The 56,599-nt window shown below is 71.3% G+C and carries 54 protein-coding genes (2 of these 54 cut by a window edge); 33 read left to right on the top strand and 21 right to left on the bottom strand.

Annotated features, from left to right (window positions below; genetic code table 11):
• From ACTMTF_RS38480 to ACTMTF_RS38455, 6 genes are all read right to left on the bottom strand, one after another.
• Positions 1-1,309, bottom strand: partial view of a serine/threonine-protein kinase gene (locus ACTMTF_RS38480; protein ID WP_441115065.1) — the 5' portion only. Its footprint begins 308 nt before the window's first position; the window shows 1,309 of its 1,617 coding nt (coding positions 1-1,309); its start codon is at positions 1,307-1,309; its stop codon lies beyond the left edge, outside the window.
• A 103-nt stretch (positions 1,310-1,412) separates the two neighbouring features.
• The gene (locus ACTMTF_RS38475) at positions 1,413-2,063 is read right to left on the bottom strand and encodes an HAD family hydrolase (RefSeq protein ID WP_441115064.1); all 651 of its coding nucleotides are present in this window, start codon (positions 2,061-2,063) and stop codon (positions 1,413-1,415) included.
• Between the two features lie 37 nt (positions 2,064-2,100).
• On the bottom strand, positions 2,101-3,180 hold the full coding sequence (locus ACTMTF_RS38470) for an ABC transporter ATP-binding protein (protein ID WP_441115063.1): 1,080 nt from the start codon (positions 3,178-3,180) through the stop codon (positions 2,101-2,103).
• Positions 3,177-4,031 (bottom strand): ABC transporter permease, encoded by an 855-nt coding sequence (locus ACTMTF_RS38465; protein WP_441115062.1) that lies wholly within the window; start codon positions 4,029-4,031, stop codon positions 3,177-3,179. Before ACTMTF_RS38465 ends, ACTMTF_RS38470 begins: the two co-directional genes overlap by 4 nt.
• Positions 4,019-4,840, bottom strand: a complete 822-nt coding sequence (locus ACTMTF_RS38460; protein ID WP_441115061.1) for an ABC transporter permease — start codon at positions 4,838-4,840, stop codon at positions 4,019-4,021. The genes ACTMTF_RS38465 and ACTMTF_RS38460 overlap by 13 nt, the downstream gene beginning before the upstream one ends.
• Positions 4,837-5,988, bottom strand: a complete 1,152-nt coding sequence (locus ACTMTF_RS38455) for an ABC transporter substrate-binding protein (protein ID WP_441115060.1) — start codon at positions 5,986-5,988, stop codon at positions 4,837-4,839. The genes ACTMTF_RS38460 and ACTMTF_RS38455 overlap by 4 nt, the downstream gene beginning before the upstream one ends.
• 109 nt (positions 5,989-6,097) lie before the next feature.
• Between ACTMTF_RS38455 and ACTMTF_RS38450 the strand changes: the two genes are divergently transcribed.
• The 3 genes from ACTMTF_RS38450 (at position 6,098) to ACTMTF_RS38440 (ending at position 10,788) form a co-directional block, all read left to right on the top strand.
• Positions 6,098-6,844 (top strand): GntR family transcriptional regulator, encoded by a 747-nt coding sequence (locus tag ACTMTF_RS38450; protein ID WP_441115059.1) that lies wholly within the window; start codon positions 6,098-6,100, stop codon positions 6,842-6,844.
• A gap of 81 nt (positions 6,845-6,925) precedes the next feature.
• On the top strand, positions 6,926-7,192 hold the full coding sequence (locus tag ACTMTF_RS38445) for a DUF6504 family protein (RefSeq protein WP_397016410.1): 267 nt from the start codon (positions 6,926-6,928) through the stop codon (positions 7,190-7,192).
• Positions 7,192-10,788: a DNA polymerase III subunit alpha gene (locus ACTMTF_RS38440; protein ID WP_441115090.1), complete on the top strand. Its 3,597-nt coding sequence runs from the start codon at positions 7,192-7,194 to the stop codon at positions 10,786-10,788. The genes ACTMTF_RS38445 and ACTMTF_RS38440 overlap by 1 nt, the downstream gene beginning before the upstream one ends.
• Positions 10,789-10,794: 6 nt before the next feature.
• Here ACTMTF_RS38440 and ACTMTF_RS38435 read toward each other — a convergent pair whose 3' ends face one another.
• Both ACTMTF_RS38435 and ACTMTF_RS38430 read right to left on the bottom strand, forming a co-directional pair.
• Positions 10,795-11,466, bottom strand: coding sequence for a DUF4328 domain-containing protein (locus ACTMTF_RS38435; RefSeq protein WP_441115058.1), 672 nt, complete (start codon positions 11,464-11,466; stop codon positions 10,795-10,797).
• Positions 11,467-11,533: 67 nt separating this feature from the next.
• Positions 11,534-12,181, bottom strand: a complete 648-nt coding sequence (locus tag ACTMTF_RS38430) for a response regulator (protein WP_441115057.1) — start codon at positions 12,179-12,181, stop codon at positions 11,534-11,536.
• 91 nt (positions 12,182-12,272) lie between these two features.
• On the opposite strand from ACTMTF_RS38430, the gene ACTMTF_RS38425 reads away from it, so the two are divergent.
• Positions 12,273-12,950, top strand: a complete 678-nt coding sequence (locus ACTMTF_RS38425) for an ABC transporter ATP-binding protein (RefSeq protein ID WP_441115056.1) — start codon at positions 12,273-12,275, stop codon at positions 12,948-12,950.
• Positions 12,947-14,884 carry an FtsX-like permease family protein gene (locus ACTMTF_RS38420; RefSeq protein ID WP_441115055.1) on the top strand — a complete coding sequence of 646 codons (1,938 nt, stop codon included), beginning with the start codon at positions 12,947-12,949 and terminating at the stop codon, positions 14,882-14,884. Before ACTMTF_RS38425 ends, ACTMTF_RS38420 begins: the two co-directional genes overlap by 4 nt.
• 7 nt (positions 14,885-14,891) lie before the next feature.
• On the opposite strand, the gene ACTMTF_RS38415 is transcribed toward ACTMTF_RS38420, so the two are convergent.
• Positions 14,892-15,284, bottom strand: coding sequence for a MerR family transcriptional regulator (locus ACTMTF_RS38415; protein ID WP_441115054.1), 393 nt, complete (start codon positions 15,282-15,284; stop codon positions 14,892-14,894).
• A gap of 27 nt (positions 15,285-15,311) precedes the next feature.
• Between ACTMTF_RS38415 and ACTMTF_RS38410 the strand changes: the two genes are divergently transcribed.
• Positions 15,312-16,169, top strand: coding sequence for an MBL fold metallo-hydrolase (locus ACTMTF_RS38410; RefSeq protein ID WP_441115053.1), 858 nt, complete (start codon positions 15,312-15,314; stop codon positions 16,167-16,169).
• Here the strand turns inward: ACTMTF_RS38410 and ACTMTF_RS38405 are convergent.
• On the bottom strand, positions 16,137-17,138 hold the full coding sequence (locus tag ACTMTF_RS38405) for an LLM class F420-dependent oxidoreductase (RefSeq protein ID WP_441115052.1): 1,002 nt from the start codon (positions 17,136-17,138) through the stop codon (positions 16,137-16,139). The two genes, ACTMTF_RS38410 and ACTMTF_RS38405, sit on opposite strands and share 33 nt — an antisense overlap.
• A gap of 125 nt (positions 17,139-17,263) precedes the next feature.
• On the opposite strand from ACTMTF_RS38405, the gene ACTMTF_RS38400 reads away from it, so the two are divergent.
• Entirely contained in the window at positions 17,264-18,646 is a 1,383-nt protein-coding gene (locus ACTMTF_RS38400; RefSeq protein ID WP_441115051.1) for a sulfatase family protein, read from the top strand.
• Between the two features lie 5 nt (positions 18,647-18,651).
• On the opposite strand, the gene ACTMTF_RS38395 is transcribed toward ACTMTF_RS38400, so the two are convergent.
• On the bottom strand, positions 18,652-19,341 hold the full coding sequence (locus tag ACTMTF_RS38395; protein ID WP_441115050.1) for a FadR/GntR family transcriptional regulator: 690 nt from the start codon (positions 19,339-19,341) through the stop codon (positions 18,652-18,654).
• An 82-nt stretch (positions 19,342-19,423) separates the two neighbouring features.
• Here ACTMTF_RS38395 and ACTMTF_RS38390 point away from each other — a divergent pair, with 82 nt between their 5' ends.
• The 3 genes from ACTMTF_RS38390 to ACTMTF_RS38380 are packed head-to-tail and all read left to right on the top strand — an operon-like array spanning position 19,424 to position 22,114.
• Positions 19,424-20,155, top strand: coding sequence for a (Fe-S)-binding protein (locus ACTMTF_RS38390; RefSeq protein ID WP_441115049.1), 732 nt, complete (start codon positions 19,424-19,426; stop codon positions 20,153-20,155).
• On the top strand, positions 20,152-21,543 hold the full coding sequence (locus tag ACTMTF_RS38385; RefSeq protein ID WP_441115048.1) for a lactate utilization protein B: 1,392 nt from the start codon (positions 20,152-20,154) through the stop codon (positions 21,541-21,543). The genes ACTMTF_RS38390 and ACTMTF_RS38385 overlap by 4 nt, the downstream gene beginning before the upstream one ends.
• The gene (locus tag ACTMTF_RS38380; protein WP_441115047.1) at positions 21,530-22,114 is read left to right on the top strand and encodes a LutC/YkgG family protein; all 585 of its coding nucleotides are present in this window, start codon (positions 21,530-21,532) and stop codon (positions 22,112-22,114) included. The genes ACTMTF_RS38385 and ACTMTF_RS38380 overlap by 14 nt, the downstream gene beginning before the upstream one ends.
• On the opposite strand, the gene ACTMTF_RS38375 is transcribed toward ACTMTF_RS38380, so the two are convergent.
• Positions 22,104-23,114 carry a baeRF2 domain-containing protein gene (locus ACTMTF_RS38375; RefSeq protein ID WP_441115046.1) on the bottom strand — a complete coding sequence of 337 codons (1,011 nt, stop codon included), beginning with the start codon at positions 23,112-23,114 and terminating at the stop codon, positions 22,104-22,106. The genes ACTMTF_RS38380 and ACTMTF_RS38375 overlap by 11 nt on opposite strands.
• A 3-nt stretch (positions 23,115-23,117) precedes the next feature.
• Complete coding sequence (locus tag ACTMTF_RS38370; protein ID WP_441115045.1) at positions 23,118-23,495, bottom strand: DUF2795 domain-containing protein; 378 nt, start codon at positions 23,493-23,495, stop codon at positions 23,118-23,120.
• Positions 23,496-23,606: 111 nt separating this feature from the next.
• Between ACTMTF_RS38370 and ACTMTF_RS38365 the strand changes: the two genes are divergently transcribed.
• From ACTMTF_RS38365 to ACTMTF_RS38295, 15 genes are all read left to right on the top strand, one after another.
• Complete coding sequence (locus tag ACTMTF_RS38365; RefSeq protein ID WP_441115044.1) at positions 23,607-24,683, top strand: GNAT family N-acetyltransferase; 1,077 nt, start codon at positions 23,607-23,609, stop codon at positions 24,681-24,683.
• A 55-nt stretch (positions 24,684-24,738) separates the two neighbouring features.
• Entirely contained in the window at positions 24,739-25,926 is a 1,188-nt protein-coding gene (locus tag ACTMTF_RS38360; protein ID WP_441115043.1) for a bifunctional cobalt-precorrin-7 (C(5))-methyltransferase/cobalt-precorrin-6B (C(15))-methyltransferase, read from the top strand.
• 67 nt (positions 25,927-25,993) lie between these two features.
• Positions 25,994-26,842, top strand: a complete 849-nt coding sequence (locus tag ACTMTF_RS38355; protein ID WP_441115042.1) for a sirohydrochlorin chelatase — start codon at positions 25,994-25,996, stop codon at positions 26,840-26,842.
• Positions 26,843-26,968: 126 nt separating this feature from the next.
• Complete coding sequence (locus tag ACTMTF_RS38350) at positions 26,969-28,144, top strand: nicotinate-nucleotide--dimethylbenzimidazole phosphoribosyltransferase (RefSeq protein ID WP_441115041.1); 1,176 nt, start codon at positions 26,969-26,971, stop codon at positions 28,142-28,144.
• Positions 28,145-28,329: 185 nt separating this feature from the next.
• Positions 28,330-29,562 (top strand): uroporphyrinogen-III C-methyltransferase, encoded by a 1,233-nt coding sequence (gene cobA / locus ACTMTF_RS38345; RefSeq protein ID WP_441115040.1) that lies wholly within the window; start codon positions 28,330-28,332, stop codon positions 29,560-29,562.
• Positions 29,563-29,570: 8 nt separating this feature from the next.
• A complete protein-coding gene (locus ACTMTF_RS38340) occupies positions 29,571-31,865 on the top strand; it encodes a GTPase (protein WP_441115039.1) in 2,295 nt (764 codons plus the stop codon).
• Positions 31,862-33,484, top strand: coding sequence for an ABC transporter (locus tag ACTMTF_RS38335; RefSeq protein WP_397016455.1), 1,623 nt, complete (start codon positions 31,862-31,864; stop codon positions 33,482-33,484). Before ACTMTF_RS38340 ends, ACTMTF_RS38335 begins: the two co-directional genes overlap by 4 nt.
• Positions 33,485-33,631: 147 nt before the next feature.
• Positions 33,632-34,261: a single-stranded DNA-binding protein gene (locus tag ACTMTF_RS38330; RefSeq protein WP_441115038.1), complete on the top strand. Its 630-nt coding sequence runs from the start codon at positions 33,632-33,634 to the stop codon at positions 34,259-34,261.
• A gap of 583 nt (positions 34,262-34,844) precedes the next feature.
• On the top strand, positions 34,845-35,345 hold the full coding sequence (locus ACTMTF_RS38325; RefSeq protein ID WP_441115037.1) for a helix-turn-helix domain-containing protein: 501 nt from the start codon (positions 34,845-34,847) through the stop codon (positions 35,343-35,345).
• A gap of 91 nt (positions 35,346-35,436) precedes the next feature.
• Positions 35,437-36,729 carry a GGDEF domain-containing protein gene (locus ACTMTF_RS38320; RefSeq protein WP_441115036.1) on the top strand — a complete coding sequence of 431 codons (1,293 nt, stop codon included), beginning with the start codon at positions 35,437-35,439 and terminating at the stop codon, positions 36,727-36,729.
• A 215-nt stretch (positions 36,730-36,944) separates the two neighbouring features.
• Positions 36,945-38,609: an energy-dependent translational throttle protein EttA gene (gene ettA / locus ACTMTF_RS38315; RefSeq protein ID WP_441115035.1), complete on the top strand. Its 1,665-nt coding sequence runs from the start codon at positions 36,945-36,947 to the stop codon at positions 38,607-38,609.
• Between the two features lie 139 nt (positions 38,610-38,748).
• Complete coding sequence (locus ACTMTF_RS38310; protein ID WP_441115034.1) at positions 38,749-39,258, top strand: VOC family protein; 510 nt, start codon at positions 38,749-38,751, stop codon at positions 39,256-39,258.
• Between the two features lie 30 nt (positions 39,259-39,288).
• The gene (locus ACTMTF_RS38305; protein WP_441115033.1) at positions 39,289-39,705 is read left to right on the top strand and encodes a hypothetical protein; all 417 of its coding nucleotides are present in this window, start codon (positions 39,289-39,291) and stop codon (positions 39,703-39,705) included.
• A gap of 96 nt (positions 39,706-39,801) precedes the next feature.
• Entirely contained in the window at positions 39,802-40,182 is a 381-nt protein-coding gene (locus ACTMTF_RS38300) for an acyl-CoA thioesterase (RefSeq protein ID WP_441115032.1), read from the top strand.
• 37 nt (positions 40,183-40,219) lie between these two features.
• Positions 40,220-41,395 (top strand): MFS transporter, encoded by a 1,176-nt coding sequence (locus ACTMTF_RS38295; protein ID WP_441115031.1) that lies wholly within the window; start codon positions 40,220-40,222, stop codon positions 41,393-41,395.
• Here ACTMTF_RS38295 and ACTMTF_RS38290 read toward each other — a convergent pair.
• The 4 genes from ACTMTF_RS38290 to ACTMTF_RS38275 all read right to left on the bottom strand — a co-directional run bounded on the left by ACTMTF_RS38290 (position 41,388) and on the right by ACTMTF_RS38275 (position 45,021).
• On the bottom strand, positions 41,388-42,899 hold the full coding sequence (locus ACTMTF_RS38290; protein ID WP_441115030.1) for a glycoside hydrolase family 13 protein: 1,512 nt from the start codon (positions 42,897-42,899) through the stop codon (positions 41,388-41,390). The two genes, ACTMTF_RS38295 and ACTMTF_RS38290, sit on opposite strands and share 8 nt — an antisense overlap.
• A gap of 17 nt (positions 42,900-42,916) precedes the next feature.
• Positions 42,917-43,297: a globin gene (locus ACTMTF_RS38285; protein ID WP_397016473.1), complete on the bottom strand. Its 381-nt coding sequence runs from the start codon at positions 43,295-43,297 to the stop codon at positions 42,917-42,919.
• Positions 43,298-43,306: 9 nt separating this feature from the next.
• A complete protein-coding gene (locus ACTMTF_RS38280) occupies positions 43,307-44,233 on the bottom strand; it encodes a mechanosensitive ion channel family protein (RefSeq protein ID WP_441115029.1) in 927 nt (308 codons plus the stop codon).
• Between the two features lie 503 nt (positions 44,234-44,736).
• A complete protein-coding gene (locus tag ACTMTF_RS38275; protein ID WP_397016477.1) occupies positions 44,737-45,021 on the bottom strand; it encodes a hypothetical protein in 285 nt (94 codons plus the stop codon).
• Between the two features lie 282 nt (positions 45,022-45,303).
• Between ACTMTF_RS38275 and ACTMTF_RS38270 the strand changes: the two genes are divergently transcribed.
• From ACTMTF_RS38270 to ACTMTF_RS38240, 7 genes are all read left to right on the top strand, one after another.
• A complete protein-coding gene (locus ACTMTF_RS38270) occupies positions 45,304-46,872 on the top strand; it encodes an XRE family transcriptional regulator (protein WP_441115028.1) in 1,569 nt (522 codons plus the stop codon).
• Positions 46,869-47,348, top strand: coding sequence for a GNAT family N-acetyltransferase (locus ACTMTF_RS38265; RefSeq protein ID WP_441115027.1), 480 nt, complete (start codon positions 46,869-46,871; stop codon positions 47,346-47,348). Before ACTMTF_RS38270 ends, ACTMTF_RS38265 begins: the two co-directional genes overlap by 4 nt.
• A 193-nt stretch (positions 47,349-47,541) precedes the next feature.
• Positions 47,542-48,810 (top strand): DMT family transporter, encoded by a 1,269-nt coding sequence (locus ACTMTF_RS38260; RefSeq protein ID WP_441115026.1) that lies wholly within the window; start codon positions 47,542-47,544, stop codon positions 48,808-48,810.
• A gap of 274 nt (positions 48,811-49,084) precedes the next feature.
• Entirely contained in the window at positions 49,085-50,719 is a 1,635-nt protein-coding gene (locus tag ACTMTF_RS38255) for a tetratricopeptide repeat protein (protein WP_441115025.1), read from the top strand.
• Between the two features lie 56 nt (positions 50,720-50,775).
• The gene (locus tag ACTMTF_RS38250) at positions 50,776-51,927 is read left to right on the top strand and encodes a pyridoxal phosphate-dependent aminotransferase (protein ID WP_441115024.1); all 1,152 of its coding nucleotides are present in this window, start codon (positions 50,776-50,778) and stop codon (positions 51,925-51,927) included.
• 48 nt (positions 51,928-51,975) lie between these two features.
• Positions 51,976-52,758, top strand: a complete 783-nt coding sequence (locus ACTMTF_RS38245; RefSeq protein ID WP_441115023.1) for a hypothetical protein — start codon at positions 51,976-51,978, stop codon at positions 52,756-52,758.
• A 20-nt stretch (positions 52,759-52,778) separates the two neighbouring features.
• The gene (locus ACTMTF_RS38240; protein ID WP_441115022.1) at positions 52,779-53,519 is read left to right on the top strand and encodes an MBL fold metallo-hydrolase; all 741 of its coding nucleotides are present in this window, start codon (positions 52,779-52,781) and stop codon (positions 53,517-53,519) included.
• Positions 53,520-53,545: 26 nt separating this feature from the next.
• Here the strand turns inward: ACTMTF_RS38240 and ACTMTF_RS38235 are convergent, their stop codons facing one another.
• Together ACTMTF_RS38235 and ACTMTF_RS38230 are read right to left on the bottom strand one after the other, a co-directional pair.
• A complete protein-coding gene (locus ACTMTF_RS38235) occupies positions 53,546-53,983 on the bottom strand; it encodes an NUDIX hydrolase (protein WP_441115021.1) in 438 nt (145 codons plus the stop codon).
• Positions 53,980-54,333 carry an ArsR/SmtB family transcription factor gene (locus tag ACTMTF_RS38230; protein ID WP_397016495.1) on the bottom strand — a complete coding sequence of 118 codons (354 nt, stop codon included), beginning with the start codon at positions 54,331-54,333 and terminating at the stop codon, positions 53,980-53,982. The genes ACTMTF_RS38235 and ACTMTF_RS38230 overlap by 4 nt, the downstream gene beginning before the upstream one ends.
• Before the next feature lie 33 nt (positions 54,334-54,366).
• On the opposite strand from ACTMTF_RS38230, the gene ACTMTF_RS38225 reads away from it, so the two are divergent.
• A complete protein-coding gene (locus ACTMTF_RS38225; protein WP_441115020.1) occupies positions 54,367-55,251 on the top strand; it encodes an LLM class F420-dependent oxidoreductase in 885 nt (294 codons plus the stop codon).
• Positions 55,252-55,262: 11 nt separating this feature from the next.
• Here ACTMTF_RS38225 and ACTMTF_RS38220 read toward each other — a convergent pair whose 3' ends face one another.
• The gene (locus ACTMTF_RS38220; RefSeq protein WP_397016499.1) at positions 55,263-55,922 is read right to left on the bottom strand and encodes a DUF47 domain-containing protein; all 660 of its coding nucleotides are present in this window, start codon (positions 55,920-55,922) and stop codon (positions 55,263-55,265) included.
• 16 nt (positions 55,923-55,938) lie between these two features.
• Positions 55,939-56,599 carry the 3' portion of an anion permease gene (locus ACTMTF_RS38215; protein ID WP_441115089.1) on the bottom strand. It continues 263 nt past the right edge of the window, so only the last 661 of its 924 coding nucleotides appear in the window; its start codon lies beyond the right edge, outside the window — the gene reads right to left on this strand; it ends in the stop codon at positions 55,939-55,941.

Below are 56,599 nucleotides of genomic sequence, written 5' to 3'. Positions count from 1 at the left end.
CGAACTCGTAATAACTCTTGTCATCGGCCGCATGGCAGTAAACGCCGTACTCCCCGGACCCCGTAACTTCCTTCACCTCAGCACTGACGGCCACGAGCACCGTCTCCGGCAGCATCGGCGTAGGCGTGGCGGACGGATCGGGCGTGGTGGTGGGCTTCTTGACCAGGAACGGGATGGCGGCCTCCGCCCAGCGCTCCTCGTAGTCCTTCTCCACATCCAGCCCGTACGTGCCGTCGGTGCGGTAGCCGTAGCTGGTGGAGGCGTTCGGGTCGTAGGTGCCGTTCCAGCCGCCGGTGGTCTGGGTGAAGTCCTCCCGGTAGAGGACGGCGAGGTCGGGCGGCCCGCTGGAGGACAGCATCGCCCAGGCCGTCGTCGCGACGGCCACGACAAGGGCAGCCGCCACCGCGATCCCCGCGAAGAGCCTGCCCCGGTGCTTGCGTGGTGCCGCCTCGAGCACCGGCGTGGTCGCCTTCTGCCAGGCCACCTGCACCGTCTGGGCGGCCTGCTCGGGCGCCGCCGACCGCCCCACGAGGTGGTCGAGCAGCTGCTGCGCGGTCGGCCGCGTGGCCGGGTCCTTGTGCAGCGCCGCCATGACGAGCTCCCGCAGCCCAGGCTCGACGTCGTCGAGGTTCGGCTCGGTGTTGAGCACCTGGTACACGATCGCCGGCAGCGTCTCCCCAGGGAACGGCGAGCGCCCGCTGGCGGCGTACGCGATCAGACACCCCCACGAGAACACGTCGCAAGCGGGCGAGACGGGCTCACCCCGCAGCACCTCAGGAGCCATGTACCGGGGCGTTCCGATGAGCTCCCCGGTGCCGGTGACGCCGCCGAGGGTGTCGAGCGCCCGCGCGATGCCGAAGTCGATCACCCGCGGCCCGACGGGGGAGAGCAGCACGTTGGACGGCTTCAGGTCGCGGTGCACCACCCCGGCGCCGTGGATCGCGGTGAGCGCCGTCGCCACGCTGACGGCCAGCGCGTCCAGACTGGACCCGCGCAACGGCCCGGACTGCTGTACGGCCTGCTCAAGATTGGGACCCGGTACGTACTCCGTGACGACATAGAGCTGCCCGCCGTCGAGCGCGGCCTCCAGCACCGCGGCCGTACAGAACCGCCGCACCCGCCGAGCGGCGTCGGCCTCCCTGCGAAAACGCATGCGAAACTGCTCATGCTGGCTGAACTCCGGATTGATCACCTTGATCGCGACCTGTTGCCCGGAGGAGTCCTCGGCGAGATGAACCGTGCCCATCCCACCCTGGCCCAGCACTCGCAGCAGCCTGTAGCGCCCGATGTGGGATGTTTCACCGCTCACGGCGCGCTAGCTTACCTACATCTCCCTGCCTGACGTATGACCTCCACGATCAGCCAAGCGTTGGTTGACGGATTCCGCCCCTCGCCGGGCGCTGAAGATCGTGTCAGCCGTCCTTGGGTGGGCGGGGCTCGCTGTCGCGGATGTCGCGCAGGGTCGGCAGGCCGTGCTCCGGATGGACCACCAGGACGCGGCAGCCCGCCGACGTGGCGGCGGTGACGCCCGTGGGGCTGTCCTCGATGGCCACGCAGCGGCTCGGGTCGGCGCCGAGCCGCCGCGCCGCCTCCAGATAAGGGTCTGGGTACGGCTTGCCGCGCGTGGTGTCCTCAGCCGCGACGACATGCGCGAAACGGTGCCCGAGCCTCGGCAGCACCAGGTCGACGATGCTGCGCGGGGAGGCGCTGACCAGGGCGGTGGGCAGGCGGGCGGCGCCGAGTTCGCGCAGCAGGTCCGTCGCGCCCGGCATGAGCTCCACGCCCTGCTCGACGCGCTGGGCGAACGACTCGGTGAGGAGACGGATCAGGTCGGCGGTGGGCCGGGCGGTCGCGGAGCGTTCGGGGAGCCGAGGGGGCGGGGCGGGATCGGCGGACCGAGCGGTGGACAGGAGGTGGGCGGCCGTGTCCTCGACCGTGCGGCCGAGGACGTGCGGTGTGTCGGCGGGGCCCAGCTCGACGCCGAGCGTGCGCGCCACCGCCACCGTGGCCTGCCACCAGTGCGGCTCACTGTCCACCAGCGTGCCGTCCAGGTCGAACAGCACCGCCTGGAGACCACAAGACGGCTCGCCAGCAGGCAGGTCAGACGGCATCGGCGGGTTCGGAGACGGGGGCGGGGACCGTGACGGTGCGGGGCGCCACCAGGACCGGCCGTTCCACCAGCCGCACGGCCACCCGGGTGCCGGCCGCGAGCCGTACCGCCTCGTGGCCCGGCACGTCGGCGAGGACCTCGCCACCCGCCAGGGCCAGCCGCAGCCGGACGGACGAGCCGCGGAACGACGCGACCAGCACCTCGGCCTCGCCGTCCTCGGCGGGCGTGACCTGGACGGCCTCCGGACGGATGAGGACGTCCACCTCGGGGCTGTCGGGGGAGGGCCCGTCGATGGGCAGGGTGTGGCCGAGCACCGTGACGGTGCCCTCCGGCGCGGCCTGACCGGCCAGGTGGTTCATGGTGCCGACGAACTCGGCCACGAACGGCGTGGCGGGCCGGTCGTACACCTCGGCGGGCGCCCCCACCTGCTCCAGCCGCCCGTCGCGCAGCACCGCGACCCGGTCGGCGATCGACAGGGCCTCCTCCTGGTCGTGGGTGACGAAGATGGTGGTGATGCCGAGGTCGAGCTGGAGGCGGCGGATCTCCTCCCGCAGCGCGACCCGTACCTTCGCGTCGAGCGCGGACAGCGGCTCGTCCAGGAGCAGCACGCGCGGCTCCAGGGCGAGCGCGCGGGCCAGCGCGACGCGCTGCTGCTGGCCGCCGGAGAGCTGGTGCGGGAAGCGGTCGGCGTGCGCGGGCAGGCCGACGAGCTCCAGCAGTTCGTCCGCCTTGGCGCGCCGCACCGCCACCGGCACGCGGCGGACCCGCAGGCCGAAGGCGACGTTGTCGCGGGCGTTGAGGTTCGGGAAGAGGGAGTAGGACTGGAAGACCATGCCGGCGTCGCGCTTGTTGGCGGGGACGTCGGTGATGTCCTTGCCGTCGACGAGCACGGCTCCGGAGTCGGGCCGTTCGAACCCGGCCACGCAGCGCAGGGCCGTGGTCTTGCCGCAGCCCGACGGGCCGAGCAGCGCCACGAACTCGCCGGGCTCGATGGTCAGGTCGAGGCCGTCCAGCGCGACCGTCTTGCCGAAGATCCGCCGCAGGCCGCGGAACTCCACCTTGGACGTCATTTCTTCTCCCTACCGAAGGCGCTGGAGACCGCGAGCAGCAGCAGCCAGATGAGCAGCAGGCTGAGGATGGAGACCGCGACCGACACCTGGCCCCTGGAGCCGGAGATCGTCACGATCCACACCGCGAACGGCTGATAGCCGAGCAGCCTGGCCACGGTGAACTCGCCGAAGACCAGGGCGAGCGTCAGGAACGAGGCGCTGGCCAGGGCCGAGCGCAGGTTGGGCACGATCACCCGGAACAGCACATACGGCCACGACGCCCCCAGGTTGCGGGCCGCCTCCACGAGCGTCCGCACGTCCATGGTGCGCAGCCCGGCGTCCAGCGACCGGTAGACGAACGGCAGCACCAGCACGACGTACGCCAGCACCAGCACGATCGGGAAGGCCGGGTCCTGGACCGCGATGAGCGTGGCCCAGAACGGGGTCGGCGCGAGCACCTCGGCCCCGGTGCGCAGCGAGGTGCCGAGCCCGGCCACGAACGTGATCGGCGGCACCACCAGCGGCAGCGTGCACAGCACCTCCATCACCGGCCGCAGCCGCGGCGCGCTGAGCCGTACGGCCAGCATCGCCGGGAGCGTCAGCAGCAGGACCAGCACGATGGTGGCGAGCCCGAGCCCCAGGGAGAGCGCCAGGCTGGCGGCGAAGCCCTCGGCCGTGAGCAGCTCGCCGTAGGCCTCGAACGACACCCCGGTGGTGGGGGTGTAGATGGTGTACCAGAGGGAGGCGCCGAGGGGCACCAGGAAGTAGAGCGCGGCCAGCAGGAGCACGACCGCCCGCCAGACCCGCGGCCGGGCGGGCGGCCCGGCCGACGGCGCGACCAGCGGCTGCTCCAGGCCCGTCACCGCAGCCATCGGGTGCTCCTCCTCTGCAGCGGCAGGTAGACGGCCATCACCAGACCGGCGATCACGATCATGTCGAGGCTGAGCGCGAGCGCGACGTTCTCCTGGCCGATCAGCACGTCACTGGTCAGCGCGTTCGCGATCTTGAGCGTGACCAGCGGCACGACGGTGCCCGCGCCCATGGCCGCCGCCGTGGCGTAGGCGGCGAAGGCGCCGCCGAACAGCAGCACCACGCCGCCGAGCAGGGCCGGCGTCAGCACGGGCAGGCCGACGTAACGCCAGTAGTGCCAGGAGGTGGCGCCGTTGTTGGCCGCCGCCTCCCGCCACTGCGGCCGCAGCCCGTCCAGCGCCGGCGCCATGACCAGCACCATCAGCGGGACCGAGAAGTACAGGTAGACCACGACCAGGCCCCAGAAGGTGTACAGGGCGCCGGTGGGGAGCCCCAGCAGCCCGCTGACCACGCCGGAGTTGCCCAGCGTGGCCACCCAGAAGAAGGCCAGCGGGACGCCGCCGAAGTTGGCCAGCACGCCGGACGCCGTCAGCACCGAGTGGCGCAGCGCCGCGAACCTGGAGGTGACCACGGCGTAGGCGAGGAACGTGCCGAGCACGGCCCCCAGCAGCGCCACCACGGCCGACACCTGGACGCTGCCGGCGATCGAGGTGAGGTTGCCGCCCTCCAGGCTCTGGCGGACGTTCGCCAGCGTCGGCCGGCCCTGCGAGGTGAAGGCGCCCACCAGCAGGGCCACCAGGGGGAGGCCGAAGACGACGGCGTAGAAGGCGAGCAGGGGCAGCGCGCCTAGCCACCCCTTGGGCCGCCTCATCCGGAGATCGCGGCGTCCCAGCCGCCGGCCAGCTTGGCCTTGGCCGCGTCGACCTGTTCGGTCGTGGGGAAGGTCGGCGTGCCGTCCACCTTGGGGAGCGCCTCGGCGGCGGCCTTGTCCACGGTGCCGTCGGCCTCCATCACGGGCAGCAGGACCGGCCTGGCGAAGCCCTTCAGGTAGAGGTTCTGGCCTTCGGGACTGTAGAGGTACTCCTGCCACAGGCGGGCGGCGGCCGGGTGCGGGGCGTCCTTGTTGATGGCCTGGGCGTACATCTGGAAGTACTTGCCGTCGCTGGGCACGTTCACCTGCCAGTCGAGGCCCTTGGCGGCCATCTGGGGGGCGTAGGCGGCGTTGTTGTAGTCCCAGTCGATGCTGATCTGGGTCTCGCCCTTCTCGATCGTCGCCGGGGTGGTCTCGACCGGGTTGAAGTTGCCCGCCTCCTTCAGCTTCTTGAAGAAGTCCAGGCCGGGCTGGATGTCGTCGAAGGAGCCGCCGTTGGCGATCGAGGCGGCGTAGACGCCGGCGAAGGCCGAGCCGGACTTGGTGGGGTTGCCGTTCAGCGCGACCTTGCCCTTGTACTCGGGCTTGAGCAGGTCGGCGAAGCTCGTCGGGCAGGCGGTGATCTTCTTGGCGTCGCAGCCGATCGAGATGTAGCCGCCGTAGTCGTTGGTCCAGAGCCCGGTGGGCTCCTTCTGGCCTTCGGGGATCTTGTCGAAGGTCTGCACCTTGTACGGCGCGAACAGGCCCTCGGCGGCACCGCTGATCGCGAAGGACTGGCCGAGGTCGAGCACGTCGGGGGCGCGGTCCTGGCCCTTGCGGGTCTTGACGGCGTTGATCTCGTCGGCGCTGGCCGCGTCGGGGTCCTCGCTCTCGATCTTGATGCCGTACTTCGCCTCGAACGACTTGATGATCTCGCCGTAGTTGGCCCAGTCGGGCGGGAGCGCGATGACGTGGAGGTTGCCCTCCTTCTTGGCCGCCTCGACGAGCTTGTCGAGACCGCCGAAGTCGGCGGCGGAGGTGGCGGTGCGCGCGTTCACGCCGCCTTCCGCCGTCGACGTCTGCTGGGTGCCTGGCGCGGCGCCGCACGCCGCGGTGACTACGGTAAGGGCGGCGATGACGCCTGCCGCACGAGCGCGAGGTGTGAACACGTAGGCCTCCACTCCGGGGGTGTGGGAAGAATTTAAGGGAACTTGTACAAACAAGCGAGCCCCAGTAAGTCGCATATACATTGCTCTTTCGTGAACTGGGAGGGTCAGCATGGTGGCGCGCTATGAGCGGATAGCCGATGAGCTGCGCGACGAGATCCTCGCCGGCGTCCACCCGGTCGGCGCGCAGCTCCCGTCCGAGGCGGAGCTGGCCGAGCGGCACGGCGCGGCCAGGGGGACCGTGCGGCAGGCGGTCGCCGTGCTGGTGGCCGAGGGCCTGGTGGGATCCCGGCAGGGAGCCAGGCGCATCGTCCTCGGCAACGCGCGCAGCCAGAGCTTCGCCGAGCTGCACAGCTTCGCCCAGTGGGCGCGCGCCAACGGCTACCGGTTCGACGGTCAGGTGATCCGTCAGCACCGCCGGCCGCCGAACGCGGCCGAGGCCGCCCGGCTCGGCCCGGACGAGGTGCTCGACGTGCTGCGGCTGCGGTCGCTGGAGGGTGAACCGGTGCTGGTCGAGCGGACGGCGTACGCGAGCTGGATCGCCCCCGCGGTCGAGGCGCTGCCGCCGGACTGCGAGTCGGTCACCGAGGCGCTCTACGAGTCGGCCGCGCTGGTGTTCGCCTACGGCGAGCACCTCATCGACGCGGTCCCGGCGGGCGCGCAGGACGCGCGCCTGCTCGGAGTACGGCGCGGCAGCCCCCTGCTGCGCCAGCGCCGGATCACCACCACCTACGAGGGCCGGCCCGTGGAGTGCTCCGACGACCGTTACCGGGCGGGCAGCGTGGCCTTCAGCATCCGCAACTCGCTGGGCGCCAACCCTCTCGTCCGGCGAGCGGGCGACTTGCGTTTCGGTCCGTAAGAACATATGTTCGAGACATAGCAAGCACCCGTCTTCCCCCGGGTGGGTCAGCATCCGACCAGAGCCCCGGGGAGAAGCGTCTTGAGCAGACTCTATGGCGATCCGATAGAGGTGTGGACCAGGGACGGGGAGCCGACCCAGTTCGTCTGGCGCGACCGCCTCTATCTCGTCCGCCGCGTCCTCGACCACTGGGTGGTCGCGCGCGAGTGGTGGAAGACCGGCGAGGGCGATCCCGGTGAGCGCCGGTTCTGGCGGGTCGAGGCCAGCCCGGGTCGCGAGGTCGGCTCGTACGAACTGAGATTCGACACCGCCGGCAGCGGCTGGCTGCTCATGAGGGCGTGGGACTGATGGCGCCGCCGTTCCCGCACCTGAACGTGAGCTCCGCCTACTCGATGCGCTACGGCACCGCCTTCCCGCGGGCGCTGGTGTCGCGGGCGGCCGAGCACGGGATGGACATCCTGGCGCTGACCGACCGCGACGGGCTCTACGGCGCGGTCAAGCACGCGCAGGCGTGCGCGGACGCCGGTATCTCCCCGGTGTACGGCGTGAACTTCGCCCTCGCCGCCCCGGACCCCGGTCGGCGGCGGCCGCGGACCGGGCCTGACGCCCAGGACCGGGTGACGGTGCTGGCCCGCTCGCGCGGCTGGTCCCGGCTGGTCCGCCTGGTCACGGCCGCCCACTACGCGGGCGAGCGCGGCGAGCCGCGGGTGACCCGCGAGCTGATCGGCGAGTGGGACGCCGACGGCGACGGCGGGCTGGTGGTGCTGCTCGGCCCCCGCTCCGACGTGGGGCGCGCGGTGGCCGCCAGACGCGACGACCGGGCCAGGATGCTGCTCGGCCTGTGGCGTTCGGTGCTGCCCGGCGTGGTGGTGGAGCTGGTCGACCAGTACGGCTTCCACGATGCCACCACGGCCCTGCGCATGCTCCGCCTGGCCGAGTCCGCGGACGTCCCGGCCGTGCTCACCAATGCCGTCAGATACCTGGACCCGGCCGACCACCAGGTCGGCGACGTGCTCGACGCGGCCCGCCAGCTCGTCCCGCTGCACCCGCGCCACCTGGAGCGCACCACCTCGCACGCCTACCTCAAGGGCGGCAAGGAGATGTGGCAGGTGGCCGCCAAGATCTGCGGCTCCGACGAGGGCCGGATCGGCCGCCTGCTGCACACCACGCGGCAGCTCGCCGAGACCTGCGCGCTCGACCCGGGAGAGCTGCTCGCGCTGCGCAAGGACCCGCCTGACCTGCACCTGCCGGAGATCGGCCGCGACCCGGTGCCGCTGCTGCGCCACCGGGTCGAGGACGGGCTGGCCGCGCGCGGCCTGGAGCGCTCCCGCGATGCCAGGGAGCGCCTCGCCGCCGAGCTGGACATCATCGAGCGCAAGCGCCTGTCCGGATACTTCATCGCCGTGGCCGGCATCACCGACATGATCCGCGAGATGGGCATCCGCTGCGCCATCCGCGGCTCGGGAGCGGGCAGCCTGGTCAACTACCTCATCGGCATCGGCGAGGTGAACCCGCTCGACCACGGCCTGCTCATGGAGCGCTTCCTGTCCGAAGGGCGCATCGGACTGCCGGACATCGACATGGACGTGGAGTCCGCGCGCCGGCTCGACTGCTACAAGGCGATCTTCGACCGGTACGGCGAGTCGCGGGTCGCCTGCGTGTCCATGATGGAGACCTACCGGGCCCGCAGCGCCATCCGCGACGTGGCCGGGGCCATGGGGCTGCCGCCGCACGAGATCGACGCCATCGCCAAGGCGTTCCCGCACATCAGGGCCAAGCAGATCACCGCCTCGCTGAGCGACCTGCCCGAGCTGCGCGAGAGCCGGCTCGGCGAGGCCGGGCTCGACCGGGTGTTCCGCCTGGCGGAGAAGCTCGACGGGCTGCCCAGGCACATCGCGCTGCACCCGTGCGGCGTGCTGATCGGCAACTCCGGGCTGCGCGACCGCACCCCCGTCGAACGCAGCCTGCTGGACTTCCCGATGTCGCAGTTCGACAAGGACGACGTGGAGGAGTCCGGGCTGCTCAAGCTGGACGTGCTGGGCGTGCGGATGCAGTCGGCGCTGGCTTACGCGCTGACCGAGATCGAGCGGGTGGACGACGTCGTGGTCAAGCTCGACGGCCAGAACGGCGCCGACCCCGGCGTCCAGTACGTCCCGCACGACGACCAGGCGACGTACGACATGATCTGCTCCGGCCGCACTCTCGGCTGCTTCCAGATCGAGTCGCCCGGCCAGCGGGAGCTGGTCGCCAAGCTGGAGCCGCGCACGATGCACGACCTCATCGTGGACATCTCCCTGTTCCGGCCGGGGCCGGTCAACTCCGACATGGTCACCCCCTACCTGGAGGCCAGGCACGGCTGGCGGAAACCGTACTATCCGCACGAGAAGCTGCACGGCGCGCTGAAGGAGACGCACGGCGTGGTGGTCTTCCACGAGCAGGTGCTCAGGATCATCGAGGTGATGACGGGCCGGGACCTGTCGTTCGCCGAGATGCTGCGGCGCGCCCTCGGCACCCCGGAGGGCCGCGACCGGGTGCGCAAGCACTTCGTGCCGCTGGCCAAGGCGAACGGGTTCGACGACGAGGCCGTCGAACGGGCCTGGAAGGTGCTCGACGCGTTCGGCGGGTTCGGGTTCTGCAAGGCGCACGCGGCGGCGTTCGCGCTGCCCACCTACCAGTCGGCCTGGCTCAAGCGGCACCACGCGGCCGCGTTCTTCGCCGGGGTGCTGACGCACGACCCCGGCATGTACCCGCCGCGCGTCATCATCGACGAGGCCCGGCAGTGCGGGGTGGAGATCCTCCCGCTGGACGTGAACAAGTCCGCCAAGGACTGGCGGGTGGAGCGGCTCGGCCCGCGCGTCCAGGTCCGGGTCGACCCCGCCGGGCTGGGCGAGGCCGACCTGCCCAGGCGGCTCAGGGACTTCCGGATCTCCGAGATCGGCAAGGGGTACGCGCTGCGCGTGCCGTTCTCGGCGATCAAGGGGGTGAGCGAGGCGGAGGTGGAGCGCATGGTGGCGGGCCGCCCGTACACCTCGCTCGCGGACTTCTGGGACCGGGCCCGCCCCTCCCGGCCCACCCTGGAACGGATCGTCCAGGTCGGCGGGCTGGACGCGCTGCACCACCTGCGCCCCGGCGGCGGCGACCGCTGGCGGCCCGGCGAGCTGACCCGGCGCGACCTGATCGCCCAGGTCGGCGTGCTCGAACGGACCTCCGCCAGCGGCGTCCAGTCAGGACCGCGCACCTCCAGGCGCTACACACCGAAGCCGGTTACGGACCGCCGCCTGGCGGCCGTGCAGCTGCCGCTGGGATTCGCCGAGCACATCGCGCCGGGTGAGCTGCCGGAGATGACGGAGACGGAGATGGTCGAGGCCGAGCTGGAGATCCTCGGCATGGACATCAGCCGCCACGTCATCAGCTTCCACGACGAGCTGCTCGACACGCTCGGCGTGACCCGCGCCAAGGACCTCCTCGACCTGCGCAACGGCGCCGAAGTGCTGGTGGCGGGGGTTAAGGTGGCCACCCAGACACCGGCCATCCGCTCCGGGCAGCGGATCATCTTCGCCACCCTCGACGACTCGACGGGACCGGTGGACCTGACCTTCTTCGAGTCGGTGCAGGGCCGGTGCGCGTCGACGGTGTTCGGCTCGTGGCTCCTGGTCGCCAGGGGAGTGGTCCGGCGCACCGGCACCCGGGCGGTCTCCATCCGCGCCCTGGACTGCTGGAACCTGGTGGACCTCGACGCGGTGTGGCGCTCTCGCGGCCCCGACGCGGTCCGCGCCCTGCTCGCCGAGAGCACCGGCGACGCCGGCGGCGTGGGCGGACGCGCCATCGAGTACGCCAACGGCTTCAGGCTCTCGCCCTACTCCGACCTCGGCCCGGCCATCACCACCCCGCCCCGCGCCCTCTGGCACGCCAGCCAGGGCAGCTCCGGCCCCACCGCGGCCTGAGGGCGGTCAGGTGCTGCCCGGCAGGGAGGTCAGCGGGGTGGGCAGGGGGGCCAGGGACTGCTCCGGCTCGGTGTGGGCGAGCTGTTGGAGGCCGGTGATCTCGCGTACGGTGGCCGCGCACAGCAGGGCGGACAGCGTCAGGCAGGCGAGCTCGGCGAGCCCGGCCCCCGTGAGGCCGCCGGTGGAGTCGCGGGTGAGCACGGTGACGGCCAGGGCCAGGGTCGCCAGCCAGCTCAGCCACCATGCCGCCACCAAGGCGAGCCAGCGGCTTTGCCGGCCGGACGGCGGGCGGGTGCCCTTCCAGAGCTCGTGCACCAGCAGAGCCGGCCCCACCAGGTTGACGCCGGGGATCAGCCAGGCGCCCGCCACCGAGGCGGAGGGCGCCTCGGGGTCGTTGGCCTGCCTGGCGCGCACCAGCCAGGTGACGTAGGCGGCAGCGGCGGCGACGGTGGCGCCCGTGGCCAGCATCATCAGCACGGCGAAGACGGTCACCGCGCCGACGACGGCGTCGGCGTCGGCGCCGTGCGGCCGGCCGCCGAACTCGGCGAGCTGCGCGGCGAGCCGGTCTCCGCGCACCTGCTCGAAGAGCACGAGGGCACCGAGGGAGAGGACCTGCGCGGTGAGCGTCACATAGACGGCAGAGGCGGCTTTGATGGGCGGTGCCTGGGCAAAGCGCACGATGTTCTCCCCCCGGGCCATGCGCTGAGGTTCTGTTTCACTTGTATCCCGCAGGCCCCCCTGTTAATCAGGTGACGACGCCCGATTCCCAGGCCCACGCCGCGATCTCCACCCGGTTGCGGGCGCCCAGTTTGGTGAAGACGCTGCCCAGGTGCGTCTTCACCGTCGACAGCGACACGAACAGCTCGGCGGCCACCTCCTGGTTGGTGCGGCCCTTGGCGACCAGCCGGACGACGTCGAGCTCCCGGTCCGTCAGCGGCTCGGGCAGCGGGACGGGCCCGCGCTTGGGCTGCGCCAGGTGCCGCAGTAACCGGACGGTCACCGAAGGCGACACCAGCGACTCGCCTCCGGCCGCCGCTCTGACCGCCTCCACCAGCAGTGTGGGCCCGCTGTCCTTGAGCAGGAAACCGGTCGCGCCGGCCCGCAGCGCGCCGTACACGTACTCGTCCAGGTCGAAGGTGGTGACGATGACCACCCGCATGGGGGCCTCGACGCCGGGCCCGGCCAGCGCGCGGGTCGCCTCCAGCCCGTCGAGCCTGGGCATCCTGATGTCGAGCAGGCACACGTCCGGCCGCAGCCGCCGGGCCTCGGAGACCGCCTCCGCGCCGTCGGCGACGGCCGCCACGACCTCCATGTCCGGTTGGGCATCAAGAATCATCTGAAAGCCGGTTCGCACGAGTTGCTGGTCGTCGGCGATGAGCACCCGAATAGTCACGGGCCCAACTCTAGGATCAACCGTTCGGCCGAGGCGGAACCGGTCACAAAGCCGATCCGCGCCACCCCGCCTGCCCGCCAGGCTTTGCGGCATGAACGATGTGCTTGTTGGACAGGCCCTGACCAAACGGTTCGGGCAGACGGTGGCGCTGGGCGGAGTGGACCTCGCGGTGCGGGCCGGGGAGGCCGTGGCGATCATGGGACCCAGTGGCTCCGGCAAGTCCACGCTGCTGCACTGCCTGGCGGGGATCATGAAGCCGGACGGGGGCGAGGTCCGCCTGCTCGGCGAGCGTATCGACGACATGCGCGAGCGCCGGCGCAGCACGCTGCGCCGTACCCGGTTCGGGTTCGTCTTCCAGTTCGGGCAGCTGCTCCCAGAGCTGCTCGCCGAGGAGAACGTCGCGCTCCCGCTGATGCTGGGCGGCGTTCCTCGTTCCCGGGCCGTACGCCAGGCGCGCGCATGGTTCGGGCCCCTCGGCCTGAGCGGCATGGAGACCCGGCGGCCCGGCGAGCTGTCCGGTGGGCAGGCGCAGCGGGTGGCCATCGCCAGGGCGCTGGTGACCAAACCGGCGGTGGTGTTCGCCGACGAGCCGACGGGCGCGCTCGACCAGACGACCGGCCACGAGACGATGCGGCTGCTGGTGGAGGCCACCCGGGGCAACGGGGCGGGCCTGGTCGTGGTGACCCACGACCCCGACGTGGCCTCCTGGTGCGAGCGCACGGTCGAGGTCCGCGACGGCCTGCTGACGGCGGGCGGGGTGCGCGCGTGAACCTCGACCTGACCTGGCGGCTGCTCAAGGGCGGCGGCCGCAAAGGCATGCTCGGCACCTGGCTCACGCTGGCGGCCGTCGCCGTGTCCACGATGCTGCTGTTGTTCGCCGTGACGGCCAACTTCGCCTTCCAGGCCAGGGCCGACAAGGGCGCCTGGCGGATCCCGGTGCAGGCGGCCACCGGCCAGGCCGTGGCCATCGAGGCGACGGGCCACGACTACGTGCGCGGCAAGGAGGTCACGGTCGTCGATCTGGCCGCGTTGAACGACCGGGCACCCGCGCCCCCGGGGCTGACCCGCTTCCCCGCCCCTGGCGAGGCGTGGCTCTCCCCGGCGCTGGCCGAGCTGGCCGGGCGGCTGCCCGCCGACCAGCTCGCCGCCCGCTTCCCCGCGCGGACGGGCGTGCTCGGCGAGGAGGCGCTGATCCACCCGGACGAGCTGGTCGCGGTCGTCGGCCACCGGCCCGACGCGCCGGAGATGACGGCGGCACGCAGCACCGCCCGGACCGCGGGCCGGCCGCCGACACCGGTGGCCGACCTGGTGGGCAAGCCGTCGGAGGATGCCGTCGCCTACCAGATCCTGGCGCTCATCGCCAGCGTGCTCATGGTGGTGCCGCTGCTGGTGTTCGGCGGGGCCGCGGCCAGGCTCACCGTGGCCAGGCGGGACCAGCGGCTGGCGGCGCTACGCCTGGTCGGGGCGACACCCGGCCAGGTGGTCGGCATGACCGTGGCCGAGGCGGTGATCGTGGCGTTCGCCGGCGCGCTGGCCGGGACCGCCGCCTACGCGCTGGCCGTGCCGCTGCTGACGCGGATCCAGATCAGCGGCGGCCCCTGGTTCGCCGCGGACCTGTGGCCGCACCCGCTGGTGCTGGCCGCCACCCTGGTCGCGGTGCCCCTGCTGGTGGGCCTGTCGGCGGTGATCGGGCTCAGGCGGGTGGTCGTCAGCCCGCTCGGCGTGGCCAAGCGCGAGACCCCGCCCGCCATGCGCTGGGTCAGGGTGCTCGCCCTGGTCGCGGTGCTGGCCGTGGTCCCCACGCTGGGCGTGGACACCGGCGTGGCGGTCATCGCGGTGGTGATCGGCCTGGCGTTCCTCTGCGTCAACCTGGTCGGCCCGTGGGTGGTCGGGATCATCGGCCGCGTCACCGCCGGAACCGCCCGCAGTCCGGCCGGACTGCTCGCCGGCCGCAGACTGGTGGACGACCCGCGCTCGGCCTGGCGCACCGTGAGCGGCGTGGCCATGACCGGCTTCGTCGCGGGCTTCCTCGCCCTGCTCACCCCGGGCGCGCTCACCACCGCCGGGACACCGGGCGAGCTGCGTGTCCTCGTCCCCGAGGGGCGGCCGTCGGTGGTCGCCGAGCAGGCCCGCGAACGGCTCGCGAAGGCCGGGATCACCGCCACCGTGCGGCGCGCCGAGAAGCTCGTCACCGTGACCCCGGCCCGCCACACCGACCCGGCGACCATGGACCGGGCCCGTACCGCTCTGGCAGGACTCCTCCCCGGGCGCACCCTCACCTCCCAAGCCGACCAGGAGCACGTCAACGTGCAGATCATCGGTGACATCCGCTCGGGCACGGTGGTGGTGCTGTCGGTGTCGTTCCTGGTGGCGATCGCCAGCGCGGGCATCACCGCGGCCTCCTCGATCCTGGACCGGCGGCAGACGTACGGGCTGCTGCGGCTGGCGGGGACGCCGCTGACGGTGCTCGACCGGGCCCGCAGGACCGAGACGCTGATCCCGCTCGCGGTGATGGGCGGCGGGTCGATCGCGGTGGGTGTGTTCTGCGGGCTGCCGTTCATGAGCGGCAGCCCGGACGGCGGCGGGTCGATCATGCTGCTGACCTGCGTCGCGATCGGCTTCGCCGGAGTGGTCGGGGCAGGCGCCGCGAGCAGACCCCTGCTCCGCTCGGTCACCGCCGACCCGGCCCCACGCCCCGACTGAGTCCGGGTCAGGAGGGGATGCGGGCGTCGATCTGCTCGTGGGCGTGGGGGCACTCGTCGAACGGCAGTGGGCAGGCGAGCGCGTGCTCGATGAGGTCCTTGGCCGCCTGCGCCTGGGAGATGCGCCGTTCCAGCTCGGCGACGTGTCCCCTGAGCAGGTCGGCGTGGTCCATCGGGTCGTCGGTGGACAGGAGCCGGCGCAGGGCGCGCAGGCCGAGCCCGGCCTCCTTGCCCATGTGGATCATCGCCACCCGTCGCAGCTCCGCCTGGCCGTAGCGGCGGTGGCCGCTGTCCTGCCTGGCGGGGGCGAGCAGGCCGGCGCTCTCCCAGTGGCGCAGGACGTGCGTGGGAAGCCCGAACCGGCCGGCCAGCTCGCCGATGGTCATCTCGCTTGACTTCATGCGCACATTAACCTTCATCGTGACCGCATGAGCAACCGATCACCTCTGGCCATCACCCGCGTGGCCAACTCCTGCGTCCTGATGGAGATCGGCGGGCACGCCGTCCTCACCGACCCGTTCTTCACCGAGCGGTGGCACCTGCACGCCGGCGAGCCGTTCGGCCTGGCCGTCGGCGATCTCCCGCCGCTGGCCGCCATCGTCGCCAGCCACTCCTACCCCAACCACTGGGACCTGCGGGTTCTGCGGCGCTACCCGCACAAATCCACCACACCCGTGTACGTGAGCAGCGCGCGGATGGCTCGGCAGGCCCGTGCCATCGGCTTCGAGCAGGTCGAGTTCCTGGCGTGGGGTCAGCTCAGGCAGCCGGCGTCCGGCCTGTCGATCGAGGCGGCGCCCGCCGGGCGAACTCTGTGGTTCCGCCACAACGCCTACGTCATCGGCGGCGGCGGGCTCAGCGTCTTCTTCGGCGGCGAGGTCCGCGACCCGGAACTCCTGCGGCGCCACCGCGCCGGTCACCCTCCGGTCGACGTGGCGCTGCTGCCCGTCAACGGCCTGCGCGCGGTCGTCGGCCCGCCGATCGTGATGGGCCCCGAGCAGGCGGTGGACGGCACGAACGCGCTCGGCGCCCGCGTCCTGGTGCCGGTGCACGACGCCCACGGCGACGACGACCTGCTCGCCCGGGTGATCCGCCGCCACGGCACCGGCGCGGACGCGGCAGCCCTGGCGCGTGCCGTCGCGTCCGGGCCCGAGGTCGTCAACCTGCCGACGGGACAGCGCTGGACCTACCTGGTGTCACCCGATGGGTCGGGCCCTGCCGGGAAGCGCTCATCGCCGGCATCGCCGGCATCACTGTCAGCCGAGGACCAGGTCGCGGACGGTGCGTAGGGTGGGCTCGTCGCGGGGGCCCATGACGAGCAGGGACGTGACCGGGGACTTGTGCCAGAGCTCCAGGCGCTCCTTGATCCGGCCCGGCGGGCCCACCAGGGAGATGCCGTCGGCGAGTTCGTCGGGGATGGCGCGGAACGCCTCGTCCCTGCGGCCCGCGAGATAGAGCGACTGGATGTGCTCGGCCGCCTCGGCGTAGCCCATCCGGCCGATGATGTCGGCGTGGAAGTTGCGCTGCTTGGCGCCCATGCCGCCGATGTAGAGGGTGAGCATCATCTTGACGCCGTCCAGGGCGGCGCGGACGTCGTCGGAGATGACGACCATGACCATGGCGGCGATGTCGAAGCCGGGGCTCCTGGGCGCCAGGGCTTCGCCGTACATCTCCTCGATCTTCGAGGGGAAGGCGAACAGCGGGAGCCAGCCCTGGGCGAGCTCGGCGGCCAGGGCGACGTTCTTGGGGCCCTCGGCGCCCAGGTAGACGGGGATCTCGGGGCGCAGCGGGTGGGTGATGAGCTTGAGCGGCTTGCCGAGGTCGCCGGGCAGGGGCAGCGGGTGGTGGGGGCCGTCGTTGGTGACGGGCTCCTCGCGGCGCCAGACCTTGCGCATGATCTCGACGTACTCGCGCGTCCTGGCCAGCGGCCTGGCGAACGGCTGGCCGTACCAGCCCTCGACGACCTGGGGGCCGGAGGCGCCGATGCCGAGCAGCAGGCGGCCGCCCGTGAGGTGGTCGAGGGTCATCGCGGTCATGGCCGTGGTGACCGGCGGCCTGGCCGACATCTGGGCGATCGACGTGCCCAGCTTGATGCGCGAGGTGCGTGCGCCGTACCAGGCCAGGGGGGTGAAGACGTCGCTGCCGTAGGCCTCGGCGGTCCACACCGAGTCGTAGCCGAGCCGTTCGGCGGCGAGCACCGAGTCGGTCGCGTCGTCGGCGTTGCGCTGCCAGTAGCCGAGGTTAAGGCCGAGCTTCAATCGACACCTCCCGAATTAAGTTCTATTACGGCTGGTGTGGGGCCACGTGTCAATGCGGATTCTTTGGGGACGTGTGCTCTGTGTTCAAGGGTCTGTGTCGTCTCGTCTCTGTCCTGCTGCTTCTGATGCCGGCGGCCGAGCCCGCGGCGGCCTCGGGGGACAAGCCGAACATCGTCTTCATCATGGCCGACGACCTCGATTACGGTACGTTGCCGTACTTTCCCAACATCACGCGTCATGTGGTGGACGAGGGGACCTCGTTCCAGCGGTTCTTCGTGACGAACTCCTGGTGCTGTCCGTCGCGTTCGTCGATCCTGCGCTCGCAGTACGTGCACAGCCATGGCGTATGGACGAACACCCCGCCAGAAGGCGGTTTTGCCAGATTTTACGAACAAGGTCTGGAACGTTCCACCATCGGCAGCTGGATGAAGGACGCCGGATATCGCACCGCGTTGATGGGGAAGTATCTCAACCACTATCCGGGCAAGGCGGCCCCGGCGACTTACGTGCCGCCGGGCTGGGACGAATGGGCTGTTCCGGTCAGGCATCTCTATCGGGAGTACGGCTACCGGCTCAACGAGAACGGGCGGCTGGCCGACTACGGCTGGGGGGAGAAGGACTACCTCTCGGACGTGCTGGCGGGCAAGGCCCACGATTTCATCGCCGGGAGCCGGACGCCGTTCTTCCTCTATCTCTCCCCGGTCGCGCCGCACCTGCCGGCCAACCCCGCCATACGCCACTCCAGCGCGTTCCCCGAGGCCCGCGCGCCGAGGACGCCGTCGTTCAACAGGGAGGACGTGAGCCGGGAGCCCGCATGGCTGCGCTCCAGGCCACCGCTGACCGACCGGGAGATCCAGCTCGTCGACCGGCGTTACGGCAACAGGATGCGGGCCATGCTGGGCGTGGACGACCTCGTCGGCTCCGTCGTCCAGGCGCTGGAGGAGACCGGCAAGCTCGACAACACCTACATCTTCTTCACCTCCGACAACGGCTTCCACCAGGGCACCCACCGCCTCAAGAAGGGCAAGACCACGCCGTTCGAGGAGTCCATCAGGGTCCCGATGGTCATCCGGGGGCCGGGTGTGCCGAAGAACGTCACGATCGGGCCGATGGGCGCCACGGTGGACCTCGCGCCCACGATCGCCGAGCTCGGCGGGGCCACCCCGCCGTCGTTCGCGGAAGGGCGGTCGCTGCTGCCGGTGCTGCGCGGCGAGCGGCCGGCGGACTGGCGCAAGAACGTCCTGATCGAGTTCGCCCGGCCGGCCGACCGGTTCTCGGCCGCCCAGACGCCGGTGCCGCCCTATCGGGCCGTGCGCACGCAGAGATACACCTATGTCAGATATCAGACGGGCGAGGAACAGCTGTACGACCTGCTCACGGATCCCTACCAGCTCGACAACCTGGCGGCGACCGCCTCCCCGGCGCTGCTGGCCGACCTGCGGGCCCGCCTGGAGGCCATGCGGACCTGCTCCGGAGCCAACTGCCGGGTCGCCGACTCCACCGGCTGACGTGCTCAGGAAGACGGGTAGGCGTGGGCCAGGTGCTCGGTCACCGCGCGGGAGGCCGCGGCGGGGTCGCCCGCGTCGATGGCGGCCAGGATCCGCTCGTGGTCGGCCTGCAGGAGCGAGGTGTCACCGAGCCGCTCCACCGCCTCCACCGCGTAGCGCCGCATCGAGTCCCGCAGCGAGCGCATGATGGCGGCGATCAGCCGGTTGCCCGAGGCGTCCGCGATGGCGCAGTGGAAGGCCGTGTCGTGCTCCACGAACTCCTCGGCCGAGCCCGCCGAGGCCATCGCGGTCAGCGCGGCGGCCAGTGCCGAGGTGTCGGCGCGGGCGGCCGCCGCCCGGTCGGCGGCCCAGCGCTCGATCATCAGCCGAGTGTCGATGACCTCGCGCAGCTCCAGGCTCGCCATGCCCAGATGCAGCCTGAGCAGGTCGGTGAGCGCGCTGTCCGGCCGGGAGGTGAGGATGGCGCCCGCCTCGGGCCCCCGCCCCACCTGTGAGGACACCACGCCGAGGGTCTCCAGCACGCGCATCGCCTCGCGTACGGAGGAGCGGCCGACGCCGAGCTGCTCGGCGAGCTGCCGCTCGGCCGGCAGCCGGGAGCCCACCGTGAGGCCGTCCTCGACGATGCGGCGCTCGATCTGGGCGAGCACGTCCTCGAACGTGCGCGTCTTCTTGGCCGGGCGGCCGGTGACGGTCAACGGGGTCTCCTTGGCCGGATGCGGTCCGAATCCGGTATGGTCTGACCATACTGTGGTCAGACCATACCTCGGAAGGTGAGGCGTGCGAGTCGCCCTGTTCATCACGTGCGTGAACGACACGCTCTTCCCCGGCACCGGCAAGGCCGTCGTGTCGCTCCTGCGCAGGCTGGGCTGCGACGTCGACTTTCCGGCCGCGCAGACCTGCTGCGGGCAGATGCACGTCAACACCGGCTATCCCCAAGAGGGCGTACGGCTTGCGCGCCACTTCACCGAGGTCTTCGCCGGGTACGACGCGGTGGTCGCGCCGTCCGGGTCGTGCGCGGCCATGGTGCGCGAGCAGTACCCCAAGCTGGTACGGCCGGGCAGCAGGGGAGCGGCGGCCATCGCCGAGGTCGCGCCCCGGGTGTACGAACTCTCCGAGTTCGTGATCGACGTCCTGAAAGTCGACGACGTAGGCGCATATTTCCCGCACCGGGTGACATATCACCCGACGTGTCACTCGCTGCGCGGGCTTCGCCTGGGCGACCGGCCCACCCGGCTGCTGAGCAAGGTACGCGGCCTGGAGCTGGTCCCGCTGCCCGGGGCCGAGGAGTGCTGCGGCTTCGGCGGCACCTTCGCGGTGAAGAACCCGGCGGTCTCCGCCGCCATGGGCTCCGACAAGGCGCGCCACGTGACCGGCACGGGGGCGGAGGTGCTCTGCGCGGCCGACAACTCCTGCCTCATGCACATCGGCGGCACGCTCGACCGGCAGCGCTCCGGCGTGCGGATCATGCACCTGGCGGAGATCCTCGCGACCACGGAGGCGACCCCATGAGCGGGACATTCCTCGGCATGCCCGGAAATTTCCCGGAAAACGCTGCGAAAGCCGTCCAAGACTCGCAGCTCAGGTACAACCTCCGGAAAGCCACGCACACCATCCGAGGCAAGCGCGCGAACGTCGTGAGCGAGCTGCCCGACTGGACCGAGCTCCGCGCGGCCGGTAAGGCGATCAAGGACGAGACCCTGCGCCACCTCGACCGCTACCTGATCCAGCTGGAGGAGGCCGTGACGCGGGCGGGCGGCCACGTCCACTGGGCCCGCGACGGCGCCGAGGCCAACCGCATCGTCGCCGGCCTGGTCAAGGCCACCGGCGAGACCGAGGTGGTCAAGGTCAAGTCGATGGCCACCCAGGAGATCGAGCTCAACGAGGCCCTGGCCGAGCAGGGCATCACCGCCTACGAGACCGACCTGGCCGAGCTGATCGTCCAGCTCGGCGACGACTTCCCCAGCCACATCCTGGTCCCCGCGATCCACCGCAACAGGGCCGAGATCCGCGAGATCTTCCTCGACAAGATGCCCGAGACCCCGCCCGGCCTCACCGACGAGCCCGCCGCGCTCGCCGAGGCCGCCCGGCTGCACCTGCGCGAACGCTTCCTCAGGAGCAAGGTCGCTATCTCCGGCGCGAACTTCATGGTCGCCGAGACCGGCACGCTGGTGGTGCTGGAGTCCGAGGGCAACGGCCGCATGTGCCTGACGCTGCCCGAGACCCTGATCAGCGTCGTGGGCATCGAGAAACTGGTGCCCGCCTGGCGCGACCTGGAGGTCTTCCTCCAGCTGCTGCCGCGCAGCTCCACCGGCGAGCGGATGAACCCCTACACCAGCATGTGGACCGGTGCGACCGAAGGCCAGGACTTCCACCTGGTGCTGCTCGACAACGGCCGCACCGGCGTGCTCGCCGACGAGGTCGGCCGCCAGGCGCTGCGCTGCATTCGCTGCTCGGCCTGCCTGAACGTGTGCCCCGTCTACGAACGTGCGGGCGGCCACGCGTACGGCTCGGTCTATCCGGGCCCGATCGGCGCCATCCTCACCCCGCAGCTCAGAGGCATGTCGTCGGAGCTGGACGCCTCCCTGCCGTACGCCTCCAGCCTGTGCGGCGCCTGCTACGACGTGTGCCCGGTGGCGATCGACATCCCCGAGGTGCTCGTCCACCTGCGCGCCAAGGCGCCGCACGCCACGGCCGAGCGGGCGGGCATGCGCGTCGCGGGCTGGATCCTCGAAGACTCCGTACGGCTCGGCAAGGCCCAGCGCCTGGCCACCCGCTTCCGCAAGCTGGTCCCCAGGCGGCTGCCGGGTCCGCTGTCGGCCTGGACCGACACCAGGGACCTGCCCGAGATCCCGGAAGAATCCTTCAGAGACTGGTGGGAGCGTCATGAACGCCCGTGAGGAGATCCTCGGCAGGATCAGGCAGGCCGTCCGCGACGCGCCCGAGGTGGAGATCCCCCGCGCCTACCGTTCCCGGACCCCGGTGGATGACCTGGTGGGCCTGTTCGCCGAGCGGGTGGACGACTACCGGGCGATCGTGCACGTCCTGCCCGCCGCCGAGGTCCCGGACAAGATCACTGAGCTGGTACGCGGCCGCCGCATGGTGGTGCCCGACGGGCTGCCGCCGCAGTGGACGGGACAGGCCGAGCCCGCCGGCGGCTCGCTGGCGGAGCTGGACGCCGCCGACGGGGTCATCACCGGCTGCGCGGTGGCCATCGCCGAGACCGGCACGATCGTCCTCGACGCGGGCCCCGGCCAGGGCAGCCGCGCGCAGACGCTGGTGCCCGACTACCACCTGTGCGTGGTGCGGGCCGAGCAGATCGTGGGAGGTGTGCCCGAGGCCGTCGCCCGGCTCGACCCGGCCCGCCCGCTCACCTGGATCAGCGGCCCGTCGGCCACCAGCGACATCGAGCTCAACCGGGTCGAGGGCGTGCACGGCCCCAGGACCCTCGAAGTGATCGTCAGTACCTGAGCACGGCCGCCACGTCCGACACCTGGTCGGTGAACCAGAGCTCGGCGTCCGTCATGGTCGCCGCCCTGACCAGGGCCGAGTCGGCACGCTCGGTCACCGGTTCCTGGACGCCCCAGTCGCGCAGCTCCCCCTCGTCGGTGGACAGCTGTGTGCCGCCCTCGCCGATCCACACCTCCCGGTCCAGCTCGCCGGGCAGGAGCAGCGCCTGCACCCTGCCCTCGCGCAGGGCGCGGGCGACCAGCGCGATCCCCACGGGGCCGTCCTGCTCGCGGTGCCGATCCAGCAGTTCGGCCCGCCTGCGATCGAGCCAGTCGTCGAGCGCCGCCTCCACGTCACGCTCGAACCCGCCGAGATCGCCCCGGTGGCCGTGCTCCACCATCAGCATCCGGTCGGTGGACTTGGTGCCGAGGTGGTCGCCGAGCATGGACCGCGACCGCGCCTCCCCCGCCACCAGCACGAGGTCCGCGCCGATGCGCCGTACCTGCTCGTCGATCTCCTGCGCGACGGCCACCGCGTTCTTCTCCCAGGTCTCCTCCACGGCTCGCTCGTAGCGCTTCTGCGACCAGCCGCCCTGCGCGGTCTTCTGCAGCGGCCAGTCCTCGGCCTCGATGGTCGCGCTGCGCGGCGAGCCGCCGCCGAACACCGTCACCTCCGCCCCCGCGTGGTCCACGACCACCCGCAGGTGCGGGACGTTCTCACCACGCTTCATCAGCATGGGCGTGACGTGTGGCAGCGGCGAGTGGTGGACCAGCGGCAGCGGCGGCTCGCCCAGCCTCTCGGCCAGCACCACGTCGTGCGCGGTGGCGAACAGCGCCTGCCCGGGGCCCGGCCGCAGCGCCTCGATCTCCAGGGCCTCCGGCACCACCGCGCCGGCCCGTTCGGCCTTGTCACGCAGGCTGGTCCACTGCACCGACCTGTCCCGCTCGGTGAACGCGCCGACGTACACGCTCGTGTACGGTCCACTGCGCTCGTAGAGCGGCCGGATGAAGTCGAGCCGCACAGGTCACCACCTCCGCTTCTCCACACCGAGGCCGAGCGCCTGACCGATTTCGGCCATGTTGGCGTAACGCCGCTCCGGCAGGGAGCTGACGAGGTCCATCACGTGATCGGGCGCGTCCATCCGCTCGGCATGCTGGAGCAGTTCCAGCGAGGTCGCGGGGAAATCAGCGTCGCTGAGCCATTTGGCCAGATCGCTGCGGACATCGACTCCTTCCTGAGTGATGCCCTCAGGAGTGCCGGGTTCGTGGCCGGGCGCGTACGTGCGTACGGACTCGTCCTCCCTGGACGCCGGGGTGGGCTCGGGTTCCTTCCACTCCTCGGCGTGCGTGGCGCCTCCGCCACGCACCATGCCCTCGGTCTCCTGCTTCTGGTGCTCGTCCATGCGAGGACCGTGCTTGGAGCTTCCGCGTTCCATCGGTGAATCACCTCTCCCTCCAAGCGCACCTACCCCCGCCTTCATGGGCAAACATCGCCACTGTGTAGCCTGCCGAGGGTGTTCGATGAGGACGTCGACCTCCCCACTGGACGTCTGGTGCTCCGGCCGTTCGGCCCTGAGGACGCGGACCGGATCAGGTCCATCGTGCGATCGAAAGTCCGGTTCCTGCCGCCAGGGGCGCCCGGTCATGTCTCGGGCGTCAAGCAGTGGCTCGCCCACGGTGTGCACGAGTTGCGGCGCTCCGGGCAGGGCCTGCACCTCGCCATGCACGACGACGATCGCATCGTGGGCGCCATCAGCCTGTTCAAGACCTCGTGGGGCGCGGGCACCACCGAGGTCGGCTACGGCGTCCACCCCCTCTACCGGGGGCGCGGCTTCGCCACCGAGGCCGTCCGGGCGCTGACGGACTGGGTGTTCGCCACCACCGAGCTGCGCAGGATCGACCTGACGGCCAACCTGGACAACCTCGCGTCCATCCGCGTGGCCCACAAATCCGGCTTCACCTGGGAAGGCGTGCTGCGCGCCGCCGTGCTGGACGAGGACGGGCCGCACGACCTGGTCGTCTTCGGCCTGCTGCGCGACGACGACCGCACCCCGTCCGACACGCTGCCCCGCACCGAGCTGCGCACCCCGCGGCTGCTGATCCGGCCGCTGGCGGACTCGGACGTGCCGGACCTGGCCGTCACCGCCGCCGACCCGCTCACCCAGGCCAAGACCGGGGTGCCGCGCGGCTACAGCGAGGCGGACGCCAGGCGGTTCGTCGACCTGGCCGAGCGGATGCGGACCAGGGGCCAGGGCATCGCCTGGGCGGTGGAGGAGATGGCGACCGCGCGCTTCGCGGCCCATGTGGACCTCCGGGACGTCGACTGGGTCAACAGGAGCTGCGAGGTCGGCTACATGGCCGCGCCCTGGGCCCGCGGCAACGGGATCACCGCCGAGGCGGTCACCGCCATCGCCCGCTGGCTCTTCGACGAGCAGGGCTTCCGGCGGGTCAAGCTCCGCGCGACCCTGTCCAACCCCGCCTCGCACCGCGTGGCGGAGAAAGCCGGCTTCGTCCGCGAAGGCGTCGAACGCAACGCTCTGGGCGGGGAGGATCTCGTGGTCTTCAGCCTCATCCCATCAGATTTGCTGTGAAGATTGGAGAAACACCGGTAGAGCCGTCACCCTGGAGGTGAGGACGGTGAGGCCCATGATCACGGTTGTCGGCTGGGACGGTTCGGAACTGTCGGCCAGGGCGATTGACCGGCTGCACGAGGCCAGGCTCGTCGTCGGACCCGACGCCGTCATCGGCCGGCTGGCGCTGACCGCGCCCACCGTCGCCGACCACAGGCTGCTCGAAACCCTCGACGACCACCTCGAACAGGGAGAGGGCCCCGCCGTCGTGCTCGCCGAGGGCGACCCCGGGTTCTTCGGCGTGGTGCGTACGCTGCGCGCTCACGGGCTCAAGCCCGACGTGCTCCCGGCCACCTCACTGATCACCCGCGCCTTCGCCTGCGCCGGGCTCAACTGGGAGGACGCCCTCGTCGTCGCCCCCTCGGGCCCGCACCAGCTCAACCGCGCGGTCAACGCCTGCCGGGCCCACCACAAGGTGGCCGTGCTCGTCACCCCTGGCGTCGGCCCCGGCGAGCTGGCCAGGGAGCTCGCCCCCACGACGCCCCGCTCCCTCATCGTCTGCGAGGACCTCGGCGGCCCCGGCCAGCGCGTCGTCGACAGCCGGCTGGGCGAGGCCACCACGCGGCCCTGGAAGGATCCCGACGTGGTGCTCGTCGTCGATCCGCTGCACCGGCCCAAGGCGCCGGGCTGGGTGGCGGGCGCGCAGCCCGGCCCGCCCGAGTGGGCCCTGGAGTGGCCGCCGCCGCTGGAGTCGCGGCTGCCGCCGGAGGTCAGGGCGTTCGTCCTGGCCAAGCTCGGCCCACGCCTCGGCGACCTGGTGTGGGACGTGGGCGCGGGCAGCGGCGAGATCGCCGTCGAATGCGCCAGGCTGGGAGCCGCCGTCGTGGCCGTCGAACGCGATCAGGACGCCTGCGCCCGGCTGCGCGCCAGGGTGCTCGAACACGGCGTCAAGGTGGCGCTGACCAGGGGACAGGCGCCGCCCGCGCTCGAACCGCTGCCCGAGCCCGACGCCGTCTTCGTCGGCGGTGGCGGCACCGACGTGATCGTCGCCTGCGCCGCCCGCCGCCCCCGCTCACTCGTGTGCGCGCTCAAGACCGTCGAGCGCGTGTCCGCCGTGCTCGACCGGCTGCGCGAGCACGGCTATCGTGCCGAAGGCAGCCAGATCCTGGCCGCGAAACTCGTCATCGGCCCCGACGGATCCCACAGCCTGACCGCCGCCGACCCCGTTTTCGTCGTGCACGCGACACCCGCGCACACAGCGTGACCTGTCGCCCACCGGCGCCCATCGGTTATCCTCGCGTGTCTTCCTCTACGCACCGGAGTACCTTCGCATGAAGCCGCCGCTCCTGCTCATCGGGCAGGGCTCGAACGACGACGCCGACTCCGCTGAATTCGGTAGGTTCGTCCATCGGCTCCGTTGCCGACTCGACCAGAGCGCCACCGACGTCTCCGCCGGCTACCTCGAGCGCGCCACCCCCCGGCTGAGCGACTCTGTCGCCTCCCTGGTCGCCAGGGGACACCACCGCCTGGTCACGCTGCCGCTGAGCCTGAACCGGGTCGGCGACGAACTGCCCGCCGCGATGGAGCAGGAGCAGAAGAAACACCCCACCCTGATGTACGACTCCGGCCGGCCGCTCGGACCCGACCCGCGCCTGCTCGCCCTGCTGGCCGAGCGGCTCAACGACGCCGCAGCCGAGATGCCGCCCCGGCCCCGCCCGCTGGAGCTCGTCGGCGCCAGGGCCAGGCTGCGAGCCGTCGACACGCTGCCCGCCGAGGGCCTCCCCGCGCACATCGAGCCGGGCGAGACCGCCATCGTCCTGGTCGGCGAGGGCTCGATGGACCCGGCGGCCAACGCCGAGATCCACCGGGTGTCGCGGCTGTTCTGGGAGACCCACGCCTACGACTTCATGACCGTCGAGACCGCGTTCGTCTCCCTCACCCCGCCCGGCGTCCCCGGCGGCCTGGAGCGGTGCCGCCGCCTCGGCGCCAAGCGCGTCATCGTCGTGCCCTACCTGCTGTTCGCCGGTGGCGCGCTGGAGCGCGTGTGGGCCCAGGCGCTGGCCTACGTCGCCGGGCACCCCGATCTCGACATCCGTTGCGCCGAGGTGATCGGCGACTGCGACACGCTGGCCGACGTGGTCATCGACCGCTACGACGAAGTGCTCCAACTCGTCCCGTAGGACACCGGGCCGGCTCCTCCGGGAGCCGGAAGTTCGCCCGAAGGGCTCCCGCTCGGAGCCGTAACACGAAACGCTCGTGAGAAGGCGCTCCACCAGGTCCGTCACTCGTAACCCCCGGAGGTTCCCGTGCTCGCAGAGACGCTCGCCGCGATCCGCTCCGCCGACCCGGTCGTGCTCGCCGACGCCCGCGCCTACCAGGACCGCCTCACCAAGCCGCGCGGCTCGCTCGGCGCGCTGGAGGAGGTCGCCGTACGGCTCGCGGGCGCCGCGGGCGTCACCCCGCCGCCCATGCCCACCCCTGCCGCCCTGGCCATCTTCGCCGCCGACCACGGCGTGCACGCCCGGGGCGTCAGCCCGTGGCCGCAGGAGGTGACGGTGCAGATGGTGGCGAACTTCCTGGCCGGCGGGGCGGTGGCCAACGCCTTCGCCGCCCAGATCGGCGCCTCGGTGACCGTGGTGGACGTCGGGGTCGCCGCCGACCTGCCCGACGACCCCCGGCTGATCAAGCGGAAGATCGCGTACGGCACGGCGGACCTGTCCCAGGGGCCCGCGATGACCGTCGACCAGGCCGTACAGGCTCTCGAAGCGGGCCTGACCGTCGCCCGCGACCTGGTCGCGGCGGGCGCCCGCTGCCTGATCACCGGCGACATGGGCATCGCCAACACCACCGCCTCCGCGGCCCTCATCTCGGTTTTCACCGGCAGGGACCCGGCCGAGGTGACCGGCCTGGGCACCGGGATCGACGAGGAGACCCACGCCCGCAAGATCGACGTGGTCCGCGAGGCGCTCCGCGTCAACCAGCTGCTCGCCGAACGAAGCTCCGGAGGGCTGACGGCCCCGGCGGTCGCCGGGGGAGTCGCGGCCTCGGCGGGTTCCGCAGGCTCCTCGCTTCCGGCGGGCGCCGGGCAGGTGGGGGTTGGGAGTCAGGCGACCGAGGCGTTGCGCGCGCTCGCGGCCGTGGGGGGATTCGAGCACGCGGCGATCGCGGGGTTCATCCTGGGCGGGGCCGCGGCGCGGGTGCCGGTGATCCTGGACGGCGTCATCGCGGGCGCCGCCGCGCTCGTCGCGGCCGCCCTCGACCCGGCCGCCGTCGACCACTGCGTGGCCGGGCACCGGTCGGCCGAGCCCGGCCACTCGGCCGCCCTCGGCCACCTCGGCCTGCGCCCCCTGGTGGACCTTGAGCTGCGGCTGGGCGAGGGCACCGGCGCGCTGCTCGCTCACCCGCTCATCTGCTCGGCCGTGCGGGTCATGCACGAGGTGGCGACCTTCGACTCGGCGGGCGTGACGGAGAAGCCGGTGTGACGACGGAGACGCCGCCGAGCACTATCCTTGAACCACTCTGGGCGACGGCCGGACGCCGCACGGGGACGGGGACGGGTCTCGCTCTGCTCGACGGCCGTTGACTCGTGCGAAGCAACTGACGCGGTGATAGCCGGTAGGTTTACCTCGTAGCACACATACCTTCGCGAACGGGAGATTCCCCCACTATGGGTCCCTACCTCCTCGGCCTGCGGCTCCAGGGTCGCCGGGCCCTCGTCGTAGGTGGCGGGCGTGTCGCCCAGCGGCGGGTGCCCGCGCTGCTTGAGGCGGGGGCGGCGGTGACCGTGGTGTCGCCGGGTGTCACCCCCGCTCTCGACGACCTGATAGCCGCCGGCCGGATCACCTGGCAGGCGCGCCCCTACGAGGTGGGCGACTGCGACGGAGCCTGGCTCGTGCAGGCGTGCACCGACGACAGATCCGTCAACACCGCCGTCGCCGCCGAGGCCGAGGCGAAACGGATCTGGTGCGTGCGCGCCGACGACAAGGACGCCTCCGCCGCCTGGACCCCCGCCTCCGGCCGGGTCGACGAGATCAGCGTGGCCATCACGGCGGGCGGCGATCCGCGCCGGGCCGCCGGCATCCGCGACGCCGTGGTCGGCGCGCTGCGCGACGGCACCGTGGACGCGCGGCGCAACCGCACCAAACCCGTCGGCGTCGCGCTGGTCGGCGGCGGGCCCGGCGATCCCGGGCTGATCACCGTGCGTGGCCGGCAGCTGCTCGCGCAGGCCGACGTGGTGGTGGCCGACCGGCTCGCCCCCCGGGCGCTGCTCGACGAGCTGGCGCCCGACGTCGAGCTGATCGACGCGGCCAAGGTGCCCTACGGCAGATCGCTCTCCCAGGAGGCGATCAACGAGGTGCTGGTCGATCGCGCCAGGCAGGGCAAGTTCGTCGTGCGGCTCAAGGGTGGCGATCCGTTCGTCTTCGGCCGGGGCGGCGAAGAGATGATCGCCTGTGCTCGCGCCGGCATCCCTGTGCTGGTGGTGCCGGGGATCACCAGCGCGGTCGCGGTGCCCGCCGCGGCAGGCGTTCCGGTGACTCATCGAGGGGTCAGCCAAGATTTTCACGTTATATCCGTGCATGTAGCACCGGATGACCCCAAATCCACCGTTGACTGGCCTGGGCTGGCTCGGTCCCATGGCACCCTGGTCCTCATGATGGCCGTCGAACGGCTCGCGAAGGTCGCCGAAGTCCTCGTTCGAGATGGACGTCCCCCAGAGACTCCCGTAATGGTGGTGCAGGACGGTACCCTTCCGACCCAGCGGGCGGTCATCGCCTCGCTTGCCACCGTGGCCGACCGCGTGTCCGCGGCTGGGATACGGCCACCGGCGATCATCGTCGTCGGCGATGTCGTAAAGGTCGGCCAGGAGGTCGAGATGGTTCGAGCGGAGCGCTTGCCGTGAACACGGCCATGGATGACGAACACGGAGAGGCGCCGGGGGAGCAGACCCTGCAGTTCCGCGCCCTGACCGATGAGCCGGCGGACCACGACGCCGCCCAGCCACCCACCGAGGCGAAACCCGAGGTGGACGCAGAGGTGGACGCAGAGGTGGACACAGGCGCGGACGCAGAGGTGGACACAGGCGCGGACGCAGAGGCGGAGGAGATTCCCGAGCCCGAGAAGCCCGAGGACGCCGCACCTGTGGTGGAGGCGAGGCCGTGGGCTTTCGCCCCGTATGACACGCGGTCCGAGGCCGATGACGCCGCGTCCGAGGAGTCCGGGGCGGCGGCGGCCGCGTTCTCGGCTTTCGTGGCTCAGGCCGAGCGCAGGAGCGCCGCGCCTGTGGCGGAGGTCAGAGCGTGGGCGTTCGCGGCGCAGGATGCGAAGTCCGAGGCCGATGACGCCGCGCCCGAAGATGCTGAGGAGGAGTCTTCGGAGCAGGAGGCCCCGGCTGCGGAGTCCGACAGCGAGGGCACGGCCGCGAGCTCCGAGGACGAGTTCGCGGCTGAGGGGTCCGAGGGCGAGATCGCGGCTGAGGGGTCCGGGGCGGGCTCCGTACCTCATGAGGGTGTGGCCGAGGGGACGTCCGACGGGCCTGGGGCGGCGGCCGAGCAGGAGGAGGAGCTGCCGGCGGAGGCCGCGCAGGCGCTGATGTCGGCCATCGGCGCGCTGCGGGAGAGTATCGCGGGGCTGCGGTTCGGGCTGGACCTGCCGGGGGCCGACGAGGCCAAGCAGGAGCGTGCCGACCTGCTGGCCCAACTTGAGGACTACGTGCTGCCGAGAGTGCGGATGAAGGCCGCGCCGGCGCTCATCGTGATCGCCGGCTCGACCGGCGCGGGCAAGTCCACGCTGGTCAACTCGCTGGCCGAGCGCAACGTCTCCCGCACCGGCGTGCGGCGGCCGACCACCGGCGTGCCCGTGCTCGTCTGCCACCCCGACGACGAGAAGTGGTTCGCCGAGGGAGAGCTGCTCGGCGGGCTGCGGCGGATCGACAAGCCCACCGCCGACGCCGGCCTGCGCAGCCTCATGGTGGTCGCCACGGAGAAGCTGCCGCAGGGCGTCGCGCTGCTCGACACCCCTGACATCGACTCGGTGGTCGAGGAGCACCATGAGATCGCGCACCGCATGCTCGACGCGGCCGACCTCTGGATCTTCGTCACCACTGCCGCCCGCTACGCCGACGCCCCCGCCTGGAACCTGCTGCGCCTGGCCAAGGAGCGCGGCGCCAGGCTCGCTATCGTGCTCTCGCGGGTCCAGCCCAAGGCGCGTGACGTGGTGCTGAAGCACTTCGTCCGGATGCTCACCGAATACGGCCTGGGCGAGATCGAACGGTTCGTCATCAGCGAGTCGAAGGTCGCCGACGGCAAGCTGCCCGACAGCGAGGTGACCGACCTCCGGCTCTGGCTCGCCGAGCTCTCCGTCGACGAGGCGCGCCGCGCCCTCGCGGTCAAGGAGACGCTCAACGGCGTGCTCGACAGCTTCCGCACCCGCGTTCCGGCGCTCGCCCGGCACCTGGAGACGCAGGTCGCCCTCCGGGGCGATCTGCGCGGCGACGTCGACTCGGCCTTCAGGGGCGCGCTGACCGAGATCGACAAGGCGTTCAGGAGCGGGACGCTGATCCACGGCGAGGTGCTGGCCCGCTGGCAGGACTTCTCCGGCTCCGGCGACCTGATGCGCTCATTGCAGCTCCGCAGGAACGGCAGGGCGGGCAAGCAGGCTTCCGAACGGATCATCGCGTTCCGCGCGGCGCTGCGCGCGGGTCTGGAGTCGGTGATCGTCGCCGCCGCGAACCGGGCCAGCGAAGAGGTCATCGGCCGTTGGAGGCACCGCGCCGAGGTGGGCGCCTCCATCGGCGAAGGGATGGACAAACCCTCCGACGACCTGCTCCGGCACGCCGGCCGGGCCGTCGCCGCCTGGCAGGAGCACGTCACCGAGCTGGTGCGTACCGAAGGCGTGGCCAAGCGGTCGGTGTCGAAGCTGGTGTCGTTCGACGCGGACTCACTGTCGTTGATCTTCATGGTGGCGATGTTCAGCGGAGGCAGGGCCGAAGGAGTGCCGCACCGGCTCGTCAAGGCGCTGCTCGGCGCCGAGTCGCTGCGGGGCATCGGCGCCAAGGCGCTCAGCGATCTGAGGGCGAGGATCGGGATGCTGTTCGACGAGGAATCCATGCGTTACGTGCAAGCGCTCGACTCCGCCGGGATTCCGGACGAGTCCGCCGCGACCCGCCTCTACCAGGCGACGTACAACCTCGAGGTCGCACGATGACCGTAGCCACCTCCAAGCCGGGGCTGGCCCCCAGGCTGTCCGCGCTCACCAAGGTCGTCGAGCTCGGCCCCGGCCGGCTCGACCAGAAGCTGCTCTCCGAGGCCGAAGGGCTGCTGGTGCTCGCGGGCGACCGGCTCAAGCTGTCGTCGGAGCACACCGTGGTCGCGCTCGCGGGCGGCACCGGCAGCGGCAAGTCGTCGCTCTTCAACGCCATCTCCGGGCTGGAGCTCTCGCCCACCGGCGTGCGCAGGCCCACCACGGCGCGCACGCACGCCTGCGTCTGGGGCCTCGAAGGCGCGGCGCCGCTGCTCGACTGGCTGCAGATCCAGTGGCGTCACCGCTTCGCCAGGGCCAGCGCGCTCGACAAGGGCGAGAGCCAGCTGCACGGGCTCATCCTGCTCGACCTGCCCGACCACGACTCCATCAGGGCGCTCACCGACACCGAGGCCGACCGGCTGATCGGCCTGGCCGACCTGGTGGTGTGGGTGCTCGACCCGCAGAAGTACGCCGACGCCTCCACCCACCGCCGCTACGTCACCGAGCTGGCCGGGCACGACGCGGTCACCGTGTTCGCGCTCAACCAGGCCGACCGGCTCGCTCCCGAGGAGCTCGCCGAGCTGGTCATCGACCTCAACGACCTGCTCCGCCGCGAAGGCGTCGAACACCCCAGCGTGGTGCCCACCTCGGCCGTCACCGGCCGGGGCGTGGAGAGCCTCAAGAGCGTCGTCGCGGGCGCCGTCTCCCGCCGCCGCGCCGCCATCCACAAGCTCGAGGCCGACCTGCACCGGCTGGAGCAGCGCCTGGTCAAGTCCATGCCGGTCGGCGAGGCGCTGGCCGCGCCCTCCTCCGTCGACGAGGCCCGCAGGATGGGGCTCACCGACGCGCTCTGCGACGCCGTCGGCGTCCCCGCCGTCGGCGAGGCGATGGAGAACGTGTACGCCGAGCGCTCCAACCGCTGGGTCGGCTGGCCGTACCCGCGCTGGGCCGACAAGCTGCGGCCCGACCCGATCAAGAGCCTGCGCCTGGAGGACGTCGGCGACGAGATCCGCGGCATCACCACCGGCTCGGTCAGCGCGCAGTCGGCCGAGGTCACCAACGCGGTCCAGGCGCTCGCCGACGGGCTGTCGGTCGGGATGCACCCCGTCTGGAGCACCGCGGTGCACCGGGCGGCCCGTTCCCAGCTGGCACAACTGCCGCAGGCGCTCACCACGAACCTCACCGAGGTGGCTCCGCAGCTCGACCGGGTGCCCGGATGGTGGCGGGCGCTCAAGGTGTGGCAGTACGTCCTCGTCGCGGCGTTCGGCCTCGGGGTGGCCTGGTTGCTGGCCGGGCTGCTGCTGCCCGGCGCTCTTCCCGCGTCGCTGCAGCTGGTGGGCGATACCGGGGCGCTGCCCTGGGTGGGGCTGATGACCCTTTCCGTGCTGGGACTCGGCGCTCTGTCAGGCATCGCGTCACGCAACTTCGTGGAGCTCGGGGCGTCCAAGGAGCGAGAGCGGCTGGAGCGGGAGATGCGCCGCCGGGTCGCCGGGATCGCCGAGAAGATGGTGGTGGAGCCGGTGGAGGCGGAGCTCACGCGTCACCACGCGTTCTACTCGGCCATGCGGGGGCTGTCGGGCTGAGCCCGCCAGGCCGGTGTCGTCCACAGGACTTGCGCCGGTTGCGGGCTCTGTCCACAGAGTGTCGTTCGGTCGCCCGGGAGGACGGACGCCTGGGGCACCGTGTGTCCAGGTCGCGGGCGTACGGCCCGCCGCATGGGAGGCAACGGGATGAACGACATCTACATCACGCTCACCGGCAACGTCGCAGCGGAGCCACGGCAGCACACCTTCGACGACGGCGTCAAGGTGACCTCCCTCAGGGTCCTCACCTCGCACCGCTACTTCGACAAGAAGCTGGGCCAGTGGGTCGACGGGGAGAAGGTCTGCTTCGCGGTCCGGTGCTGGCGCGCCCTGGCCGAGAACGTCGCGCACTCGGTCCGGGTCGGGCAGCCCGTCGTGGTCTCCGGCAAGCTCCGCATCCGCGAGTTCGAGCAGGAGGGTGAGCGCCGGTTCATGCCGGAGGTGGACGCGAGCTCGGTGGGCCACGATCTGCGCTGGGGCACCGGCACCTTCGCCAAGCCGGAGCGTGGCGGCGCCGCCGCCGCGGTGAGCAGGGAGATGCGCGAGCGTCTGGACGAGGAGACCCGCGACTGGGCTTTGGGCGCGGCCCGCCCCGGCGGACGCAGAGGCGCTCTCGAACCGGTGCCGGATCCCGTGTCGAGCGCCGCGGTGACCGCGGAGCGTTCCGCGGCCGACGGGCCGGTGCCCGAGAGCGCCACGATCCGCATTCTCGGCGCGGACGACGACAAGGACGGCGAAGACGCCGAATGGCCCACCGAGGAGCGCGCGGCGGCATAGTCACCGGAGGGGAGTCGCCGACGGTGCGCATCACGGCTGGGCGCGGGTGTGCCGTCGGAGGAGAAGGGCGGAGGGGGCACCGGCCGGTGAAGCGGCGGCTGAAGCGTCCGGAGAAGCGGCCGATGGTGTTGCCCGTGAAGACGGTCAGGGCAGCTGTCAGGTCCAGGTAACGCCCCGCACCATGTGTGCTCCTTTCCCGAATGGCTCCGCTCGCGGAGTGAGCGGTGTCCTATTACCGACCACATGACACATGTGGTCGCTCCGCCCAACGTATCGGTTCCCATCGCACATCGCACACTCCGCAACTATTGTGTTACCGAGGGTTCGCACAAGGCTCCGGCCTCACTTCGGGTCGGGGATGGGTGCCGTTCCGGTCGGAGGATGGCTCGCCGGTAGGTGAGCCATCCGGAAGTGCGTGGCGTAGGACATGGACGGTCGCGTGAGTCGGTGCCGTTGGTCGATGTATGCCGCTTCGGTGTTCGCCTGCTGTGATCATGGATGGGGCGTTAATATGTTCGAGTTCACTAAACGTATGCAAAGAATTACCCTTAGTGGGGAACGCGTCGTGTAGGGGTGGTGTGCGGTGAAGCTGCGTTACAGCTATCGGCTGTATCCGGACGCGTCCCAGCGGGGGTCCTCGGCTCGGTTGTTCGGGCGTCTCCGGGCGGTGTGGAACGACGCGCTCGCCCGGCGCAAGGCGGCGTGGACGGCCGACCGGGCGCGGATCAGCGGTACGCGGTTGCAGCAGTCGCCAAGGGATCTGGACGTGGCCCACGAGAACTGCCATAGCTGCGGCTGGAGAATCGGGAAGATCAGCATGGCCGTCCGCGCCTGGGACTGCCTCTCCTACGGTGAGCACCACGACTGTGACGTCGCCGCAGCGCTCGACATCCTGGCCGAAGGCATCCGCCTGAAGACCCAGAACAGCCCCGACCACTCGAACGGCCTGAACGACGTGAGGTGGATGAAGGACGTGGCCGCCGGGCCGGCGGGCACCCGAAACGACTGTGCAGGGCAGGTAAGACCAGGCGAGGCGATCCCGACCCTGGCGCCGCCCGAAACCTCCACCGCGCAAGCGGCGTAGAAGCAGCAGTGAACACCCCGCCGCGAGACGGGAGATCCCCGCCCTTCACGGCGGGGAGAAGTCGAACATCGTTAGTGAGGAGGGAGGCGGGATGGTGACAGCCGGTCACGCCTCGACGAAACCCCGCGACGGTGTGTCAACGCTGGCCGGTCGCTGGCCGTTCCTCGGCCAGCGCCGGTCGCTCGTGGCCTACATCAGCGTCATCGTCATGCTCGACTTCGCGGCGATCGTGCTGTTCGGATCCGCCACCGAGGTCCGGTTGCCGGACGTGCTGACCTTCGTCGCCCTGATGAGCTGTGGTGCGGTCTGCATCGAGGCCACCAGACGACTCGGCATGCCCGCCGGGGTCTCACGTGACCTGCTCTCGGCCTGGTGGCTGCCGGTCGCGCTGCTGCTGCCGCCGGTCTACGCCCTGTTGGCGCCGATCGTGCTGCAGATGCTGCTGCAGGTGCGGGTCCGCGCGACGGTCCTGCACCGGCGGGTGCTGAGCTCGGCCGCGATCGGCCTCGCCGGCTGCGCCGCCTCGGTGGCCTTCCACCGGCTGGTGCCCGACCCGGGAGTGCTGTCCCACGGCAGCGCCGTCCCGATCCTGTACGCGGTCGCCGCCGCCCTGCTCTTCGCCCTCATCAACACGGCGCTCGTCGCCGTCGCGGCCCACATGGCGGATCCCGACTCCCGCTGGCGAGAGGTTCTGTGGAACCGGGAGAACATCCTGCTGGACGTGGTGGAGCTGTGCCTCGGCATCACTGTGGCGATCGGCTGCCACCTCAACCTCATGCTCCTCCTCCTCACACTTCCGCCGGTCGTCCTGCTCCAGCGCAGCCTGCTGCACGCGCAGCTGCAGGCCGCTGCTCGCACCGACGCCAAGACCGGCCTGCTCAACGCCGCCGCCTGGCAGCGCGAGGCCGACACCGAGATCGTCCGGGCCAGGCGCACCGGCCAGACCCTCGCCCTCCTGATCATCGACATCGACCACTTCAAGCGGGTCAACGACGCCCACGGCCACCTCGCCGGGGACCAGGTTCTCATCGGCGTGGCCGGGATGCTCCGCAACCTGGTGCGCGAATACGACGTGGTGGGGCGCTTCGGCGGTGAGGAGTTCGTCGTCCTGCTGCCCGGGGCGGACCTTCCCGAAGCCCGCCGGGTGGCCGAGCGGCTGCGCACCCGCATCGGCCGGATGGCCGTCCCCGTCGACGAGGCGGTGATCACGGTGACGGTCTCGGCGGGCGTCGCCCTGATGAGCGTCCACGGCGACGACCTGATCGAGCTCCTGGCAGCGGCCGACCTGGCCCTCTACCGAGCCAAGGAACTCGGCCGAAACCGCGTCTGCATCCCAGCCGTCCCCTCACCCCCACCCCGCCTGCCAGGAGAAACCCCCGCCTGAGCGGGTTCTGCGGGGAGGTCCCACCTGAGGTCTATGACCGGTCCCGCCGGCAGACCTTTCCGATCCGCCCCGCTGTTCTTGTCTGCGAAGGGCGGTGGAAGGTGGAGGGGCGGTGGAAGGTTGGGCAGGGTTTGCGGAGGGGTTGTGAGGCGGGTGGGTCGCGGTGGGGAGGTGGGCGGCGGAAGCCCGGGTCGAGAGCCCCTAAGCTAGATACCATGCCGGAGTACATCTACACGCTGCAGCGCGTCCGCAAGGCCCATGGCGACAAGGTCGTTCTTGACGACGTCACGCTGTCGTTCCTGCCAGGAGCCAAGATCGGCGTCCTCGGGCCGAACGGCACCGGAAAGTCGACGCTGCTCCGGATGATGGCCGGCCTGGAGCACCCGTCCAACGGTGACGCCAAGCTGATGCCGGGCTTCACCGTGGGCATGCTCCAGCAGGAGCCCCCGCTCAACGAGGAGAAGGACGTCCTCGGCAATGTGCAGGAAGGCGTCGCCGAGACGATGGCGATGCTCCAGCGCTACAACGACATCGCCGAGCAGATGGCCACCGACTACAGCGACGCCCTGCTGGAAGAGATGGGCAAGCTGCAGGAGCAGCTCGAGCACCGCAACGCGTGGGACCTCGACAGCCAGCTCGAGCAGGCGATGGACGCACTGCGCTGCCCGCCGCCGGACGCCGACGTGACCATGCTGTCCGGTGGTGAGCGCCGTCGCGTCGCCCTGTGCAAGCTGCTGCTGGAGGCCCCAGACCTGCTGCTGCTGGACGAGCCCACCAACCACCTCGACGCCGAGAGCGTGCAGTGGCTGGAGCAGCACCTGGAGAAGTACGCGGGCACCGTCCTGGCCGTCACCCACGACCGCTACTTCCTCGACAACGTCGCGACCTGGATCCTGGAGCTCGACCGGGGGCGCGCCTACGCCTACGAAGGCAACTACTCCACCTACCTGGAGGCCAAGGCCGCGCGGCTCAAGGTCGAAGGGCAGAAGGACATCAAGCGCAAGAAGCGCCTGGAGGACGAGCTGGAGTGGGTGCGGTCCAACCCGAAGGCCCGCCAGACCAAGAGCAAGGCCCGCCTCGAGCGCTACGAGGAGATGGCGGCCGAAGCCGACAAGCATCGCAAGCTGGACTTCGAAGAGATCCAGATCCCGCCGGGCCCGCGCCTGGGCACCACGGTGATCACCGCCGACGGCCTCACCAAGGGTTTCGACGACCGGCTGCTCATGGAGGGCCTCACGTTCGACCTGCCGCGTAACGGCATCGTCGGCATCATCGGCCCCAACGGCGTCGGCAAGACCACGCTGTTCCGCATGATCATGGGCAATGAGACGCCCGACGGCGGAGCGATCGTCGTGGGAGACACGGTCAAGATCTCCTACGCTGACCAGAGCCGTGGTGGCATCGACCCGGGCAAGAACGTGTGGGAGGTCGTCTCCGACGGACTCGACTACATCAAGGTCGGCCACGTCGAGATGCCGTCCCGCGCCTACATCGCCGCGTTCGGCTTCAAGGGGCCCGACCAGCAGAAGAAGGCCGGAGTCCTCTCGGGCGGCGAGCGCAACCGGCTCAACCTGGCGCTCACCCTCAAGCAGGGCGGCAACGTGCTGCTGCTGGACGAGCCCACCAACGACCTTGACACCGAGACCCTGTCGTCCCTGGAGAACGCGCTGCTCGAATTCCCGGGCTGCGCGGTCATCACCTCCCACGACCGCTGGTTCCTCGACCGCATCGCCACCCACATCCTGGCGTGGGAAGAGGGCTCCAACTGGTTCTGGTTCGAGGGCAACTTCGCGGACTACGAGAAGAACAAGATCGAGCGTCTGGGCGCCGACGCCGCCCGTCCCCACCGGGTGACGTACCGGAAGCTGCACCGCGACTGATCCACTGACTAAGACGTCGTAAGCCGAATCCCGTACGGAGAAACTCGCCGTGCGGGATTCCGCGTTCTGGGTGACCCCTTGAGGGCCGACGGCTGCTGGCTAGATTAAAGTTCTAGGATCAGCTACCGGAGGAGCCCGCGTGGATCTGGAACTGGACGGCATCGAGGTGGCCTTCGATCACACGGCCGTGGCCGCGCCCCGCATCAGGGATCTGCTGCCCGTCTACCGCGACCTGCTCGGCGGCGTGCATCTCGGCGGCGGTGGCGACAACCGGGCGAGCGGGTTCCGGAGCCTGCAACTCACCTACGCCAACGGGAGCAAGGTCGAGCTGATGGAGCCGCTGGCCGGGTCCACCTTCTTCGACAGCTTCTTCGAGCTGACCCGTGGCCGGGGTGGGGTTCACCATCTCAACTTCCATGTGAGCGACCTCGACGCGGCCGTGGCGTTGATGTCGGCGCGGGGATATCGGCTGCACGGGCTGAACGTGACCGATCCGCGTTGGCGGGAGGTGTTCCTGCATCCGAAGGAGGCGCACGGTGTGCTGATCCAGCTGGCCCAGCCCGGACCGTGGGGCGGCGAGCCTCGCCCGACGCTGGAAGAGGTGCTCGAAGGGCGTGGGCGCAACGGCAACGGTGTGTCCAGCCCCTGAGAATCAGAACGCCGAGCATGACGATTTCCCATGGCACGCAAGCCCTCAAGCCGGACGGCGCAGACCTGTAAGGGCATGCCGCAGGCGGCGCGGGAGGTCTTCGGTGAGCACGGGTTCGCCGAGGCGAGCGTCGCCGGCCGCCCACGAGCAGGGCGTCCGCCAAGTGTGGCGCGGGCCCAGCAGTCGGGGGTCGAGGACCCGGTCGAGTCGCTCATCGCCGGCGCGCGCACCTGGCTCGACGGCGCGTGGGAGCGGCGTGACCTGGTCAGGCTGGTCATCGACGGCGACGGGCCGCCCGGCTTCGAGCTGATCCGCCGCGCCCGTGGCAGGGCGTGGGTCCGGCGGAACGCCGTGCTGATCGTCTCGGGTGGCGACCCGCTGGATCGGTTCACCGTCACGGTGCTGACCCTGATCCGCCGCCTCGACCCGCTCACCGTACGGGAGTGACCCCTGAAGGGCCCGGAGCAGGGGCGCCCAGGACGAACCGGTACGGTTGCCCCCGTGGTTCAACACTCCCTCGCACAGCGTCACGTCTTCCCTCGCATGGTGAGATTCGCGGACATCGACTCACAGGGTCATGTGAACAACGTCCGCTTCCTCGACTACCTCGAAGACGCCCGCCTGGGAATGCTGTACGTCGATCGGCAGAAGGCCGGGGACACCCCGTTCAAGGGCCTGGTGGTGTCCCGGCACGAAATCGACTACAAGCGGCCGCTCGGCTTCCGCGCCGAGCCGGTCAGGGTGGAGACGTGGGTGACGGACCTCCGGGCGGTGCGGTTCACGCTGGAGTACGAGATCCGCGACGAAGAGGGGCTGTACGTGACCGCCAAGTCGGTGCTCGCGGCCTACGACGTGGAGCGCGAGGCGCCGCGCAGGCTCACGGCCGACGAGAGGTCGTACCTCCGTCGCTTCATCAGCGACTGATCCCCAAAAAGCTGCCTCGCTCATGAAAAATCGTGACATGAGGCGCTGGGTGATGCTCGGCCTCGGGGTCAACGCGCACGCCGGCGTCACCCTTGGGCTGTCCGGTCTGCCGCTCGTCATCCCCGACCTCCAACGGCACTTCGGCGTGTCCCTGCCGGTGGCCGGGATCATCGGCAACGCCCCCGGCATCGGCATCCTGTTCGCCCTGGTGGCCTGGGGCGCGCTGGCCGACAGATACGGCGAGCGCCTGGTGCTGGGCCTGGGTGTGGGTCTGGCGGCCGTGCTGTTCGCCGCGGTGGCCTTCGTCGAGCAGATCTGGGCGGTGGTCGCGCTGCTCGCCCTGGCCGGCGCCTCGGGCTGTGCCGCGCTGGTCGGCGGCGGCCGGATCGTGCTGCGCTGGTTCCTGCCGCCGGAGCGCGGGGTCGCCATGGGCGTGCGCCAGGTCTCCTACACGCTCGGCATGGCCGCGGCCGCTTTCATCCTGCCGCCGGTCGCGCGCGCCCACGGCATCTCCGGCGTGCTGATCGTCTGCGCGGGCACCTGCCTGCTCGCGGCGGTGCTGGCCGCCGTCTTCCTGGCCGACCCGCCGCACGCCGCCGGCCGGGCGGGCGGCGGGCCGGCCGCCTCTCCCTACCGGCAGCCCGCGCTGTGGCGGGTGCACGCCACCAGCGCGCTGCAGGTGGTGCCGCAGGTCGTGGTCGGCACGTACGGTGTGGCCTGCCTGGTCGGCGTGTACGGCTGGGACGGCGTCGAGGCCGGGCAGCTGTTCGGCTTCGCGGCCGTCGGCGGGGCGGTCATCCGGGTCGCGGTGGGCCGCTGGTCCGACGTGACGGGCCTGCGGATGGCGCCGCTGCGGTTGCTCACCCTGGTCGCGCTCGGGGTGCTGGCCCTGCTGGTGCTGGGTTCCTTCACCCGATCCTGGCTCGGCGTCGCGATGCTGGCGCTGGCTTCGCTGATCACGGTGGCGGGCAACGGCCTGGCCTACCTCGCGGCGGGCGAGCTCGCCGGCCCGGCCGCGGCGGGCCGCGTGCTCGGCACCCACAACACCGTCCAGAACTCGGTGGTCCTGGCCGTGGCGCCGCTGGCCGGGCTGCTGATCACCGGCGTGGGCTACTGGGCGGCGTTCGCGGCGGGGCTGGTGTGCATGCTGATCTCGGTGCCCGTCATCCCGGTCCGCGGCGAGCGCGACGGGTCGAACGCGGCCCCTACGTGACCTCGCGGTGCAGCCAGACCGCCTGGTCGGGCGGCAGGCTCCGGCCGTCGAGCGGGCCGCTGGCCAGCAGCACGCGCTCGTGCGGCGGAAGTCGTACGGGCTCGGTGCCGCAGTTGAGCGCGCAGACCAGCGAGCCGCGCGCGAAGACCAGCACGTCCTCGGGGGAGTCCAGCCATTCCAGCTCGTACGGGACGGTCCGCACGAGTGTGTCGCGGCAGGCCAGGGCGCGCCGGTAGAACTCCAGCGTCGAGTCCGGGTCACCGGCCTGCCGGTCCGCGCTGAGCACCGCGAAGGAATCCGGCTGCGGCAGCCAGGGCGCCACGCCCCGGGGGGAGAAGCCGTGGGAGGTGCCGCTGGACGACCACGGAATCGGCACCCGGCAGCCGTCGCGGCCGGGCAGTTCGCCCTTCGACTGGATGTAGACGGGGTCTTGGCGTGCTTCCGGTGGAAGATCCTCTACCTGAGGGAGGCCTAGTTCCTCCCCTTGGTAGAGATATGCCGACCCGGGAAGTGCGAGCATTGTGAGCAATGCGGCTTTTGCCCGTGAAAGTCCGGTGCCAGGGTCGGCGGTGTCGTAACGCGTGCGGTGCCGTACGACATCGTGGTTGGACAGCACCCAGGTGGCGAACGGGACCGTCGCCAGAGTGTCGTCGATGACCTCCCTGAACGCGGTCGCCGACCAGGGTGCGAGGAGCCAGGCGAAGTTGAAGCTCTGGTGCAGCTCGTCCGGGCGTACGTAGCGGGCCAGGTCCTCGGGGCTGTCGGTCCACACCTCGCCGACGGCCATCCGCTCACCCGGGTAGCCGTCCAGCAGCTTGCGCCAGTCGCGGTAGACGCCGTGCACCTCCGGCCGGCCCCAGACGGGCGAGGCGGCCTTGAAGGACTGGTCCTGGACGTCCGGCAGCCCCTCCGCCTTGAACAGCCCCATCGCCACGTCGATGCGGAACCCGTCGACGCCCCTGTCCAGCCAGAACCGCAGGATGTCCAGGAACTCCGCGCGCACCTCGGGATTGCGCCAGTTGAAGTCCGGCTGGCTGGGCGCGAACAGGTGCAGATACCACGAACCGTCCGGCAGCTTCGTCCACGCCGGGCCGCTGAAGGTGGACTGCCAGTTGTTCGGCCGGTCGCGGAAGATGTAACGATCGCGGCCCTCACCCCGCAGCGCGGCCTGGAACCACGGATGCTCGCTGGAGCTGTGGTTGGGCACGACGTCCACGAGCACCTTCAAACCGAGCGCGTGCGCGTCGGCGACCAGTGCGTCGAAGTCGGTCAGCGTCCCGAACAGCGGATCGACGTCGCGGTAGTCCGCCACGTCGTAGCCGCCGTCGGCCATGGGAGAGGTGTAGAACGGGGTCAGCCAGATGGCGTCGACGCCCAGTCGCTTGAGGTAGGGCAGGCGCTCCCTGGCGCCGGCCAGATCGCCGACGCCGTCTCCCGAGGCGTCGGCGAAGCTGCGTACGTAGATCTCGTAGACGACGGCATCACGCCACCAGGGGATATCCATGTGGCGTTTTCTGCCCGCTATGTCGGTGAGTTCACCAGGCTCTGGGCGGCGTAGACCAGATAGTCCCAGAGCCTCTTGTCCTGCTCCTCCGTCAGCTCCAGCGTGTCGACGGCATCGCGCATGTGCTTGAGCCAGGCGTCGTGCTCGGCCTGGCCGATGACGAACGGCACGTGCCGCATGCGCAGCCTCGGGTGCCCGCGCTGCTGACTGTAGGTGTTGGGCCCGCCCCAGTACTGGATCAGGAATCCGCGCAGCCGCTCCTCGGCCCCCGTCAGGTCCTCTTCGGGGTAGAGAGGGCGCAGCAGCGGGTCGTCGGCCACCCCTTCGTAGAAACGGTGCACGAGACGGCGGAACGTCTCCTCGCCACCCACGGCGTCGTAGAAGGAGGTCTCAGTCACGGCCCCAGCCTATGCGGTGGGCACCATGGCGATGTCCGCGGAGTCCAGCGCCGACTTCACCCGCAGCCGGAGCTCCCGCGCGACCTCGGCCTGCTTGGCGGGCAGCGTCTTGGCCGACAGCCGGAAGACCAGCATGCTGTCCGACAGCTGCTCCACGCCGTAGACCTCCGGCGGCTCCACGATCATCGCCTCCCGGAACTCGGTGTCGGCCCAGATCTCCTCGGCCACATGCTCCAGCAGCACCCGCACGGTGGCGACGTCGCTGGTGTAGGCGACGGGGACGTCCATGTAGGCGCGCGACCAGCCCTGCGACTCGTTGCCGACGCGGGTGATGGTGCCGTTGCGGATGTACCAGACGCGGCCGTCGGCGTCACGCAGCCGGGTGACGCGCAGGGTGACCGCCTCGACGGTGCCGACCGCCGTCCCGGTGTCGATCACGTCGCCCACGCCGTACTGGTCCTCGAGCAGCATGAACATGCCCGCGATGAAGTCCTTGACCAGCTCCTGCGCGCCGAAGCCGATGGCGACGCCGAGGATGCCGACGCTGGTGAGCAAGGGGGCGATGGGGATCGTCAGGCGGTCCAGCACGGTCAGCAGGGTCGTGCCGATGATGACGATGGTGGCTACATGCTTGAGCACCGAGCCCATGGTCTCGGCGCGCTGCTTGCGGCGCTCACGCAGGAGGGCGTCGATGCCCTCGGCCGGCGCGCCCCTGCGGAAGCGGCTGGCGAGGGGGCCGCTGGCCGCGGTGCGGGAGACGACCCGGGTGATCAGCCGGTGCACGACGTTGCGGATCACGAACCCGAGCACCAGGATCAGCACGACGGTGATCAGGCTGGCCACCAGCGGGGCCCACGTGGCGTTGTTGAACAACCCGGCCAGGGTGGAGCAGAGGACCGTGTCGTTCGAGCAGAGGTCCGCTATCTGACCACTCACATCGCCGAAGCTGGGGAGCTCGGATGCCGGGGGTGTCTGCGACGGTGCCGGTGTAGCCAGCAGTGACACTGGACGGGTCCTCCTCGAAAGCGGTTCGGTCGGCGGTATGGGGGGGCCGTATTCCGCACCCAAAAGATACCGCCGACCGAACCGGCCGCCGTCACATCACGCCGGGGAAGACGGGGTCGTCAGGCTCCTGGGCCGCGGAGGGCGGAGCCTGACGCTCCGATGACGGACGGCTCGGCGGGGACACGCACCCGGAAGCGTGTCCCGTGCCGTTTCCGGGAGGGGGCCCCCGAAGCGCTCCGCGGGCGAACCCGGGAGCGAGTCTCTCCATACGGTCACTCTCGGTGACGAAAACGCGTGACGAAATCGGAGGCGGCGGGATGGCCAGGGCCCCTGCGAGCAGGGAACCCTCCGCACCGGCCACCCCGCCGACCTCGTGAAGCCGCGGTGGTCGCGGTGAGCCGTGGTGGCTGCGCTCCACCCGGATCACCGCGTCGTCACTCTCCCACTGCGGCGAGCACGCGAGCGACCTTGGTCGCCGCACCAGCCGGGTCCTCGACCGTGTGCATCCGCTCGCCCCAGGACCAGCAGTACCACCAGTCCGGGAGCTCGGCGACCTTGGCCGGCCGACAGGTGACGTTCTCGGACAGGCTGGTCGCCTTCGGGTTGATCACCCGGACGAACAGCCGGCCGCTCTGGGTCCGGACCACTCGTGCGATGAACCCACGGGCGTCGAGCTCCGACACCAGGCGCTCCAGATGTCCGAAGTTGTCGTCCCCCACCTTTCGTCCCCTCCTCAGAGAATCGATGCTGGTGGGCCAAACATGACTCATGTCAGCGGTGCGCGCAACGAGGCCCCCGGACCCTCGGGGAGTCGCATTCTCACTCATAGGTTGTAAGAAACAGTCCGCCGGAGGACGATCCTTATCCGTACTCTTCAATAGGACGTTTTCAAGCTGCCATGAATGGTTCATAGTCATGGCAAGGCGGACTGCAACCTAGACGCTACGCAGAGTGACTAGAGTGTAAAGCCGGTCAGGACACAGGTTGTGGAAGGGGCCGGAATGTCCGGCAGACAGCACAGGGAGACGGAGATGGCCCGGCGGATCAGAGCCAAAGGGCTCGCCACCGGCCGCTCCGCCGCCCAGATCGCCGAGGAGATCCACGAAGTGTGTGGACCTCAGTTCGGCACTACCAAGATCAAGGGGCATCGCCTTTCGTACGGGATCGCGCTCGCCGACGTGATCGAACAGGTCAGAGCCCTGTTCGAGCGCGACGAGAAGCCGCCACCCGGCATTGGCGAGACCCTTTTGTCCGCCTATGAGAGTGGGCTCAAACGGCCGGGCCCCGAATACCTCCACTATCTGTGCACCGTCTACCGCGTGGAGCCTGCCTCCCTCGGCTATGACGGGCCGTGCATCTGCGGGCACGGCCACCGGATGCCGGGTGTGGTCGGCGGCAACGATTTGCAGGGGCGGCATGGCGCGGCCCTGGCGGATCCGCCCGACATCGGGACACCGCCGCCTCCCGCGGATCAGAGCTTCGAGAGCGAGGAGGATGAGAACGTCCTCCGGCGCACCCTTTTACAGCTTCTGTCCAGCAACCCGAGCGCGGCCAAGCTCGACGGCCCGGTGCTCGGCGCTTGCGAAGGCATCAGGAGGCGGATGGACCGCACCCTCGTGTCGGCCACCGTGTCTCCCGCCATGCTCGACCAGTGGGAGGAGGCGACGCTCAGCTTCGGCCGGCAGTACACCACCACCGCCCCGCTCCGGCTGCTGTGCGACGTGCTGCTGGAGCTGAGCTCCGTGCGCACCGCCATGTGCCGACGTCAGCCGATCGACCTGCAGGAGCGCCTGTGCCGGATGGCCGCCCAGCTGTCCGGGCTCAGCGGCATGATCATGATCAATCTGGGTGACCACCGGCTCGCCCGCTCCTTCTTCCGCACCGGGCGCACCGCCGCCGACGAGACCGGCGACCGTGCCCTGCGCGCCTGGGTCACGGCTCGCGAGGCGCTCGTCCCCCTGTACTACGGGGACGCCCGCGAGGCGCTCAACCTGGCGAAGAAGAGCCGTGACCTGGCCGGCCAGACGCCGTGCGCCGCGCAGGCCATGGCACCGGTCGTCGAGGCCAGGGCCCTGGCCATGCTGTCCGGCACCGACAGCAAGAAGGAGGTCGTCGACCAGGCCAAGCGGGCGCTGGCGCGGGCCCGTAACGCCTTCTCCCACATGAAGGCCGGGGACCAGGAGGACGCCGCGTTCGGCTACACCGAGAAGCAGCTCTACTTCTACCAGGGCGACGTGCTCACCAAGCTGGGCCAGACCCTGGAGGCCGAGGTCGTGCTCGACCAGGCCCTGGACAAGTACCAGGACCACATCCTCGACCAGACGCTCATCAGGCTCGACCGGGCCCAGTGCCGCCTGATCGAGGGCGACCTCGCCGACGCGCTCGACACCGCCACCGAGGCGCTGCGGCTGCTCGGCCCGGAATACCGCACCGACTTCATCATGCGCCCGGCGCTCGCGCTGGAGCAGGCGGTGATGGCGCGGGACGCCAACCATCCCAAGCTCGCCGTCTACCGCGAGCAACTGCGGCCGCCGCAGCCGCTCCTGGGCGAAGGGATCGGCGGTGCATGAAGCTGAAGATTCGCCGCTATCGCTGGTCTGACCTCGACACCATTCTCGCCCTGCACCAGATCTGCCTCGCGGAGGTGGGTCTGGTGCCCGGCGACGGCGTCTACTACGACGACGACTTCCCGCTCATCCAGGAGCTCTATCTCGCCTGTGGCGGCGACTTCCTGGTCGGCGAGGTGAACTCGCGGGTGGTCGCCATGGGCGGGCTGAAACCCGTCGACAGGCGGACGGCCGAGGTGTGCCGGTTGCGCGTGCACCCGCACCACCAGCGGCGCGGCTTCGGCGCCGCCATGCTGGCCGCGCTCGAGGACCGGGCGGTGGAGCTGGGCTTCCACAGCCTGTGCGGCGACACCACCCTCAACCAGGGCGCGGCCCTGGCGCTGTACCAGCGCCAGGGCTGGCAGGAAACCTCGCGCCGCCAGGTGGGCGGGCTCACGGTCATCTACGGCGAGAAGCGCCTGGAGTCGGCGAGCCGCTGAGGCCCCCTCCCGCGTGTGCGCCGGTACACCTGATGCGCTGAAAGAGATATGTCGGGTATGGCGGCTTTGGCGAGCGGTGAGGATATGGAAGTCAGGGCCTACTAGTGAGGCTCTTCACTCCAGGTGGTAGAGGAACATCACCACCGGTTCACTGTCCAGTGGCGGCTGCGAACTGTAGTGAGATGCTTCCGGCATGGCAGTCGTGCCCGTTCCCCGGCCCCTGACGGGAGTCGTGCTCCTGTTGTTCGTCAGCGCGGCCTGGGGGTCGGCCTTTCCGCTGATGAAGGATCTCATACACCGGTTACCAGTGGACGATCTCCTCGCCGAGCGCTACACCATCGCGGCCGTGACGCTGCTCCTCATCCGGCCCGGCTGCCTGCGGGGGCTGTCACGGACGGTGTGGGTCAACGGCATCATCCTGGGCGTCATGTTCGGGGTCGGGCAGGGCGCGCAGGCCGTCGCGCTGAACGGCCTGCCCGCTGCGGTCTCCGGGTTCGCGGTCGGGACCAGCGTGGTGATCACGCCCATCATGGCCCTGGTCCTGTTCAGGGTGCGGGTGCCCGGACGGGTGTGGGTCGGGGTGCTGCTGGCGCTGGCCGGCATGACCGTGTTCACGTTGCTGCGCGGGGTGGAGGGCAACGCCTTCTCGCTGCCGGCGCTCTGGGCGACGCTCTCCGCGGCCGCCCTCTACTCGGGGCACACGCTGCTGCTCGCGCGGATGTCGAGGACGGGCGAGACCTTCAACGCCTACGCCCTCACCGTCGTGCAGCTCGGCACCATCGGACTGCTCACCGGCGGGCTGGCCGTGCGTGACGGGATCACGCTGCCGGCCGACGTGATGGACTGGGCGGGGCTCGCGCACCTGTCCGTCGTCTCATGCGCGCTGGGGTTCCTGGCTCGCTCGTACGGCCAGACGCACGTGCCGGCCGTCCCCGCGGCGGTGCTGATGTCCTCGCAGCCCTTCTGGGTGGCCGCGATCGCGGTGATCGGGTACGGCGAGCAGATCGGGTGGAGCATGCTCGTCGGCGGCGGGCTGATGGCGGGGGCGATGCTGCTCGCCGTGCCGTCCGGGGCGCAGCTGGACGTGCCGGATCCGGAGCGCCGGCACCTGCTGATCGTGACCCGCCGCGCCTCCCGCGTGCTCGGCGAGCTGAAGATCAAGCGCGACGATCCACTGAAGCCGGACGGCGCGGACCCGCCCGTGGCCCCGACTCCGTCCGCGAAGTCCGCCTGCTCGCACACCGAGGCCTGTCCCTGGAGCACCCGAGCGGTCAAGGGCTCCGGGGAGCCCAGCCTGGAGCGGCTGATCGAGCGCGCGACCCACATCGTGCGGTCCCAGAGCCAGTCGCCGCCCGGCTGCTGCCAGTCGATGACGGTGCTCGGCCGCTGTCTGTGCGAACTGATCGGGCAGTCCGATAAAACAAGATCGGGGGCGAGATCATGCTGGTTTCGGTCCCAATAGGGCATATATCACCATGAATTATCAAGCGCTTCTTATTCATTAGACTCCTCTTATCCGTACATCAATCTTGATAAATCTTGGGGTGTCCGAATAATAGATAAATACCCCCAATGAAGAGGTGCATCATGAAGCGCATCGCCGTCCGCAAGCCCGGAACCGCGAGGCTCAGCGGGACCTCCAGCGTCATTCACAAGGGGTGAGAGAGGGAAGGTCTCACCTCAGGGCGCAGGGCGCTCCGCCCGCGCCCACCGAGGACGAGCGGTCGCTGATGCCCATGATCGACGGACATCGGCGGCCGCGCGGTCCCTACACGGTCGGGGCGGCCCTGTTGGGACACCTGGTCCCGGCCGCCTTGGAACGGTCCGGGAGCCTGGTCGCCGCGTACGACATCGAGATCCGGGCCGTCGCGCCCGGCCTCCGTGACCTCGTACCGGCCAGGCGGGCCACCCTCGGCGCGGACCTGACCGACGACGAGCGCATCCTGGTGCCCGCACCCCGCCGCACGCTCAGGCTGGCCAACGGGATCGCGGAGTTCGTCCGCGACGTGGTGCCGCCCGGCCGCACTCTCGTCGTCTGCAACGGCGCGCAGGCCGATCCCACGGACGTCGAGCTGCTCGACGTGCTGATGCGCAGGATCCCGCCGTCCGTCCTGGAGATCACCGTCTACCTGGGCGGGCCGGAGCCGCCCCCCGACGCCCGCGACGCCGACGGGCTCTGGGCGATCGTGGACCGCGGCGTACAAGAGGGGTTTCTGCATGCGGTGGTCGAGCTCGCAGAGCGCGGGCTGGCGCTGAGCGAGCCGGGCGGCGAGCAGTGGTGGCGTTTCGCGCAGCGCGCCGCGACGGCGCTCGGCGGGCTGGGCCGCCGGGAGGAGGCGCGTGAGCTGTGGGAGGAGGCGCGCAGGTCCAGTCAGGACCCGGCCGTGCACGCCGCCGGCGCCTACGGGCTGGCCATGCTCGACGCCCGCCACCCCGACCCGGCACAGCGTGACCTCGGCCGGGCCCGGGGCTGGATCAACGAGGCCATCGCCATCTCCACGCTGCTGCCCGACCCCCTGCAGCGAGCGTTCAAGCTGGGCTTCGACCGCAACGGGCTGGCGCTGATCGAGCTGCGGCAGGGCCGCGCCCCTCAGGCGCTGGCGCTCGTGGAGTCGGCCATCGAGCTCGCCCGCGAGCTGGGCGACCGGCATCCGCTGCACCGCATGGTGCTGCTGGCCAACCGGGCGCAGCTGCTGGCCGCGCTCGGGCGGGGCAAGGAGGCCCTGGAGGACTGGGCGGCGGCGATCGCGATCGATCCCATGTTCCCCGACTCCTACGTGGACCGGGGGAACCTCCTGTTCGAGCTGGGCCGGCACCACGAGGCGCTGGCCGACTACGAGGCCGCGCTGCGGGTCGGCCCACCGCTGCCGGAGGCCCACTACAACCGGGCCGAGCTGCGGATCGTCCAGGGGGACGTGCCGGGCGCGCTGGCCGACCTGAACCGGGTGATCGACCTGGATCCCGGCTACGTGGACGCCTACGTCAACAGGGCCGGCCTGCTCGCCTTCCTCGAACACGACGAGGAGGCCAGGGCCGACGCCACGACGGGCCTCGCGCTCAGCCCCGGCAACCCCCACCTGCTGACGGTCCTCGGTCAGCTCGAAACAGGGGCGGGCCGGCTCGCCGAGGCCAGACGGGCGCTGGACTCGGCCATCGAGCGGGCTCCCGGGCTGGCCGCCGCCTGGGGCAACCGCGGGGTGCTCCGCTACGCGGCGGGCGATCCGGAGGGCGCGGTGGCCGACCTCACGCAGGCGATCGGCCTGGATCCCCAGCCCGACCTGTACGTGAACCGCGCCGTGGCCCTGCGTGCCCTGGGCCGTACGGCGGAGGCGGAGGCCGACGACGCGCGCGCCGCCCAGCAGCCTGGTTGACACCCGGCCCGCCCTGAGCAAGTGTTCCCTTTACGGAACAACAGGAGGGAAGCGTCATGCGGCCGAACTCCCGCTTCGCCGACGTGCAGCCGTTCGACATCGACCAGGTCGCCGCCGCGGCCGGCGCCGACCCCGACGTGCTGCGGATGGAGAACCTCGACACCGACGTGCCGCCCCCGCCCGCCGCCGTCCAGGCCACCCGTGCGTCGCTCGCGGAGGGCACCGGCAACAGCTGGCTGCCCTTCACCGGCCTGCCCCAGCTCTGCGAGGCGGTATCGGCCGATCTGCGCGTCCGCACCGGAGTCCACTACGACCCGCTGCGGCAGATCGTCATCACCTCGGGCGGCACGTCCGCCGTCATGCCCGTGCTCCTGTCCACGACCGAGCCCGGCGACTCCGTCGTCCTGACCGACCCCACCTACGCCGGCCTGCTGCAGCGCGTCCGCCTCGCGGGCGCCCGGCCGGCCCTGGTGCCGCTGCGGGTGATCGACGGCTACTGGCGGCTGGACCGGCAGGCCCTGACCGAGGTGACGGCCGCGGCGGCGCTGCTCCTGATGAGCCCCTCCATGCCGTCGGGCGTGGTCTTCGACGAGCAGGACTGGGCCGCCGTCGCCGCGACCTGCGAGCGCACCGGGGCCTACCTCGTCCACGACGCCGCCATGGAGCGCATCGTCTACGACGGGCACCCCCGCATCAACCCCTGCCGGGTCGACGGGCTGGCCGAGCGCACGATCGTGATCGGCTCGATGTCCAAGGAGTACCGGATGATCGGCTGGCGCATCGGCTGGGTCGCGGGACCGGCGGACATCATGACGCGCATCAGGATGGCGGCCATCTACAACACCACCGTGGCCAGCGGCTTCCACCAGCTCGGCGCCGCCGCCGCCCTGACGGATCCCGCCGGAGCCGGGGTCGACCAGGCGGTGGCCGAGTACCAGGCGCGCCACGACAAGGTGATCCGGCAGCTGGCCGGCCTGCCGGTGGTCCGCGCGGCCGGCGGGTGGTCCTGCCTGGTGGACGCCGAACGGCTGGGCCTCACCGCCCAGGACCTGTCCGCCCGCCTCCTGGACAAGGGACGCGTCGCCGCCACCCCGATGACCGCCTGGGGCGAGGCGGTGGCCTCCCGTTACGTCCGGCTGGTCTACAGCGCCGAGCCCGTCGAACGCTTGAGCGAACTGCGCGCCCGCTTCGCCGCCGCCCTCGGCTGAACCCCGGCGGTCGCTGGAAACGCTCCGCACAGCGGCTACGGTTGAGCGGTGGGGTACAACGAGCTGCTACGTGATCTCCAGCGGGGGGCGAGCGCCCAGGCCGCCGGCATCAGCCGTGGCCACGGCGGGCCGCCGCCGCGCACGGTCAGCGCCCGCTCAGGCCTGCACAGAATGCGCTGCGCCTCCCTGCTCAAACCGCTGTACGCGTGGGTGACGGCCGCGCGCATCCCCGACGCCGAGCGCTGGCGGCGCCACGCCGAGCCCGCGGTGGTCATCTCGTCCAACTCCGACACCCGCAGCCTCTGGCTCGCCGTCGGCCCGCTCGTCATCCTCGACGACATCTACCAGCGCACCGGCGTCGCCTGGCCGATGCACAACGCCGACCCCTCACGGTTCGGCTCGATCGAGGTGGCGGCCGACGAGGTCGCCACGGCCTATGCGGCGCTCGCCCAGGCCGCCTTCGCCGGCGATCCCGTGGCGGGCAGCGTCCTGGAGTGGATGCGCCGGGTGGAGGGCGACCAGACCTACGGCACGCGCCAGGCTCTCGGCGCGCCCGAGGCGGGGATCAAGTGCGGCTGGTTCGGCGAGCCGGACGAGACCTGCCTGCGCACCCACGCCGTGGCCGTCCTCCCGGACGCCGGCACCCGGGCCACCGTCGTGGTGGCGCTGACCGCCCAGCCCTACACCGACGCCCGCAAGCGGGAGGTCTACCACACGAGGGTGGCCCAGGGGCATTCGGTCGAGGCCGAGCACGAGAAGGCGTCGGGGCCGCTGCTGCGCGACCTGATGGCGATGACCCTGTCCGAGCTCGGCCACGGCGACGACCGGTGACAGCCGGGGACAGTGCGGGCGTGCGGCTCACGGTGCTCGGCGGGTGCGGGGCGTGGCCGGCGGCGGGCCAGGCGTGCAGCGGCTATCTGGTCGAGTACGACGGCTTCCGGGTGCTGATCGACCCCGGCTACGCCACCCTGCCCAGGCTGCTGGCGTCCACGGCGGCCGAGGAGGTGGACGCGGTCCTGGTCAGCCACGGCCACCCCGATCACTGCGCCGACCTCAACCCGCTGCTCCGCGCCCGCGTCCTCGGCGCCGCGCCGCCGCCCGCGCTGCCCGTGTACGCGCCGCCGGGTGCGCTGGACGCGGTGCTCGCGCTGGATCGGCCGGCCATGCTGGCAGGCGGCGTCGAGCTGCTGGAGTTGACGCCCGGCCGGCCGTGCGAGGTCGGGCCGTTCCGGCTGGACGCCTGGTCGCTGCCGCACCACGTGCCTAACGCGGGGCTGCGGCTGACCGGCGGCGGCCGGGTGATCGCCTACACCGGGGACACCGGGCCGGCCGACGAGCTGGTGGACCTCGCCAGGGACGCCGACCTGCTGCTGGCCGAGGCGACGTACCCCGAGTGGGTGCCCGAGGAGGACGCCCGCCATCTCTCGACGGCCGCCGACGCCGGCCGTACGGCGTCCTCGGCCGGTGCGGCGCGGCTGCTGCTCACCCACCTGTGGCCGGACACCCCGCACGAGCCCGCGCTCGACGCGGCGACCAGGTCCTACACCGGCCATCTCGCCGTCGCCACCGCAGGCCACACGGTGCACCTGTGAGCGAAGCCGCCGTCTGAGCGGGACGGTCAGGCGAGGGTGGTCAGCTGCCGGATGACCGTGGCCAGGGTCGGTGGCTCCACGCCGGCGGGCAGGCGCCGGGTCCATCGGCAGCCGAGGTAGGCCTCGCGTTCCTCCTGGGTGAGGGCGCCCGGGGTGACCTGGGGGCGGCTGGCGGGGAAGCGGGCCAGGAAGAACGACTCCGTCTTGACGTAGCGGACGCCGAGCCAGGAGAAGTCACGCCCGACCTCGACCGCGAGGTCCTGGACGGCGGCGCCCGGCAGGCCGGTCTCCTCGGTCAGCTCCCGTCTGGCCGCCTCCAGGGGCGTCTCGCCGGGGTCGAGGCCGCCGCCGGGAGGCTCCCAGACGTCCAGGCCGCTGACCCGGTCGTGCCAGTGCATCAGCAGCACCCTGCCGTCGCGGTCGAGGCAGACGACCCGCGCGGCGGGCCGGTCGCTGGTGGTCACGGCAGGCTCTCCGGCTCGGCGAGGACCAGCGGGAGCAGGCCCGGGAAGCGGTCGTCGAACTCGGGCCTGCGCAGCCGGTTGAGGCGGCGCGGGCCCTCGTCGCGCTGCTCCAGCAGACCCACGCCGCGCAGGACCGCGAAGTGGTGGCTGAGCGTGGACTTGGCCACGGGCAGGTGACGGAAGGTGCCGCAGGGGCGGGTCCAGTCGGGGACCCCGGCCAGCTCGCGGACGATGCGGCGGCGGATCGGGTCGCTCAGCGCGTCGAGCGCCGCCTGCAGCGACACCTCGACGGGGGAGGCGTGGGCCAGGGAGCGAGATCGGCTCGACGGGGCTCTGGTGTAGTGTTCCATCTCGATCGAACAGTTTAACCAGAAGGAGTGGCCGTGGACGCCGGGCACGTCGGAGTGTGGCACCCCATGATCAGCAAGGCGCCGGCCGGCGAGGCTCGCCAGGCGGCGGCGGAGATCGAGGAGCTCGGCTACGGCTCCGCCTGGGTCAACGACGGCTGGGGGAGCAAGGACTCGTTCACCTGCGCGGCGGTGCTGCTGGCCGCCACCCGGCGGCTCGCGATCGGCGCCGGGATCGTCAGCATCTGGTCGCGCGACGCGACGGCCATGGCCGCGGGCGAGGTGACGCTCGGCGACGCCTTTCCCGGCCGGTTCCTGATGGGCATCGGGGTGAGCCACGGCCCGCTGGTGAGCATGCGCGGCCACGACTACGGCAAGCCGCTGACCGCGATGAGCCGCTACCTCGACGGCATGGACGACGCCAGGAAGATCCTGCCCACTCCGCAGGCGCAGGCGCCCCGGCTGCTGGCCGCGCTGCGCCCCCGGATGCTGGAGCTGTCCAGGGACCGGGCCGGCGGCGCCCACACCTACTTCGTGCCGCCCGAGCACACCCTGCTGGCCCGCGACATCCTGGGCCCCGACCGGCTGCTCGTGCCGGAGCAGGCCGTGGTCGTCGAGACCGATCCGGCGCGGGCCCGCGAGATCGCCCGCGCCCACATGTCCCCCTATCTGACGCTGCCCAACTATCTCGGCAACCTGCGCACCCTGGGCTTCTCCGACGAGGACTTCGCCGACGGCGGCAGCGACCGGCTGACCGACGCCATCGTGGCCTGGGGCAGCGCCGAGACGGTCGCCAAGCGGATCGGCGCCCACCTCGACGCGGGGGCCGACCACGTGGCGATCCAGCCGCTGTCGCCCGAGCCGGAGCTGGCCGACGCCCTGGCCCAGCTCCGCCTCCTCGCTCCCGCCCTGGGGCTCTAGCCCGCTCCGGCTCAGCGCTTCATGGCGCCGTCCGCGATGGCGTCGGCGGCCTCGCTGATGGCGATGCCCACGATCTCCAGGCGCCGCACCAGCTCACGCTCCTTCATCGCGTTGGCGGTCAGCTCGCCGGAGAAGATGCGGGAGATCTCGTACTGATACATCCGGCGGATGGCGCCGCCCGTCTTCTTGGCCTCCAGCGCGTCGTGCACCACGGCCGACGGGCTGGAGACCAGGTCGCGGACGGCGTTCTCCAGCGCGTCGATGCCGACGATCACCTGGTCGAGCAGCGGCGTGAAGCGGATCTGGTCGGGCACCTGATACAGGTGCGACTCGCGGACGAAGTCCCGCAGCGAGTCGAGCACGTCGTCGATCGAGCGCGAGAGCCTGAAGAGGTCCTCCCGGTCGATCGGCGTGACCAGGGCGGAGCGGAGCTCCTCGACCAGGCGGCGGCGCTCCTCGTCGCCGAGGTGCTCGATGGTGCGCATCTGCTCGTGCGCGCCCGTTCTGCCCACCTCGCCGCCGATCATCGCCATGGCCAGCCAGGCGCCCTCCTTGGTCGCCGAGAGCTGCCCGAGCAGCGCGTCCGACAGTGCGCTGTCCATGCGGCCGATGAGCAGGTCGCGGATCCGGCGCAGCCGCTTCACCGGCGCACCTCCGGTGCGGGCGGCCATGTGTCGAAACGGTCCATCACGCTCCCTTCACCAGATAGGCCGCCACCGCGGCCAGCAGCAGACTGGCCGGCAGCGTCAGCAGCCAGGCAGTGACGATCTTCACTGCGGCGTACCAGCGGACCCGGCCGCCGCCCTGGTTGACCCCCGCGCCGATGAGCCCGCCCGCGATGGCCTGGGTCATGCTCACCGGCATGCCCAGCGCCGAACAGCCGAGCACGGCGGTGCCCGCCGACAGCTCCGCCGCCACGCCGTGCAAGGGCCGGAAGGCGATGATCTCCCGGCTGAGCGTACGTCCGGCCTTCGGCAGGCCGTACAGAGCGCCGAGCCCGAACAGCGCGGCCACCAGCGACGTGTACGGCAGCGGCGCGTCCGAGAAGCCCAGCGCGATCATTAAGACCGCGAGCATCTTCTGCCCGTCGTTGGCCGCGTAGGCGAGCGTCTGCAGCAGGAAGCCGGCCCAGTGCCAGTGCCACAGCCCGTGCGTGGTGGTGAGCTTGACCAGCAGCCCGCTCAGCACCCAGGCCAGCAACGCGCCGACGACGGGCGCCGCGATGCCGAAGGCCAGCACGAGGGCCACGGACGGGCCGGAGACCGGCAGCCCCCAGCCCAGGCCCGCGCCGGTGAGGCCGCCGACGATGGCGAGGGTGAGGCTGGTCGGCCTGCCCTTCGCGCTGAGC

The sequence above is a fragment of the Nonomuraea sp. ZG12 genome, from assembly GCF_052068115.1.
Lineage (GTDB): Bacteria > Actinomycetota > Actinomycetes > Streptosporangiales > Streptosporangiaceae > Nonomuraea.
This window is presented reverse-complemented; position numbering and strand designations above follow the sequence as displayed.

What these genes read in the sequence shown, in the direction of transcription:
- ACTMTF_RS38470 (WP_441115063.1), bottom strand. Translation starts at nt 3,180, where the DNA reads ATGACGTCCAAGGTGGAGTTCCGCGGCCTGCGGCGGATCTTCGGCAAG.
- ACTMTF_RS38465 (WP_441115062.1), bottom strand. Translation starts at nt 4,031, where the DNA reads ATGGCTGCGGTGACGGGCCTGGAGCAGCCGCTGGTCGCGCCGTCGGCC.
- ACTMTF_RS38460 (WP_441115061.1), bottom strand. Translation starts at nt 4,840, where the DNA reads ATGAGGCGGCCCAAGGGGTGGCTAGGCGCGCTGCCCCTGCTCGCCTTC.
- ACTMTF_RS38450 (WP_441115059.1), top strand. Translation starts at nt 6,098, where the DNA reads ATGGTGGCGCGCTATGAGCGGATAGCCGATGAGCTGCGCGACGAGATC.
- ACTMTF_RS38440 (WP_441115090.1), top strand. Translation starts at nt 7,192, where the DNA reads ATGGCGCCGCCGTTCCCGCACCTGAACGTGAGCTCCGCCTACTCGATG.
- ACTMTF_RS38425 (WP_441115056.1), top strand. Translation starts at nt 12,273, where the DNA reads ATGAACGATGTGCTTGTTGGACAGGCCCTGACCAAACGGTTCGGGCAG.
- ACTMTF_RS38415 (WP_441115054.1), bottom strand. Translation starts at nt 15,284, where the DNA reads ATGAAGTCAAGCGAGATGACCATCGGCGAGCTGGCCGGCCGGTTCGGG.
- ACTMTF_RS38410 (WP_441115053.1), top strand. Translation starts at nt 15,312, where the DNA reads ATGAGCAACCGATCACCTCTGGCCATCACCCGCGTGGCCAACTCCTGC.
- ACTMTF_RS38400 (WP_441115051.1), top strand. Translation starts at nt 17,264, where the DNA reads ATGCCGGCGGCCGAGCCCGCGGCGGCCTCGGGGGACAAGCCGAACATC.
- ACTMTF_RS38385 (WP_441115048.1), top strand. Translation starts at nt 20,152, where the DNA reads ATGAGCGGGACATTCCTCGGCATGCCCGGAAATTTCCCGGAAAACGCT.
- ACTMTF_RS38380 (WP_441115047.1), top strand. Translation starts at nt 21,530, where the DNA reads ATGAACGCCCGTGAGGAGATCCTCGGCAGGATCAGGCAGGCCGTCCGC.
- ACTMTF_RS38370 (WP_441115045.1), bottom strand. Translation starts at nt 23,495, where the DNA reads ATGGACGAGCACCAGAAGCAGGAGACCGAGGGCATGGTGCGTGGCGGA.
- ACTMTF_RS38360 (WP_441115043.1), top strand. Translation starts at nt 24,739, where the DNA reads ATGATCACGGTTGTCGGCTGGGACGGTTCGGAACTGTCGGCCAGGGCG.
- ACTMTF_RS38355 (WP_441115042.1), top strand. Translation starts at nt 25,994, where the DNA reads ATGAAGCCGCCGCTCCTGCTCATCGGGCAGGGCTCGAACGACGACGCC.
- cobA (WP_441115040.1), top strand. Translation starts at nt 28,330, where the DNA reads ATGGGTCCCTACCTCCTCGGCCTGCGGCTCCAGGGTCGCCGGGCCCTC.
- ACTMTF_RS38340 (WP_441115039.1), top strand. Translation starts at nt 29,571, where the DNA reads ATGGATGACGAACACGGAGAGGCGCCGGGGGAGCAGACCCTGCAGTTC.
- ACTMTF_RS38335 (WP_397016455.1), top strand. Translation starts at nt 31,862, where the DNA reads ATGACCGTAGCCACCTCCAAGCCGGGGCTGGCCCCCAGGCTGTCCGCG.
- ACTMTF_RS38330 (WP_441115038.1), top strand. Translation starts at nt 33,632, where the DNA reads ATGAACGACATCTACATCACGCTCACCGGCAACGTCGCAGCGGAGCCA.
- ACTMTF_RS38320 (WP_441115036.1), top strand. Translation starts at nt 35,437, where the DNA reads ATGGTGACAGCCGGTCACGCCTCGACGAAACCCCGCGACGGTGTGTCA.
- ettA (WP_441115035.1), top strand. Translation starts at nt 36,945, where the DNA reads ATGCCGGAGTACATCTACACGCTGCAGCGCGTCCGCAAGGCCCATGGC.
- ACTMTF_RS38305 (WP_441115033.1), top strand. Translation starts at nt 39,289, where the DNA reads ATGGCACGCAAGCCCTCAAGCCGGACGGCGCAGACCTGTAAGGGCATG.
- ACTMTF_RS38300 (WP_441115032.1), top strand. Translation starts at nt 39,802, where the DNA reads ATGGTGAGATTCGCGGACATCGACTCACAGGGTCATGTGAACAACGTC.
- ACTMTF_RS38295 (WP_441115031.1), top strand. Translation starts at nt 40,220, where the DNA reads ATGAGGCGCTGGGTGATGCTCGGCCTCGGGGTCAACGCGCACGCCGGC.
- ACTMTF_RS38290 (WP_441115030.1), bottom strand. Translation starts at nt 42,899, where the DNA reads ATGGATATCCCCTGGTGGCGTGATGCCGTCGTCTACGAGATCTACGTA.
- ACTMTF_RS38270 (WP_441115028.1), top strand. Translation starts at nt 45,304, where the DNA reads ATGTCCGGCAGACAGCACAGGGAGACGGAGATGGCCCGGCGGATCAGA.
- ACTMTF_RS38265 (WP_441115027.1), top strand. Translation starts at nt 46,869, where the DNA reads ATGAAGCTGAAGATTCGCCGCTATCGCTGGTCTGACCTCGACACCATT.
- ACTMTF_RS38260 (WP_441115026.1), top strand. Translation starts at nt 47,542, where the DNA reads ATGGCAGTCGTGCCCGTTCCCCGGCCCCTGACGGGAGTCGTGCTCCTG.
- ACTMTF_RS38255 (WP_441115025.1), top strand. Translation starts at nt 49,085, where the DNA reads ATGATCGACGGACATCGGCGGCCGCGCGGTCCCTACACGGTCGGGGCG.
- ACTMTF_RS38250 (WP_441115024.1), top strand. Translation starts at nt 50,776, where the DNA reads ATGCGGCCGAACTCCCGCTTCGCCGACGTGCAGCCGTTCGACATCGAC.
- ACTMTF_RS38230 (WP_397016495.1), bottom strand. Translation starts at nt 54,333, where the DNA reads ATGGAACACTACACCAGAGCCCCGTCGAGCCGATCTCGCTCCCTGGCC.
- ACTMTF_RS38220 (WP_397016499.1), bottom strand. Translation starts at nt 55,922, where the DNA reads ATGGCCGCCCGCACCGGAGGTGCGCCGGTGAAGCGGCTGCGCCGGATC.